Consider the following 46,042-nt stretch of genomic DNA (forward strand, 5'->3'; position numbering starts at 1 on the left):
GCTTGAGACGAATGTCGTTGCGAGCGCCGTATTCCCCCATTTGACGACTGATCCCGCTTGGAAGCTGGCCCCATTGATCGTGAGCGTAAAGTCCGGATCGCCGCTATTGGCCGAGGCGGGATTGAGAGCGGACGCCATTGGGATCGGGGCGGTGACTACGAAAGGGACGGGAGCGGAAACGCCGTAATCCGTATCCGATACGGTGATGTTTGCCGTGGTCATCGCCGCCAAGCTCGCGGCGGGGATGACGGCTTTGAGCGAGGTCGCGCTGACGAACGTAGTGGTCAGAGAAGTATCGTTCCATTGCACGGTCGACGCATTCGTGAAGTTCAATCCCGTGATGGTGACACTAAGATCCGGCGTTCCCGCCGGGATGGTATTAGGGCTGATGCTGGATATGATCGGATAAGGCCTCACGACGGTGAATGTCTGAGTATTTGGAGTTCCTGTGACCGGGTCCGGATTGAAGGCCGAAATGCTGAAGGTTCCTGGGAACGCGATCTCACCCGCCGGAACCGTCACTGTGAGCTGCGTGGGGCTTGCGGTGTCCGGCGTTAGCTTGTCCGGACCAAATAAGACCTGTGTCTGAGAATTGAACCCCGACCCGACTAACGTCAGCGTGAAGAAACTTCCGCCGGAGAACGCCATCGTGGGGGTGAGGCCGAAGATCTGCGGAGCTTGATTTTCGATAGTAAACAGCTTGAAGGTGGATTCGCCGGACGTGGTGGTGATCGTGACACCAACATAGCCTCCGCATTCGACATCTGCGGCGGGAACAACCGCCGTGATCCGGGTCGCCGTGATGGATGCCGGCGTCAGTACGTCCCCATTGAACTTGACCTGCGCCGAAGAATCAAAGCCGCCGCCATTGATCGTGAGCGTCAGCCCCCCTGACCCGGCGCTCACGCTTATGGGGGAGAGCGAGCTGATCGCTGGAACGGCGTCCGCCTGAGCGATCAGGGGCTCGGAGGCAAGGGCGGCCCAGAGAAGGGCGATGGTATAGAAGACGGTCTGGATCCTACGGCGACGCATGCGAACTCCTTAGAGCACCGCAGTTTTCGCGAAATATTGGGCCGCGCTCAGAGGCGCAGCCAGTGCGAAAGCACGGCGCATCAGCCCAAATTATCGGCGAAATCGCCTTCAGACAATAGGGCGGCATGGCTGCGCTCCGAGATAAGGCGCACAAAAAAGTCCCTGACGGCGGATGCCGTCAGAGACGAGTGAGGCGTTAGCTATGGTAACGGAGTGTACAGAGGCGGCACGACGAGTTTTCTTCTTGCCGGCGTGTGAAGCGATGGCTTAGGCGTATGCGATGGCCGCAATTCTCATGGGCGGCAGCATCGCTGTGACGCAAACTTTTATCGGTCTTGAGGCGTTGTCTCGGGGCGGCAATGGCCCGGCAGTAGGAGTGAGAAACCAGTTCCAATTGACAGGTTCCATTGTCGGTGGCGAGCAAGCGTCGCGTTAGGGGCTTCTCATCGAAAAAAGAACAGCGCGTCACTCGTAGCAGAGTGACGCGCTGTTCTAAGACGAAAAATGGGGTTTGTTTATTATCTGCGCATGCCGCCCATGGGGAACGATCCCTGACTTTCTGTCTTCGTATAGCCTGCCGGGAGCGCAAAGGTCGACGCCGGGATGGGAGTGGTGGTGAGAGAAGTGACGGTCTGTTTCATCGTCATGCCTTCGGTCATTCCGCCGTGGTAAGTCGTAGTCGTCACCAGGGGGAGCCCATGGACTTGACCTGCGCCCTTGCCGCCCATCACGCCCATATCCGCCGTGGACAGATCCTGCGCCGCAAGGATGTCCTGGGTCATTGTCGTGGGTTTCCCCATGATATCCATGGTCGTTTTGACGATATAATGCCGCGCCGTGTGCCCCAGCACCTTGGTGGTGCGGCCGGTGTCGGTCACTTTATAAGTCATCCCTTTGGATTTTCCTGGCTGTCCCTTGAGCATCTGTGCGGCCATCTTCTTTGCATCTGCGGGGCTGAAGGTCGTGACTGTGTACGTATGCGCCGTGTTGTTCAGAAACCACATCTTGCCGGCGTCCTGATCCACGATCATGGACATAATCGCGGTGTCCGTGCGGACTTTATGCCCACTGATATACGTCGTGGTGTTGCTCATCTTATCGATCTGCGCCTGCATTGCCGGCGTCGAAGCGCCGCCACGCATCGAAGGCATATCCATGTGCGTATGGGCCACCATCGTGACGTCCGCCCGGCCCGGTCCGGCGATCAGGCTCAGGGCGACGGCCCCGGCGATTCCTAAAGAAAGTTTCATCATATCTCCTTGTCCACTTGTCTTCTCTTTACTATGGACAGGCGAACGCCGAAAAAGTTGCATTTCCCTGGAGTGAGTTTGTCTGCCGCGCTCCCAGGGTATAAGCGAATTATTCCGGCGACTGTGCCGGGAGCGGATAATCAAGGAGAACTCAGGGATGATTGACCAAATGAGCGGGATGATGAAGAACCGATGGGCTGCGATGTCGCTGGCGGCGATGCTGACCGTCGCGCTTGCTGCGGGCTGCGGACCGAAGGCCGAAGAGAACACGGCGGATACGACTGCCCCTGCCGCGCCGACCCCGGGCGCCCCCGTGCAGCCGGGCGGTCCGGGCGGCACGATGATGAACAAGCCATCCACTAATCCCAACGGCGCGCTCGGCGATGCGCAGATCACCATGAAGGTGAAGAACGCACTGATCGGCGACAGCAAGGTAGCGGCTCGGGATATCAATGTCGACACCAAGAGCCAAACGGTTGTGCTGCGCGGAACCCAGGCGACCCCGGCTGCGATTTCGGCGGCCGTCGCCGATGCGAAGAAGATCGAAGGCGTGACGAAAGTCGTCAATCAGCTGACGGTGAAGAAATAATCGAGCCGAGTCTGATGGCGTAATGCGGACAGACCGGCGGTTCGGACTGAAAGTGAGAAATCATGGCGAAAACGATCGTGGGTCTGTTCGACGACTTTGAAGAGGCGCGCGCAACGGTGCGTGACCTGACGGCGGTGGCGGGGATTTCCCGCGACAACATCAGTGTCGCGGCGAACCGCCGGGGCATTGGGATGAGCGATCGCGATGAGCTTTATACGGTAGATCGCGCTCGCGAGATGCTGGATGAAAAAGGCGACGCCGGGATTGGGGCGCCCGTGCCGATCCTTCCCATGGGTGGGCTCCTGGCCAGCGGTCTGGGCTCCCTCTCGATTTCCGGGATTGGGTCCGTTGTTGCGGCGGGGCCGCTGATCGCAGCCCTCGCCGGAGCCGGCGCGCAAAGCGGCGGCTTGATTTCCGCGCTGGTGGAAGCGGGCGTTCCCGACAAGCATGCCCATTACTACGCGGAGGGAATGCGGCGCGGCGGTACGCTGCTCACGGTTACGGCGGCGGAGCATCTGGCGCAAAAGGCGCTGAATGTCTTCCACGATCATGGCGCTGTGGACATTGACCGCCGGGCCGAGCACTTCCATAGTACGGGCTATACCGGCCACGACCCCAATGCGCCCGAGTACGGAGACGAAGACATCGCGCGTGACCGTGAGACGTGGCGGGGTTACAACCATACCCCCGCCCTGCGTGGCGACCCGGGAACAGAAGTTGATTTGGAAGAGGAGGCAGCCGTCGACTCCCAGCAAACGTCTACTTCACCGATCCGATAGCGGTCGTTACAAACTCAAACACACAAAAGCCCGGCGACGCCTGTCAAAAGCGCCGCCGGGCTTTTATGTGTTTATTCTCCATCTGTGAGACGACTGATAAGATAAGTCAGGTAAGGGGATTCATCGCCGAGTTTGGCGAAGAATGCTTCGTCCGTGGCCTCGACACAGGCGATGGCGCGTTCGGCCAGTTCGCGGCCGGCATCGGTGACGAGGATCTGGAAGGCGCGAAAATCCTGGCGGTGCCGCTCGCGCGAGAGCAGGCCGCGCTTCTCCAGCGCTCGCACGACCTGCGACGTCATCATCTCGTCCGTTCCCGCCAGTCGGGAAATCTCCGCCTGGGTCATCGGTTCATCGCCGTCGGAAAGCCATGCGGTCACGGTCAAAATGGCGTACTGCACGTGGGTCAACTCCAAAGGCAGCAGCGCCTTGCGGATCTGCCGCTGCCAGAGATTGCTGACGCGCCAAAGCTGAAACCCCGGGCTTTCATTCGGACTTCCGTAATGCGACTCAAACGCCTCACTCATCGGCCCGCCTCCGAGCCGCGCGCCGCCAGGAGAGGCTTACTGTATTCGATCATTCCCCTATGATACTGGTTTCGCCGCCCGCAGGTCAATGGCGAGCGGCCCCCGGCGCTCATCTCGCAATGCTTCCGCGCCTGACTTATTCTTACGAAAGCCGCTGCACAAGATCGTCCCAGCGGGCGGTGTCGATACGGATCTGCCACGCAAAGGCGCGGCCCTTGCGGTCGTAGTACACGGCCATCGCCGCCTTCGCCAGATTGCGCGGCTCGATGTCCAGCAGTTCACCGGCCAGCTGCGCGTTCTTCACATACGCCACTCCATGTCGCCCGCTCATCCGCCACAGGCGTCCCCATTCCAGCACCGGCTCCGGCGGAGCGGCGGGAACGCGCGGCGCTCTCACAGGAGCGGCAGCCGCTTTGGACGATTTGACGACAGGTTTTATCGCTTTGGAAATCGGCGTTCTGCCCGCCGATTTCACGGGCTTTGCAGCCAGCGCTGCGGCTTTAGCGGGCGCCGCCGTTTTCGAGGGCGGCGCTTTGAGCGCGGGAGCTTTGGCTTCGGGTGCGCTTGCTTTGCGTTTTGCAGCCACTACAAGCGCCGGAGGCGCGAGAATAGGTTCCGCCGCCTTCCCCGTCTTCGCACGTGGCGTGACGGCCTTCGCGGGGGGCGTCACCGTCTTGGTCGCCGGTGTTTTGGCGGCCTGTGCCTTTTGCGTGATCGGCTTTGCGACAGTCGGCTTTGCGGCGATCGGCTTTGCGGCGATCGGCTTCGCATTCGCCGACGGGACGGGAGGCGGCTCAGTTGGTATTCTGGGGGCGCGGGTGCGCGCCGCTGGAGTGGGCGTGTGGATGGGCGCTGGCGCGGCGGGTGTACGGACGGCTTTCGGCGCGGGCGTCGGTAAAGCGACAGATGGCGAAAACGCTTGTTTGACAGGCTTCATCGCCAGCGCGCCCGCCGCCTTGGCCGTGGGTGAGGCCGAAACTCGGGCAGGCTTTACCGTGGGTGAGGCTGCGGCCCGGGCGGGCTTTGTGACGGGTGGGATCGCGGCTCGGACAGGCTGAGCCGACGGCGTTTCGGCGAAGATTAACGCGGTTTGGTTGGGTGCGGCAATGGCCGCCGGAACGGAAGATCGGCTGCTGTTTCTCATGCCGCATTGTAGCAAACATATGTTCGCCGTGTCAAGAGGAAATTTTCCCATCTTTCGGATCGAGATGCGAGATGAGGCGTGAGCTGCGCTGGTAGGTCAAATAGGAGATCGCCCACTGCAGCAGGACGCTGGCGCGGTTGCGAAATCCGATCAAGAAGAGGATGTGCACCAGCAGCCAGAGCCACCATCCCAGGCGTCCGGAGAGATGCAGACCGCGCAGATCAGCAATGCCGTGGTCGCGTCCGATCGTCGCCAAATTCCCCTTGTCGAAATACCGAAACGGAACGCGCGGCTGGCCCGCGACGGAGCGGCGGATATTCTCGGCGGCCAATTGCCCTCCTTGGATGGCGCCCTGCGCGACCCCTGGGACAGGCTTGCCGCGCTGCAATACCAGGGCCATATCGCCAATCGCGAAGATCTCCGGGTGACCGGGGACTGAAAGGTCGGCGTTGACTTCCACACGGCCCGCTTTGTCCAGCGGAGCGCCCAGCGACTTCGTGAGGGGGGATGCGGCGTTGCCGGCGGCCCAGAACACCGTGCGCGTCGCGATCCGCTCTTCGCCGACCCAGACGGCGTCCGGTTCGATCCGGGTGACCAGCTCTTTCGTCCGGACTTCGACGCCGAACTCTTCCAGATCCTTCCGAGCCTTGCGGGAAAGCGCCTCGGGAAAGGCGGGGAGAATGTGCGGGCCGCCTTCCAGCAGCACGATGCGTGTTTGGGCGGTGTCGATCCGGCGGAAGTCCTCGCGCAGCGCCTGGCGTGCGATCTCGATCATGATCCCCGCCAGCTCTACGCCGGTCGGCCCGCCGCCGATGATGACGAAAGTCATCAGGCTCCGCTGCTCTTCTTCGTCGGTAGATTCTTCCGCCAGCTCGAACGCCGTGAGAAAGCGCCGCCGGATCTCCAGCGCGTCGTCGATGCTTTTCAAGCCCGGGGCCAACGCCTCCCATTCGGGATGCCCAAAATAGGAATGGCGCGCTCCAGCGGCGACGATCAGATAATCATATTCCAGCTCCGGCAATCCCTTCACCTGAATGGCCTTGCGGGCGACATCGATGCCTGTGGCTTCGCCCATCAGCACCGTCACGTTTTTCTGGCGGCGCAGGACGCCGCGGATCGGCGCGGTGATGTCGCTGGACGCCAGGGTCGCGGTCGCCGCCTGATAGAGCAGGGGCTGGAACAAGTGGTGATTGGTGCGGTCGAGCAGCGTGATGTCCACCGGGGCGTCCCGCAGTGTCTGGGCGGCGTTCAAGCCGCCAAACCCGCCTCCGATGATCACGACTCGCGGGCGCGGGGCGTCGTTCTGTGGTGAATGGAGTGTCATAAGCTTGTTCTGCGCCTTAGAAACCGCGTCCCAGCTCCAGACGCACGGAGCGGTCTTTCGGGTTGATATACGGGGTCAGGATCAGGCCGTTGGTCTTCGGAACCTCCCAGCGCGCCACGCCGAAGCCAAGGAGCGCTCCGGCGACGACGTCGTGAGTATAATGCCGGTTCAGGCGGATGCGCGACCAGCCGATCGTCGCCGCTCCCAGAAACCAGAGCGGCGCTTCCTTGGGATGGAACGCGCTCTCCATCGTGGCGACTGCGAATGCGGCGGACGCATGTCCGCTGGGGAAACTATTGTGCTCATCGCTGTCTGGTCGTTTTTCTTTTGTCAGGGCTTTGAGCCCTTCGGTCAAAAGCGCGGTGGTCGCCAGGCTATCCACGACGCGGAGCGCGTGGTCTTTGCCCTGTCCGCCGTCGCGCAGCAACGGCAGAGCCACCCCGGCGACGAGAAAAAGAACATTGCCGTCGTGCGACGCAAAGTGCGCCAACTGGTGTTCGCGGCTTTCTGGTTTTTGCTCATCGCCCTGAGCCCGCGCGGAGAGGGGAGCCAGAAGCGCCAGAGCGAGCAAAACGAGGCGCCAGCGCGCTGGGCGGCGAGAAACTATCATGAAGGCTCCCATTCGTCGGTCGGATTACGGCGGCTATTCGTGGGAATGCGGCGAATCTCCTGCCCTCTTCAGCCAAGTGAATAAATTGCATATTTTGCGAATGGAAGATTTGAAGCGAGAAATGGAAGAATGGAATCAAGAGACGAAAAGACGCCGTGCTGCGTATTATTAAGCAGCACGGCGCCGCGAGAGGAGGGAAGGTTTAAAGAATGCCGGTGTCGGAGTTTAGCAATCGCCGTTCGACCTGCTGCTTGATTGTCTGCATTGCGGACTGCAGGTCTCGATCGACGGACGCCGCTCCCATATCCAGGCGGCTGGGATAGGACAAGTGCATGGTGATTTCCGAAAATGTGTCGTCCATTTCGTCGATCTGAAGCCAGCCGGAATAAAATTGGTCTCCGTCGGAGCCCCACTCCATCAGATACTCGCCCGGATAAACACGCATCCATTCGGACGGCGCGCGCTCCGTTTCCGAGGTCTGAGCGGAACTGGGGGAGGAGATAAGTATCGGCGCATTTTGGATGTTAGTGACGAAGTCGAACACGGCCTCCGGCGCGGCTTCGACCACGATGGAATGTTCATACTCGGACATCGAACTCCAGCCTTTCTTTCGCAGCTGAGACTCGCAGGTTATCTTTGGCGAACGCCAAACGAGAAGGGTGAACTAGATTCTTCCCGCTGGGGAAGATTTATAAACGCGGGCCTGCATGGGAACCTTGCAAACTGGGTATCAGTCATTACCTTGGGACGCAGTGATGCGATTTCAGTCGACGATGGGCGATCGCGCCGAAAGTCGCAGCTTAGGAATTATGGAGGTGCGATGTGTGGTGGAACAGCGTAACGGAGTCCCATATTGGGCAGGGGCGTGTGCGGCGAATTGCCGGAGAATTATGGCCGCGGCGGCGCTGGCGGCTGTCGCAGTCGGACGTGTTTACGCCCAGGATACTCCGGCGGACGTCACGCTCGGCGGTGAAGTGGTAATGCGTCTGCGCTCATCCGTCGGAGGGATGACGCCGCAGCAAAGGGTGGGGGCGATCGAGGAGCGGCTGACGCGTCTGCTGGCCATTCCGGGCATCACCCCCGCCGATGTCGTTGTTTACACACCGGCGGGTAAACCGCCGGTGGTCTACGCTGTTGGGCGCCGCCTGATCGAAGTGGACAAACAGACTGCTATCTCGGCGGGCAGTTCTGGCGAACCGCTGAAACTCGCGACAGGCTGGGCGAAGAAGCTGCAGCAGCTCCTCCCGCGCGTCAACTGGCGCCCGAACAACGCGCCGGAGCCGACCGTTTCCGAGAACCCCCCATTGACCGTCACCGACGATTTCTTCCAGGTGGGCGGCGCCACCGGGCAGGTCTACCTGCGTGATAAGCTCGTCGCCACCCTGCGCGGCCCACAGCCCGGCGGCTTCACGGCCGCCGAATACGCCGATGTGCTGGGAGCCCGGCTGAACATCATCTCTCACCGCCTTGGCGCCGGCGCGGTCGACTCCGTCAAGACCATCGATCTCTCCGCGTATCCCGTGAACGGCCCCTCCCTGGTCCTGATGGGAGAGCGCCCGGTGCTGATTGTCGAACCGACGGAAGCCGAAGCGGCGCAGATGGCGAGCACGGATCTGCTGGCTCAATCCTGGGCCAAGAACCTGCGCAAGGTATTGACAGTGGAGGGACCTATTCCCCCATCAAGCTAAAGCTCGATTTCCCCTTTTCCCAGCAAGGCCCTTCGGGCGGGAAAAGGGGTGCTGGTAATTAAGTTCCAGGCGAGTGTTCCGTGTTGTGGCAAGAGTCCAGTTCGGACTAAAATTCTTCGTAGGCAACGACAAAACTCGCCTGGCCTCTAATGATGAACGCCCCTTTTCCCGGGCTTTAGCCCCTTGCTGGGAAAAGGGGAGGCCGAAGTTTACTTCGGCGGGGGAATAGGTCCCGAATCTCCATGACACACACAGATATCCTCCCAGTCGCAAGTCATGAATTTCGTCTGGAGGGCGACCCCGGCGCCTTCCAAGTCAATCTGTCGCGCGAGCAGATTGCTCTCGGCCTGCAAACTGTCACGGTCACCCTGACCGCCGCGCGGCCTGCGCCGCCCCCAAACGTCAAGATCGTCTGGAGCCATCCCGATGTCGATATCCAGGCGTCATGGACACCCGCCGCCGGGCGCGATCGGGGGATTACCTATCGTTTGGGCAAGGGGTTTCCTTCGAAGGCGACGAACCATGCGCCCGTGGTTTGCCTTTACAGTCAACCGGGAGCCAACCGGCTCACGTTTGCCGCGTCCGATGCACTGCACGGACTGCGTTGCGCCGCTGCGCTGATCGAGGAAACGGCGGAATTCGAATGTTCCGTGACGCTGTTCGCCGACCCTTCTCCGCCGATCAAACGATATGAATTGACCCTGTGGGTCGATACTCGTGACATTCCCTACTTTGACGCGCTGCACGGCGTTTCGGACTGGTGGGCGCGGCTGCCCGGGTATGAACCGTGCCATGTCCCCGAGACGGCGCGGCGGCCGATGTACTCGACCTGGTATAGCTTCCATCAGGCGATTTCCCCCGAATCCGTGCTGGAGCAGTGCCGTCTGGCGAAGCCGCTGGGATGCGGCGCTGTGATCGTTGACGATGGGTGGCAGACGCTGGACGGAGCGCGTGGTTACGCTTACTGCGGCGACTGGCGCCCCGAGCGCATCCCGGACATGCGCGCCTTTGTGGACGCCGTCCACGCGGAGGGCATGGCGTTTTTGCTCTGGTACTCCGTGCCGTTTATCGGACGCCACAGCGACGCTTATCAAAAGTTTCAAGGCAAATTTCTTGCCGACAGCGACCATTTCGGCGCCGCGATCCTGGATCCGCGCTTTCCCGAGGCGCGCGAATATCTGATCGGGATCTATGAGCGCGCGCTGCGCGAGTGGGGGCTGGACGGATTCAAGCTCGACTTCGTCGATTCGATGGGCGACACCGAGGAGGCCGCTGGCCTGATCGGAGGCGGGCGGGATTACGACTCCGTCTCGGAAGCGGCGGACCGGCTGCTGACGGATGTGATGGCGCGGCTGCGGGCCATCAACCCGGATGTGATGATTGAGTTCCGTCAAAGCTATATTGGCCCGCTGATGCGTAAGTACGGCAATCTGTTTCGCGCCGGCGACTGCCCGAACGACGCCGTCACGAACCGCCTGCGTGTTCTGGACATCCGTCTGCTTTCCGGCGATACGCCCGCGCACGCCGACATGCTGATGTGGAGCCCGCTTGAGCCCGTGGAAGCGGCTGCGCTCCAATTGTTGAATGTGCTGTTTTCCGTGCCGCAAATTTCCGTGCTGCTCGATCGTATTCCAGAAGACCATCGCGCGATGCTTCTGTTCTGGATGGGTTTTTGGACGGCGCATCGCGAAGCGCTTCTAGATGGCCGCCTGGAGCCGCTGCAGCCGGATCTCTGCTATCCCATGGTCCGCAGCTTCACGGATCGGGAGTTGGTGGCCGCCATTTACAGCGAGAGCGCCCTGCTGCCGCTGGACGGCGTGGGCGAGCGCGATGTTTTTGTGGTCAATGGAACTCGCGCTGGGCGGCTTGCGCTGGAACTGCTGGAAGATCTCGGGGAGCGGCGGCTTCAGGTGCTCGACTGCCGGGGAGAGCTTATGCGCGATGAGCGCATTACGCTTTGCGCGGGGCTTCACGCCTTTGCCGTTCCCCCGGCGGGTGTGTGGCAATGTGTGCGGAACTTTGAGTGACGGAAGATTTTGTTGAGGGGCAATCGTAAATGACGGCTGTGAACGACGCTTCTCACGAGGATCTGGATGCGGGCGATGCGCCGGAGCCGCATTGGCCTATCGTGCTGACGATGCTTGCATTGGGCGGCCTGTATATGGCGCTGCCGGAAAGTCTTTTGCTTGGACCGCGCGGATTGCAGCTTGCCTTTGTCTGCGTGATGCTGATTCCGAGCCTCTTCGCCTTACGAATTGGGCATCATGAAGCGCATCGCCGGATGGGCTTTCTAACGCTGGGGATTTTGACGCTTTCGATGGTGGTCTCGCTGGTCCGACTGGTGCATGCGCTGCCGATGCACACGGAGACTCCCATGCAGCTGCTGCGGTCCGCGGTGGCGCTATGGACGAGCAATGTCCTCGTCTTCGCGCAGTGGTATTGGCGATTGGACGCCGGTGGCCCGTTTGAGCGCGGACGGACGTTGGGGCACAAGGACGGCGCCTTTCTCTTTCCGCAGATGACAATGAGCGAGGATGCGCGGCGGCTGGCGGGCGAGGAGAACTGGGCGCCGACGTTTGTGGATTATCTGTTTTTGGCGTTCAATACCAGCACGGCTTTTTCACCCACCGATACCCTGGTGCTGACGCGCTGGTCGAAGGTGTTGATGATGATCCAGTCGCTCATCTCGCTGGCCGTCATCGTGCTGCTGGCGGGCCGGGTCGTGAATATCTTTTGACTGGAAGCCGGTAGGCTCAGACAATAAAAAAGCGGAGGAGCCAGATTTTGGCTCCTCCGCTTTTTTATTTTGGTTAAGAGAGTTTGCGGCGGCGGATGAAGCCGTATGCGGCCAGCATCATCACACCGATCATGATCGCGGGAGCCGAACCGCCTTCAGGAACATTCGTATTTCCCGTGGTCGTTCCTGTCGTGTCTCCTGTGGTGGTTGTGCCAATCGTGTCGCCGGTCGTGGTCACACCTGTGGTGGTGTCGCCAGTGGTTGTTCCGCCGGTCGTGGTGTCGCCGGTTGTCGTTCCACCGGTGGTGGTGTCACCAGTCGTCGTTCCGCCTGTAGTTGTGTCGCCAGTGGTTGTTTCACCGGTTGTGGTGTCGCCAGTGGTCGTGACGCCGGTCGTGGTGCCGTTAGGCGTTCCAGTCGTGGTTCCGGTCGAGCTGCCGGTCGTATTCGAGATGAAGCCGCCAACCACCGGGAGCAGCCAGAACGGGCTGAAGCCGCCACCATGGATAATGGTCTCAGGAATGACATTAGGCGTGAAGAACCGCTCCGTGATCGTATCGGGAATGTTCTTCGTGACGAGCACTTCGCCCGGTCCCGGAGAAACGATATCCGAGTCTTCGCTATGCTGGTTATGGCCGTTGAGCGTGTCGAAGGGCGACGGCGTCAGGTCGGACGCCAACTGCTTCTTTTTGCCCTGGAGGGTTCCCGGGGCCGGGGTGCTCTCCATGTCGGCATGCGGCAGAACGGAAACCATGGGGTTGCCGCAGGCCACCTTCAGGATCGGCTGCCCGGTCGACTTCGAGACGAAGACGGGGGTGCCGGCCGGAAGGCGGGTCATGATGTAGAACTCGCGTCCATGGCGGTCGACGCAGTATACGCGATACTTTTTCGACGTGCTCAGGCGCTTCAGCTTCAGATGCTTGTTGATATAGGTCACAAGCTGCGGGCCAGTCATATGGAAGTGACGCGCCAGCTGGGTTCGCACCTTCGGATCGAGCTCGACTTGCTGCGAAAGCTGCTGGACTGTATCGACATGATAATTGATAAACGACGCGGGTGGAACGCCTTGTGAGCCGCTCGCCGCATTCACGCCGGTTCCAAGCAAGCTCAATGACATCGCCAAAGCGACGCCCGCAAGCGGCCTGGTATAGATTGTATTTTTGCGGATCATTGTATCTTTCTTAAGCATTCGCCCTAAAATGACAAGGGACAAAAAATAATTGGGCGAAGAGATCGCTACTACTTGAAGCAGGCGGACATCTATGCCTACACGGAGTCATTATATCACGATTCATGAAAATTTAATCCAGAGTCTTACCAGGATTATAATTTTTAGTGAGTAAACCCATGATTATTTTGGGTACATAGATCGGTTGCACCGTAAAATTACCAGGTTTCCAGCCCGCCGCGGCTGGAAACGATGGCGCCGGGAAGACAAAATCGCAAGGGCGAACGGCCTCTCACTTAAAATGTGTGTCTCCATGAATTGCGATCTGTCACCAGTATAGCGGCTCAATCGTGACAGCGCCGTGACGATTGACGCCAAAAACGTGACGGATTCAAGAATGAGAGGCGTGACGGGAATCTATGGCGCCGGGAACACAAGGCTGCACGGTTGGGCGGCGTAAATCCAATAGCCCGCGAACGGCGCCAGCGCCCCGCTTGTCTGCCCGATGTAATAGTGCAGCGCGGCGTCGTAACGGTAGAGGGTCCCGCTGACGGTTCCCGCCGTGACCGCCGCTGCGAAGGATTTGGTCGTCCCTCCCGCCGTGACTTGCAGCGAGCTGATCGCTGCGGAGGCGTTGAACGGATCGCCGATCATATTCCAGCCGGCGGCGATGGGGACGGTATATGGAGCGTTTGCCGGAGCCGCCGTTCCTAACGCGGGAAGGTTCGCGGTCGTCCCCAGCCGCACCCAGTAAGCGCGGCCGAGATGGAATGTATCCGCCGGCGGCGTTGGGTTCAGTACATAGTTCTCAGCGGCTGGCTCCCACGTCGCGATCTTAACGGTAATGTTTCCAAAGAGAGTGGTGAAGGGCGTTCCCGTGTAATCGTAAGGCGCCGAGATCATCTGCAGTCCGGGCGCGAACGAGTGCGGCGTTGTGATAGTGAATGTCAGCGGGCCAGCCGGCGTCGTGCTGCTCGGGTCGGAAACGGTAATCGCGGCGGTTCCCACGGCCGTCAGAAACGACGCAGGGACGGTCGCCGTCAGCGAGGTCGAAGAAACGACCTGCGTCGGCAGCGCCGTTCCGTTCCAGCGCACGATGGAGGACGCGGTGAAGTTCGTTCCTGTCACGGTGATGGTCACACCCAGGCTGCCCGCAGGAGCGGAGCTTGGCGTCAGCTGAGAAATGACTGGCGGATCGGGGCCAAGCGGAGTCGGCACGATCAGCGAATACAATCCCGCCACCTTCGGGCTTCCCCAGCCCGTCACATAATCCCATCGCGCCGTACAGGAAAAGGTCCCGTTGCCGCCCGAGAGAATATCGGTGAACGCCTGCGGCGCGTTCGATGTGTTCCCGCCGAACTGATAAAGCTTCGGCGTGAGCTGACCGGTGCGGCCGTTCAAGCCCTGGTTGATCAGCGTGTTCGCCGCGGCGAGCAATGGAGCGCCGGCGCTGGTGCCGCCGAATATCCGCAGCCTTCCTCCGCTGTAAATCCGGTAGCCTGGGTTCTCCGTATCGGCAAGCGTGGCGATATCTGGAAGCTGGCGGAAACCGGTGCTGCTCGTATTGATGACGCCGGGGCCGGCCTGCCAGAACGGACGACTGAAAAATACGCTTAGCCCGCCGCCGGACCCGGACCAGCCAGTTTCCGTAACGCCGTTTGGAATGGATGTTCCGCCGACGCCGGTGACATAGGGACTGGATGCGGGGAAATCGACGGACGGCGTGATATTGTTCCCGTCAAACGAACCGAAATCGCCGGTCGCGACGAAGACACTCTGCCCCTGCGCCGACATCTGCTGCAAAATCGTATTGACGGAATTGGCGTAGGCCGACGTGATGTCCTGCTCGCTGTTGCCCCAGCTCACTGAGACCACTGGAATATTGTCCGAAGCAATTTTATTCCAGATCGCCAAATTGCTGTCGTTCGGGCTTTCATAAAGGTAAATATGGCTGTGCGGCGCCTGTCCGACAATGACGTCCAGGTCCAGCGCAGCTTCGTCCGCGCCGTCGGAATCCGTCGGTCCTCCGTTGACCAGCACCTCGGTCACCGTCGTTCCGGTAAGACTGTAGGTCGATCGGAACGACGCGAAGTCCGCAGCGCTGTAATGTGTGGGCGAAAAGATGGCGATGGACTGCCCGTCGCCGTTGATCCCATGCAGATGCAGACGATCGAAGCCGTAATAAGCGGCAAGCGTGCTAGGAGTGGCGGGAGTAGTCAATGTCGCGATGTGAGGCGCGGCGGCAAGCGGCGTCGCCGGAGCAGCGAAATCTTGGCCTCGCACCAAAGCGGGGCGAGCGGCGGCTTCATTGGAAAGACCGAACAGCCCCTGAACGCGTCCCGCAATTTCGTACGGCAGAGCCGGAGCGCGGTCCGGCGCATGGAACGTCGCCGGCAGGCCGGCGGCGATTTCGACTTGCGGCCGGAGATAGCTATGCAGCTTCACGCCGAATGCGCGCTCAGCATCTGCTGTGCGCGCATCCACCGAAACAAACATTTTATTCGGCCAGACCTGTGTGACCGCGAACCCCTGCGACTTTGCATATTGCGTGATGGTGTCCACATCGGAATCCTCCGCTCCGAACCGCGCTCCAAACTCGTCCGGCGTGAGCCAGCGGTGAAAATTCGGCGAGGACGGATCGTACTGCGACTGGACAAATGAACTCAGCGCCCCCTGTCGCCGGCTTGAAAGCGCGAACACCAGATGGAGCGTATCGCTCGCCGCCGGCGCAGCGCGCTCCATCAAAGCGCCATGCCGGGCGCTTGGGCTGCCCGTAACGGCGATGTTCGCCGCAGGCTGAGCCTGCGCGCTCAGGCCCATGAACGCGACGCCGGCGAGCAGCAGCGAGGCGCAGTGGTGGAGGGTTCGGTAAAACTGAAGCATTCGTACGATCCTTGCGAAGAATTGCCGCTGGCGGCTGCGGGGAGTATCACTTTTATGACCTCTATTGTAACATAAAATGTTCCTTCGAACACGCAATTATCACGGGCATTAACCGGCCTCGAATGGGTATATTAAAGTGTTGATGATTTTTTGAACATTTATCGTCTAAAGGACGTCGTTGCAATATAGGGATCTTGATGATTCTTACTCGCCGTGGATAGGCTCAGCGTATTCTGCGGCGCGCTTTGGCGCTGATTGTTTCCATCGAATGAAAGTGCGAGGGAATCATGGAGGGGTTATGCAGTCCAAGAACGTCGACGGCGTCGCCGTCTCTCGTCCGTCGGTCGACGACGCTGTCGTCCCTGGCTGACACGGATCTATTTATGCGCCATCCGCAGCCGATGTGGGTGTACGATCCTCAGAGCCTCAAATTGCTGGAAGTCAATGAAATGGCGGTCGCGAGTTACGGATACTCGCGGCAGGAGTTTCTGACGTTGACGCTTGACGACATCCGGCCCCCCGGCGATAGCGACGCCATGCGCCGGCGCGTGGCTCACTTGTCCCAGGATCGGTCCGTGGGCGGAGCATGGCGGCATCGCCGTAAAGATGGCTCCATCCTGTGGGTGGATGTTTCTTCAAACGCGATTTTCTATCAGGGACGCATGGCGCGTTTGGTGTCGCTCTATGATGTGACGCGATACAAGGCGATGGAGCAGGAACGTGAGCGCATGTTGGCGGAAGCGATCGAGCGCGCCGACTACGACGCCTTGACGGGACTTTGCAACCATCGCGCGTTTCACGATCGGCTGAAGCGATCGGTGGAGCGCCATATACGAAATGGGACACCGCTGGCCGTCGTACTGATGGACCTGAATAATTTTCGTTTCTTCAACGATGTTTACGGCCATGTCGTGGGGGACGATGTCCTGCGTCAGGTCGCCCATCTGCTTCAAGGCGCCACGGCGGCCTCCGAACAGCTCAGCGCGCTCTCACGCTTTGGCGGCGATGAGTTTGCGATCCTGGTTCATGGAGACGCGGCGGCGGATGTGGAGCAGATCGGCGAACGGATGCGGAACGTGCTGGAGGGAGTTTCCTACCGCCCGCCTGGCTACGACCAGGAAGTGCCGCTGACATTTTCGGTGGGAACGGCCACGCTTCCAGTCGATGGCCCGGGGAGCCTGGAGTTTCTGGCGGCTGCCGACGCCCGGCTTCTGCGCGACAAGTTCGGAGGAGTGGCGGAGGGCGCGGAGCAGCTGCGCGCGCGGCTGACGAACTCCGTGGACGGCTTTACCATGCTGGACGCGCTCGTGACCGCCGTGGACAACAAGGATCGCTACACGCGCCGTCACTCCGAGGATGTGATGGAGTATAGCCTGCAGATCGCGCGGGAGCTGGGGCTGGACGAGCGGGCGCAGTATCAGGTGCAGGTCGCGGCGCTGCTGCACGATGTCGGCAAGATCGGCGTTCCAGACGCGATTCTGCGCAAACCGGGCAAATTGACCGACGACGAGTATCAGGCGGTCAAGCAGCATCCGATGATGGGCGCCATGATGATCGGCTCCGTTCCGGGCTTCGAAGATGCGCTCGACGCCACGCGCCACCATCACGAGCGCTGGGACGGAGAAGGGTACCCTTTCGGTCTGTGCGGAGAAGAAACCCCGCTGGTCGCGCGCCTGATGGCCGTCGCCGACGCCTACAGCGCCATGACCACCGACCGTCCCTATCGCAAGGGAATGTCTCAGGAACGCGCCCTCACAATCCTGGAAGACGGCGCCGGAACGCAATGGGACCCCAACTGCGTCGCCGTCTTCACCCGCGCCCGGCGGCGGATTCTCTCTTGAAAAAAAACAATGGGCGGCGCTGATCGGCGCCGCCCATTCTATCAAACCCATCCGCTCGTATCCGTCTGCCGGTAAACTTCGGTGATTCCCTCTTCCAAAGAAATACGCGCCTTCCATCCCAGTGCATGCAGTTTAGACACATCCAGAAGCTTGCGCGGCGTTCCGTCGGGCTTCGATGCGTCGAACACGATCTCTCCCTCGTAACCCACAATCGATTGGATCAGACGCGCGAGGTCGATGATCGGAATGTCCTCGCCCGTTCCAATATTGATGATCTCAGGGCTGTCATAGTTCTCCATCAAGAACAGAGCGGCTTCGGCGAGATCGTCGGCGTGCAGGAACTCCCGGCGCGGCGACCCGGTCCCCCACAGCTCCAGGCTGGGCGCATGGGTGACGCGCGCCGTGTGGCATTTGCGCAGCAAGGCGGGCAGGACGTGTGATGTCTTTAGGTCGAAGTTATCGTTGGGGCCGTAGAGGTTTGTCGGCATCACGGAGATAAAGTTCGCGCCGTACTCCTGGCGCAAAGCCTGGCAGAGGGTGATTCCGGCGATCTTTGCGATCGCATACGCTTCGTTGGTCGGTTCGAGCGGACCGGTCAGCAGCGAATCCTCGCGGATCGGCTGCGGCGCCATCTTGGGGTAGATGCAGGAACTGCCCAGAAACAGCAGCTTTCGTACTCCCGATTCGTGAGCGGAAAGAAGCACATTGTTCTGGATCTGAAGATTTTGCGTGAGGAACTCGACCGGCTGCGCGCTGTTCGCCAGGATACCGCCCACTTTCGCGGCGGCCATGAACACGTACTCCGGGCGGCGCTCCGCGAAGAACGCCTTCACGGCATGCGAATCCTGAAGATCGAGCTCCGCGCGTGAGCGCAGAACGAGGTTCGAGAACCCTGCGCGTCCTAAGGCGCGGACAATGGCGGAGCCGACGAGACCTCGGTGGCCGGCGACGAAGATGGGCGCGGTGAGATCCATTATGTGTCCTGGCCTTGTGTGGAGCCGGCGCCATGGCCCGCGCCGAGCAGAAGTTTCTCGCGGCGGGCGAGCATCAGATCATGCTCCACCATTCGACGGATCAGACCGTCGAATGTGACCGTGGGCGACCATCCCAATTTCGTTCGCGCCTTGGAGGCGTCCCCCAGCAAAGCGTCCACTTCGGCGGGCCGGTAGTAGCGCGGGTCGATTTCGACGTGGCGCCTCGGATCGAGCTCCAGCATCGCGAAGGTGCGGTCCACGAATTCCTGAACGGAGTACGCCTCTCCAGTCGCGATGACAAAGTCGTCGGGCTGGTCCGCCTGAAGCATCCGCCACATCGCCTCCACATAGTCGCCTGCGAACCCCCAGTCGCGCTTGGCGCTGAGATTTCCTAAGTATAGCTTGTCCTGCAGGCCCATTTGGATACGAGTTGCGGCGCGCGTGATCTTGCGCGTGACGAATGTTTCGCCGCGCCGCTCGCTCTCGTGGTTGAACAAAATTCCGCTGCATGCGAACATGCCGTAGCTTTCACGGTAATTGATCGTCTGCCAGTGGCTGTATAGCTTGGCGCAGGCGTAGGGGCTGCGCGGATGAAAGGGGGTCGTTTCATTTTGAGGCGGCGGGGCCGCCCCGAACATCTCCGAGCTGCTCGCCTGATAGAAGCGTACCTCGTGGCCGGTGCGTTCGCGATAGTCTCGGATCGCCTCCAGAAAACGCAGCGTTCCCAGCGCATCCACATCCACCGTGTATTCGGGCTCTTCAAAGGAGACCTTGACGTGCGACTGCGCTCCCAGGTTGTAGACTTCGTCCGGCTTGACGCGCTCCACCAAACGCCTCAGGTTGGAGGCGTCGGCGAGGTCGCCGTAGTGGAGAAAGAACTTGACGCCAGGCTCGTGTGGGTCGACGTAAAGGTGTTCGATACGCTCGGTGTTGAAACTGCTCGACCGCCGGATGACGGCGTGAACTTCATACCCCTTGCCGAGCAGCAGCTCCGCCAGATAGGAGCCGTCCTGGCCGGTGACGCCGCTGATGAGAGCGATCTTAGTCATGTGAAAGCCGCCGCCTTTTCCTTGCAAATCTATCGTGATTCCCATTATACCAGGACATTCGCGGCGCTCGGGAGACTGTGAGGGGAGACTCGCGGAGGCCGCTTGGACGCTTCGTAAAATCTTGACTCTAGATTTTCGACGGGATACCCAATAATTATCGCGGGTCAACGTTTTTAGGAAGACATTTTCGAATGTCCCTGTTAAGTGCGGTTTACCGCGGCGGCGTGACCAAATCGAGGAGCAAAAAGTGATGTCGAAAAGAATATTGATCACCGACGACGCTCTGTTCATGCGTGTCACCCTCAAGAACATTCTTGTAGCCAATGGCTACGAGGTTGTCGGAGAAGCCACGAACGGACAGGAAGCAGTAGAGAAGTACGATGCGCACCAGCCGGATCTCGTGCTGATGGATATCACCATGCCGATTATGGATGGGATTACCGCCACGCGAACGATCAAGGGCAAGCATCCTGCCGCCAATGTCGTCATGTGCACCGCCATGGGGCAAAAGAACATGGTGATTGAGGCCATTCAGGCGGGAGCCAAAGACTTTATCGTGAAGCCGTTTCAGCCGGACCGTGTGCTGGACAGCATCAAGAAACTCATCGGATAAGCTGGGAAGGGATCGTTATGATGAAAGTAGAGTATATCAACCCCTTCGTAGAGGCCAGCTTCTCCGTCATGGAGATGGTCTTGGGGAATCGCCCAATCAAGGGCAACCTGGCGATGCAGCCCGCCACATTCACCAGTCAGCAGTGCAACGTCGTTTGCGGCGTGACGGGACAGGTGCAGGGGCAGGTCATTTACGGAATGTCGCTTCAAGTCGCGGATAAGATCGCGACGACGATGCTTGGTCAGCCGATCAAGGTCTTCGATCAGCTTGCGGCGAGCGCCATCGCGGAGCTGGGCAATATGATCAGCGGCAACGCGATGTCTAAACTGTCGGACGCGGGCTTTATCTGTGACATCACGCCGCCGACGATCATTCGCGGCACGAACGTGAAGATCAGCACATTATCCATTCCGGCGATCGTCATTCCTATTACCCTGGAGCAGGGGGAGTTGTCGATTACCGTCGGACTTCAGGGACGCAAGTAGTATATCGGGTTCGGTTAGGAGGAGCATTCCATGGCTGCTGAGCTATTAGACGCGGGAGTCGTTTCGCAGGACGCGGAGCGTCAAATCGTCGCCCTGCATTTGGGCGGCGAAGTATACGGTGTGGATATCGCGCATATCCACACGATCATCACCCCACAGGCGATCACGCATGTGCCGAAGGCCCCCGCCTTCGTGCGCGGTGTGATGAACCTGCGGGGGCGGATCATCCCCATCATCGATCTGCGTGAGCGGTTCGGGATGGAGCCGATCGAGGAAGAAGGCCGCAAGTCGATGCGGATCGTCATCGTCGATGTGCAGGGCCTCGTGGCCGGCCTGATCGTCGATGCGGTTTCGGAAGTCCTGCGCCTCTCGGCGTCGGCGATCGATCCTCCGTCGCAATTGGTTGCGACCGCAGAGACCGAGTGCATCACCGGCATCGGCCGCATCGCCGCCGTCGGTGAGAATAAGGGCGCTGATCGTCTGATCATCCTGCTGGACGTGCATAAGACATTGACGCGATCTTCGCAGGAAACCGACGCGCTCGTGCAGCTGCAAAAAGCAGCTTAGGCGTCGCGCGTATGATTTGCGCGCCATTGCATTCCATGAAGGCGAATTGGTGAAGCATGCCGGAACCGATCAAAGTACTTGTGGTGGACGATTCCGCGTTCATGCGTAAGATGATAACGGATATCGTGGCCCGGGATTCCGGGATGACGGTCGTCGGCCAGGCGCGCGACGGCGCGGACGCGCTGCAAAAGCTCGACGCGCTGAAGCCGGACGTCATCACACTCGATATCGAAATGCCGGTCAAGGACGGTTACACAGCCTTGACCGAAATTATGCAGCGCCGCCCCACGCCGGTCGTTATGGTGTCGTCGCTGACGCAGGCCGGCGCGGATATGACCATGCGCTGCCTGGAGGCGGGGGCGGTCGATTTTATCGGCAAGCCGTCCGGCTCTATCTCGCTTGACATTGCGAAAGTGGCGCCGGAGATTCTCGCGAAGATCCGCACCGCCGCTTCGGCTCGTCTTCGCCATGGAGCGTCTCTGCGGCATACGCCGTCGCTCGGCCATGCGCTGACTTTAGGCCCACCGCCGTCGCCGCGTCCATTCGTGGCGATTGCGCCGCCGTCTCCGCCGATCCCGTTTTCCGCGCACGCCGTCCCGCGCGGCGGTGTATTAATTGTCGGCTCGTCGACTGGCGGGCCGCGCGCTTTGCAAACCTTTATTCCGTCGCTTCCGGCGGATCTGGGCGTTCCGATTGTGATCGTCCAGCATATGCCCGCGGGATTTACGACATCGCTGGCGAAGCGTCTGGACACCGAATCGCCGTTTTCCGTGCGGGAAGCTGTGGAAGGCGATACGCTGCGCCCCGGCTGCGCGCTGGTTGCGCCGGGCGGTCGGCATCTGGAATTTGATGCGCGCGGCGTTGTCCATCTGACGGATGAACCTGCGGTCCATGGCGTCCGTCCATCGGTGGATGTGACGCTGGGAACGATCCATAAGCTTTACGGCGCCCGCGCGACGGTTGTGCTGCTGACCGGAATGGGCAAGGACGGCGCGCGCGGCATGAAGGCGCTGCACGATTTGGGAGCGGTGACGTTCGCGGAAGACGAATCCACGTGCGTCGTCTACGGCATGCCGAAGGCGGCGGTCGAACTGGGCGCCGTGACGCACCTTCTGCCCCTGCACGACCTGGCTGCTGCGGTCGCCGACTCACTGCGCTCTCGCCCCGTGGCCGGCGTGAGATGATACTGGTAAAGTTTTCAGGCGTTTCGCCGATAATTAGCGTGTAATGATCGACTTGCGTACTTACCTTTTTCTGACAGGATGACTTTATGATTAACACGGATATGTCCCAGTACCTCGGCGTATTTCTCGATGAGGGCCGCGAGCAGCTGGATCTGCTTGAGGCGAACATCCTGAAAATGGAGCGCGGAGACCACTCGCTGGAAATGCTGCAAATGCTGTTCCGCGCCGCCCACACGCTGAAGGGATCGAGCCGCGCCATGGGGTTCCTGGCGATCGGCGACCTGACGCATGAAATGGAGAACATCCTCGACGACCTGCGTAACGATAAACTCAGCGTCGACACGAATATCGTCAACGCCCTTTTAGATTGTCTGGACGCGTTGACCTCGCTCGTGGAGTCCGTCAGCGCCACCAGTACGGACGCCGAGACCGATAAAGATATTCCCGGCCTCGTCGCACGTTTGAATGCGCTGCGCCTCGGCCAATCTGCTCCCGAGACGGCGGCAGTCGCCCAGCCCGCTGCGGGATTACCGGTCGCCGACGCGCCGGCTCCCTCGTTCGACATTCCCGTGAGCGATTTCGAGCATACCGCTATTCATGAAGCACGCGCCGCCGGGCTCAGCGTTTTCCATATCAGTGTGGAGCTCAGTCCCGATTGTTTGATGAAGTCCGTACGTGTCTTCATGGTGCTGGGGGCGCTGGAGCCACTCGGAACCGTTCTGGTCTCTCATCCCCGGGAAGAGAAGCTGGAGGAAGAAGAGTTTGAGCTGAAGTTCCAGCTTCTCATCGCCACTGAGCGAAGCCTGGAAGAAATCACGGATCCCCTGGGACGTATCTCCGAGATCGACTGTATTACCGTGGCGCCTTGGGAAGCGCCGGACACCGTCCCTGTCGCCGAGACGTCCGCAGCTCTCACCGCTTCGGAACCGGCGAAGCTCACCCTGGAAACCGTTTCCGCGCCGACGGCGCTTCCTGTGGCGGAAGCCGCAGCTCGCGTTCCGGCCAAGCCTGCGCCGAAGTCTGGAGACGCCGCCGCTCCCGCGCAGCATTCGCAGACAATCCGCGTCGATGTGTCCCGTCTGGACAACCTTTTGAACCTGATTGGCGAGATGGTGATCGACCGAACGCAGATCGCCCGCATCAGCGGCGATCTGCGCGAGCGTTATCCTCAAGATGAGCTTGCCAGCCACCTTTTAGAAGCGACCAATCGTATCGCCCGTATTACCGGCGAATTGCAGGACGAGATCATGAAGGCGCGTATGCTGCCGATTGACGGCGTCTTCCAGCGTATGCCGCGCATGATCCGCGATCTGGCGCAGAAGACGGGCAAGGAAGTCGATTTCCAGATGCTCGGCGGCGAGACCGAACTGGACCGCTCGGTGCTGGAAGTACTGGGCGATCCGCTAATCCACCTGCTGCGCAACTCCGTGGACCATGGCATTGAAGAGCCCGAAGGCCGAGACGCCGCCGGCAAGCCGCGCCAGGGCGTGGTGACGATGGGGGCGCGCCACGAAGAAAACCATATTGTCATTGAGATCACCGACGATGGACGCGGTATCGATCCCGTCAAGATCAAAGCCGCCGGAATCAAGAAGGGGATCATCACGCAGGCCGCCGCCGACCTGATGACCGACCGCGACGCGCTGTCGCTGATCTTTGCTTCGGGCTTTTCGACCGCGCAGACGATCTCCGATATCTCCGGACGCGGCGTCGGAATGGACATCGTGCGCTCCAACCTGGAGAAGCTGGGAGGACGCATCCTGCTGGACAGCAAGGTCGGCAAGGGCTCGAAATTTACGATCCATCTGCCGCTGACTTTGGCGATTGTTCGCGCCTTGCTTGTCTCGGCGGGCGGCGGCACCTATGTCATTCCGCTGAGCTCGGTGGTCGAGATGCTGCGTTTGGGCGAAGACAACGGTGGGATCACCCGCCGCACGGTGGGCGGCCAGGCCGTCATCGTGCTGCGCGGCAAGACCGTTCCTCTCGCGAGCGTTGCGGATGTCCTGTGCGGCAACCCACGCGCCACCTCCGCCGAACGGATCGCGGAAGACGCGTATGTCGTGATCGTCGGCTTCGGCGAAAAACAAGTGGGGCTCTGTGTCGATGCACTGGCGGGTGAACAGGAAGTCGTGATCAAGTCGCTCGGCATGCTGCTGGGAGATATCACTGGCCTCTCGGGCGCCACGATCCTAGGCGACGGCCGTGTCGCACTGATCATGGATGTCGCCAAGGCGGTGGAATCCATTCGGGACGCCAGTCTGGCGGCTCCGTCACTCGACCTCGCGCTGAAGGCATAAACCGGCGACGAAAGTATCAAGGGCAACTCATGGCATTACCGATCACATTCTCCGCGTCGCCCGCTCCAATCGCGGGCGGCGGCTTCGACGACGCCGATTACGAGGCGTTCATCAAGAAGGTCCAGGCCAAAACGGGCATCAAGCTGGCCGATTACAAGCCGGAGCAGATGCGCCGTCGTGTCAGCACGATGGCCGCCCGCGCCGGTCACCACTCCTTTGTCGCCTATTTCGGAGCGATGGAGCGGGACACCGAACTGATGGCGGGCTTTCTGGACAAAATGACGATCAATGTCTCGGAGCTGCTGCGCAATCCCAACCGGTTTGACGAGCTTGTGAACAAGGTTTTGCCGCCGCTGATGGCCCACCGCAAAAACACCGCCTTGAACTTCTGGAGCGCCGGCTGTTCCTACGGCGCCGAAGCATATACCCTGGCGATGCTGCTGCACGAGATCGCGCCGAATGTCCCGCATCGCATCAAGGGCACCGACATCGACACGGAGATCCTGGCGCGCGCCCGCGACCCGCGATTCAACGCGCCGGACATGCTGAACATCTCACCCGAGCGCCGCGCCGCCCACTTCCCCACCGCCGCCTCCGGCGCCTGGACCGCCGCCGCGCACCTGCGCTCCAAGTGCCAGTTCGCCAAGCACGACCTCTTAGCCGGCCCCTATCCCAAGGCCGAGTACGACGTCATTCTCTGCCGCAATGTCGTGATCTACTTCACGGACCCCGCCAAAGAGCGCATCTACCGCGGCTTCTATGAATCGCTCAAACCTGGCGGCGTCCTCTTTGTCGGCGGCACCGAGCGTCTCTCCGACCACCGCGCCATCGGCTTCGAGCTGCAATTCCCATTCTTCTATCGCAAGCCTCTATAAGAGCCTTACGTCAACAAAACAGTCGGCGCCGCAACGATGCGTCGCCGACTGTTTCTTGATGGGGTTGGCAAATGCTTGGGCGCGCCTAATCAAACTTCTTGTGCGGCCTTGCCAGGCACTGTGAGCGCCGTCCGCCGTTCGATCTCCGAGTTCAGCCTCTCGAAGTCCGCAATCATATTCCAATAGCGGACTTTCTGTGCACCACCATGAAGCGTAACAATCATATCGTTATTCGTGATGGAAGTGATCTCCGACCACATCAGACGCCGCGCGCCGAAGGCCGATCGTTCGACGACTCCTGATTCGTCAAATTCGATACGCGCTGCTGAATAACGCCACCAGCACCAAACGGTGATGGATTGGGCGATGACATTTGTCCAGATGATATCCGCCATGTTTATCCTCTGCGGCTCTCCTTCCCATAGCAGGAGAAAGGGGAGGGAGAGAAACCCCATGGCGAAGACAATCATAAGGCTTAAAAACCCGCGATTGGTGCGCGTGCGATAGTGGTGGATTCGAACTCCTGTATTGGGAATGCCTCCCGGTGAAAGAGATTTTTCTCCGCCCAGCGTGTTTGCCGCCACATCCGAAGCGACCATTGCCGCCTGCGGCGCCCAGTGCCGGATGATGCGATTGAGAAGCTGGAAATCACGGATCTGTGACGAGAAACTAAAAGTCCCCGATGCCGTTTCCACGGTATACCCGCTTAATGTTTCCAGGGGCCAGCCAAAATATGAGTATTTATACTGCTGGATCGACCCCCAATCCGCCGAGATCGCCACCCCATGGTCAGTAAATGAAATGCCCTCTGAGGTCGTCTCAATACACTGGAAACGCCTCTTGCGTTGATCGCGGATTCTGCTGGCTGCAACGGCGAGCGACGGGAAAGCCATTGCAATGAAGGGAAATGCGGCGCCGATGGCTGGCCACCAACCGTCGCTTCGGCTGCGGGCGTTCATCGAGAAGACCATGCCGATGGCGGCAAGGGAGCAAACGATGGGCATCACGATATTGGGATAATCCGCCTGTTTGGGATATTCGAAAACTTGTGGGCGTTTTTCGCTCGGGCGGCAGCCGAGAACATTCCATTCGCCATGGGTGGCGTTTGTCGCATCGTGGATGACGATCTCCTGAAGACAGCTGACGTCACGCCATTGTTTTGGCGAAACGACAAGTCTTAGCCCGCCTCCTTCCACGACACACGACGCCGTTTGAGGGCCCAGAGGAAGAAGATAGTAATCCGTCACATCGCTCCACAAAAGCGGTATCCATTGTCCCCAGCGTCGCCAGCGGATACCGTAAGCATCGGCTTCAATGCGCGCATGCAAAGCCCAGCGAAGCGCCCCCGCCGCCCCGGCCAGCAGAGCGGCGCTTATCAGGAAAAATACGACGGCCGCCAAATGGTCGTCGGATAACGGCTTTGCTTTGCGCGCGAAGTCAAACCCCATAAAAATATAGCATATGCTCATGGGCGCCAATAGCCCTACGATTGTCCAGGAATTAGAGGAAGGGCGGCAGACGGCAATGGTGGTGTCGAGAGACGGCGACTCAGGGTTGTCCATACCTTATGTGACCAAAGAGGAGGGGAAAAGTTGCCGGTGTACAGTGAGAGTATTAGTAGCCGATTACATAAGTTTTGAGGTAAAGGCGTCGGTATTCCAGAGGCGTCATACCATGAATACGGTGGAAGACGCGGCGGAAGTAGATGGCGCTTTCGTAACCACACTTGCGGGCGATGGTGTCCACGGTCTCGTTGTCTTCCATCAGGCTGACGCGCGCCTGCGACATCCGTGACTGATGGATTGCGTCGGTGACGGTCATCCCGAAGTCCCGCCGAAAGATGCGTGAGAGGTAATTGGGGTTGACGTCAATCGCCTTCGCGACCGCCGTGGTGGTGATCGGCAGGTGGGAATTGGCCTGAATGAACTGCTTGGCGTGTTCGGAAAGCGTCGAGCGGGGAGGGAGCGCCGCGGCGTCTATGCGGATCGAGCGGGAAATCTCGCAGAGGATCAGACATACGGTCAGATCCGCTGTCAACTGATTGCGATCCACGGATTCTTGATCGTCCAAATATCGGCGGAACAGTTCGGTCAGGTGCCCGGGGCGCGCGACTGCAGAGTGCTGCGGAACGGAAATATTGGTGGTGGGCGGCGGCTGGCCGTTGTCACCGCGCAGATCGAAGTGCAGCCAAAAGTAAACGAGGTCTGGAGTATAATCCTTGGTTCCCCAGTGGTGGCGTCCTGGCCAAAGCAGCAGCGACTCGCCGGTCTTGACTTCGAACGCTGTATCCGCTTCCTGGATCCTGAGCACTCCCGATTGGACATAAATCAGATCGAAGACATTCAGGATGCGGCTGGGATGGCGTCCGATCCCTCTGGAGATGAAATGTCCTGCATGCTCGGCGTGGATCGATGTTACGACGCTTGTGCGGAGTATCGAGGAAAAGTCTGCGGAAAACACGTCGTTGCTGCTCATTGGTAGAGGGTCATTACTGCTTATTTTGGCAAATCCAAAAGATTTTAAGAGATAGGCCGATGGGGCAACGTGGCTCGGCCCCGGATGCATCTGCATCCGGGGCCGAGTTTTCATCGTTCCTAGGTGACGGATTAGTTGGCGGCTTCGGTGAAGGCTGCGTAGTCGCCGTTGCTGTTCTTGGGCAGCAGGTTCGTCAGCTTCACTGCTTTGGCGTGGCCATCACAGTAAGCGACGTTCGCCATGTCCGTGTGCCGGGCTACCAGAGCGCCTTCGTCCAACTGGCTTGCGCCGCCAAAATATCCAGGATTGCCGAAGTACGAAAGGCCGCCTTTGACAAAGATGGGATTTGCGACGCTCCCTTGATCTGGCCAGTCCATTTGGAAGCTGCCGGATCCCTCGCCGATCCAGATCGTCGTGGCCGGACTTGCTAGTGTCGCAAGCGAAGCGCCGGAGGTGCCGACGGTATTACCAGGTCCCGTATTGGGATTTCCTTGCGCCCAGTAAGCGGAGTTCATGGCGTAGCTGCCGTAATGCGTATTGTCCGCCCCGGCCAGGTTCTGATAGTTGATGAACTTGCCTGTGCTTCCCTGAATGCCAGAGTCGTCAGGACAGGTAAAGATCTGCGTGCTCTTCACGTAGGGGAAGATAGCGTCCATCCACTTGTACTTGACATTGCCGGGGGTCGGATTGGATGCCTGGTAGCCATTGGCTCCAAACCATGCGGGCACCATGATCTCATCATTATCCTGGCTGTACTGCATTAATCCCAAACCAATCTGCTTGAGATTGCTGAGGCAGCTGATCTGACGGGCTTTTTCGCGGGCCTTGGCGAAAACCGGGAAGAGAATGGCTGCGAGAATTGCGATAATGGCTATGACGACGAGCAACTCAATCAAAGTGAATCCAACACGAGCCTTCTTCATTGATATCTCCTAAAATGTCGCGAAATGAAATATGATCGCTGTCATGCATCAATCCAAAATGGACCTTAGAATGCGTAACGTTTAGATTATAACACGATTTTTTGTTCGTGAACAGAGTACAGAATTGTATATAATAAAAACAATTCTGACTTTTTGTTCGATCTTGATGTCTCACAAATCCATGATTGCGGTGTTTCAATCTCGCTTAGTTTGCGTTTTTTACCCTGAATACTCTTAATGAGAGGTCTGTAATGGACAATGAGATCGTCAAATAATGAGAATCTGCCGGGATGATTTATGCGACGGAAATTGTTCGTAACCAGCCAAAGTACTGTGAATTTTCTGTCTTCATTATTGTGCATCCGCAAAAAATCCAAAATCAATCCAAAATTGAGGTGAGCGTGATGATATGGAGTTTCCTTGAGCTGTGGCTCTTATGGGAGAGAGAATTTTTGAGGAGGCGGTCGCTAACGACGAACTTCGAGCCGGCATGTCACCGCCGCCGCCGACGACTTCGTATTCTGCGGCCGTGCGTCAGTATCCGATCACGTGTGCTTTGAGGTAAAGGCGTCGGTATTCCAGAGGCGTCATACCATGAATACGGTGGAAGACCCGGCGGAAGTAGATGGCGCTCTCGTAACCACACTTGCGGGCGATGGTGTCCACGGTCTCGTTGTCTTCCATCAGGCTGACGCGCGCCTGCAGCATCCTCGATTGATGGATCGCATCGGTGATCGTGGTTCCGAAATCCCGGCGGAAGATGCGTGAGAGGTAATTGGGGTTGACGTCGATTGCCCTGGCGACGGTCGAAGTCGTGATCGGCAGGTGGGAATTGGCCTGGACAAATTTCTTCGCTTGGTCCGACAGCATCGAGCGCGGGGCCAGAGGCGACGCGCCCACGCGGGTCGAGCGGGAAATCTCGCAGAGGATCAGACATACGGTCAGATCCGCCGTCAGCTGATCTCGATCCGGAGATTCTTGATCGTCCAAATACCGGCGGAACAATTCGGTCAGGTGACTGGGGCGTGCGATGGCGGCGTGCTGCGGAATGGAAACTTCGTTAAGAGAACGGGGAGTGGCTTCCTCATCACGCAGATCAAAGTGCAGCCAGAAGTAAATCAAGTCTGGAGTGTACTCGGCGGTTCCCCAGTGGTGACGTCCCGGCCAGAGCAGCATCGATTCGCCCGGCTTGACTTCGAACGCCGTGTTATCTTCCTGAATGCCCAGAATGCCGGACTGCACATAAAGCAGGTCGAATGTAGGCCAAATGCGATTGGGGTGACGCCCGATCCCCCGCGACACCAGCTGACCGGCGTCCCCGGCTTGGATCGATACGGAGACCCCGGCCTGTAGTATGGAGGAAGATCCTACGGAAAAACCATCATGATTGATCATAGTGCGGAATGTCTCTGCTTCCTATTATGGCGGAATACCAGAGGACTCTGTAGCCACAGGGCAAAGAGCCAAATTCGGCCCCGGATGCAAGAGAGCATCCGGGGCCGTCTAAAGATACGCTTCGACGTTAGGTGTGATCGATTACTGAGCCGCCATCGTGAAAGCGGCGTAATCGCCGTTCGCGTTTTTTGTCAGCAAGTTCGTCAGCTTGGATGCTTTTGCGTGGCCGTCGCAATACAGAATATTCGCAAGATCGGGGCCGCCATGCCGCGCCACCATGCCGCCGTCGTTGAGGTTGTTGCTGCCCGGATCGCCGAAGATGGGCAAGCCTCCGAGTGCGCCGATGGGGTTTACCACATTTCCCTGATTGCTCCAGTCGATTTGATAGCTGTCATTGCTGTCCGCAACCCAGATGGTCGAAGCCGGGCTAGCCAGCGTTGCAAGCGAAGCGTTCGGGAAATTCGCCGGACCCCGGTTCGGATCGCTAGCGCCCCAATAGGCGGCGTTGATGCCGTAGCTGCCGTAATGCTTGTTGTCGCCTCCAGTCACGGTTCCCGTGACGACGCCGAGCTGCTGGTAAGGAACATATTTGCCAGAAGCTCCCAACAAACCGGAGTCATCAGGGCATGAGAAGACCTGTGTGCTCTTGACATAAGGATAGATGGCGTCCATCCACTTGTATTTGACATTACCGGGCGTAGGATCGGAGGGACCATAGCCATTCGTTCCGTACCACGCGCCAATCAGCATCTCATCGTTGTCCTGGCTGTACTGGACCAGTCCCAAGCCAATCTGCTTCAGGTTGCTGAGGCAGCTGATCTGACGCGCCTTTTCGCGGGCCTTGGCGAAGACCGGGAAGAGGATTGCCGCAAGAATCGCGATAATGGCGATGACGACAAGTAATTCGATTAAAGTAAAACCAGATTTGATCTTTTTCATTGCTTTTCCTTCGGCCCAAAAACGTAATTAATTATCGCTGCGGCGCTGATGCAATCATCGAGAACTATCTAAACGCCGACAATGAATTATATCATTTTTACCTGGTCGTGGGTAGAGAATAGAATTGCATATGAACAAAACAATAATGACTTTTGAAGCAGTCAGCCGGCATTTTGAGCGGCGCATGGCTATCGAATGTCAAAAAGTTCTTGAAAATAGACTTGTAGGCCGATCTAAACGCATCGGCGTTCGACTTCCGCTCTGAGCTCATCGGCAAACGCAATTGTGTTCCAGAATCGTATCTTCCCATGTGCGCCATGCACGACCGTCACATAGTCGTCTTTTGTCACCGATTTGATATCTTCCCATCGCATGCGGCGCGCGCCGAACGCCGAGTGTTCGACAATGCCGTCGTCGTCAAACTCGACCCGCGCCGCCTGGTAGCGCCAGAATGCCCAGACCGTTGCAGTCAAAAGCGTCGCTGCAATGTACACCAGCTCATGGGTGTTAGGCGGGGGGGAAGGCCCAGAGATTTTTCCAGGATCGGCACGAAGATCGGCATCATCGTAACACCTATCAAGTTGACCAAAAGCGCACGGTTGGTGCGCGTCTTATAATGAAAGACACGATTGCCGACGCCTGGGCGGGCTCCGGTCCAGCGCATGCTTTCGCTTCCCAGGACATCCGCCCGTTCGGATTTCTTTATCTCGCTCGTCTCTTCCGGCGCCCAGTGCCGAATGATTTGGCAAAGCAGCGAGAAGTCGCGGATGTGCTGTGAAAACGAGAAGTCGCCATGACGCGACCGCACATGAAACTCCCCTCTGAGGGCGGAAGCTGCGGTTTCCTGCGGCACGCCATATTGGAGAACCTCACCCCAAGACGTCGTGATATATTGCTCGCCGTCAGTGAACTCGATGCCCTCGGAGCTAGTCTGGATCTTCTGGTTTGCGCCTTTAAGTGAGCGCCGCGCGATGGAGATCAAAAGAGGAACGGGAGCTAGAGTCATCGCTATGACAAGAACATAAGAGGCGACTAAGCTGATCGCCCACGTTGCGCCGATCGTCTGTGAGGTCTGAGTGAGTTTGGAGAAAGTCGGGGGTGTAATCAGGAAGAGCATCGCCGCTCCCACAACGGTAAAAAGCGCGATCGATGCTTGGATCGCGCGGCGAGAGTAAGAAAATCGGCATGGCGCCACGTTCCCTAAACGGCAGCCGAGCTGTTCCCACGCCTTAACAGGAGCATAGACGGCGCGGGCGGCGACGGCATCTAAGAAAGGTTTTGTGTTTCCATAAAACCCCGAAAGATGGAGCTTACCGGCCGCCGTTTCGACGACATGAAATTGCTGCCCCTTTTGCGGTTCGAGGCGATAAAAGTCGCGAACCTCGCTCCATGCGGCCGATTTCCATTTCCCAAGCCCGCGCCAGCGTAAACCGTCTTCCGTGGCCTCGACGCGAGCGCGGCAAGTCCAGTAAGCGGCGATGAGGCTCGGAATCAAAAGGAGAAGACCAGTAAGCATAAGAAAGGCGGAGCCACTGAGATCGCGCTGCTGTGGCGGCGTGGGATTAAGAGACGAGTAGCCTGCCCACAAAATTCCTGCGCCAAGCGCCCCGAACAATAACAGCAGAACCCAGGAACTGGCGTTAGCTTTGCAGACAATAAGTGAACCGACTTTCTGCGCTTTGAGATTCTTCATTTGTTCTTTCCGTCTTTGTCATGGCGAATAGTGCATTTGACAGCCCGGCGCTCGATTTCCGAATCGAGGTCTGCCGCGTTCACGATGGTGTCCCAGTAACGGACTTTCTTACCGTCGCCGTGCAGTGTGATAACGTTATTGGATTCCGTGACGGAAACGATCTCTGTCCATCGAAGGTGTTTCGTTCCGAAGGCGGAGTGTTCCGAAATCCCTATTTCGCTAATTTCAATACGCGCCGAATAATATCGCCCCCAGCCCCACATCGTCACAAGTACAATTATAGAATAAATCGCTGCCGGAGGCGGATCGCCTGGATGATGAGGGATCTCAGCGTACAGGCCGATCTGATAAGCAAACGGGAGCACTAATGTCATCAGCGTTCCCATCCAGAGCAGCGCTCGGTGCCCCCGGGTTCGATAGTGAAAAATGCGATCTCCCTTGCCGGCGTATCCTCCTGACCAGCATGCGCTTTCACCTCCCAATGCGTCCGTTTCCGTCGTTGACACATTGAACTGATATTCAGCCGCTTGCTCACGAATGATCCTATCCAGGAGTAGAAAGTCAGTTATTGCTGGAGTAAAATCAAAGTCTCCATCGGATGTATGCACTACGTACCTCTGCCGCGTCGCCAATATTTCGCCAAGGTCAGTGCGCTCATAGCGTGTAATCGAGGCCCAAGGCGCATGGATCCGGTGAACTCCGTCGCTGAAGGATATTCCTTCGACCCCTGTGGCAATATGATGGCGCTTTCGGCGCAGTGCTTCCATGTTAAGAAATGTCCCCACCCACCACATCGACGTGGTGAAAAACACAGTCACCCCAAGCATTAAGGACGTCAGCCAACCCATTCCGAGCGCTATGACCTCAGAGGAGTGAACAATACCAAATCCCATTCCGAAGGTGGATCCCAGCCAAAGCGACGTAGAGATGAAGACTTTGCGTCGGTGCGTACTGGTAGGATACACAAACTCTAAAGATATCAGCTCATTCTGCCTGCATCCGAGCGCCTTCCATTCGCCTACGACTGAACTCAGCGCGCGGGCGGAAACGGCCGCGCGAAACTCGTTGGTATTGCGCCAAAAATGCTTTGTGAATGGGATCAGACGAAGCTTCGCGCCTCCCGCTTCCACTACCAGGGTGTCCCAATCAGAATTGTACGGCTTCAAGTAATAATCAGTAACAGCGTCCCATTTCCAATCGGTCCATCGCCCGAAGTGACGCCAGCGCAGTCCTTCCTCCGAGACAATAACACGTGCTCGCAGAGCCCAATAGGCGACGGCGACCGCAGCCACGATGAGCGCTGCGGAAGTGAATAAAAAGATAATCTGTGCAGCGATATCAAATCTGTTGGTGTGCTGTGGGGGCGTTGGCGTCAAGAAGGTCGTGGTTCCGGCAATCCCCATAAATGCGCATCCGATGACGGCAAGCCATATTGAATTCGACGGTCGGCAGATAGCAGATAGCTGAGATGGCTTCTGAGGATCCATTATTTATGCCTCTTCTGATCGTATGACGAGGAAAGTGTGTTTCTTAAGGTCATCCATGAGTTCGGGTGCGCTCGCAAGGATATTCAGTAGACGTATGGTTCTACGCGCTGTCTTGATTGTGATAATGCCGTCGTATGTTTCATAACTGCTGATTTCTGCCCAGGGCAAGTGATATGATCCCCACAGAGAATAGTATGTGAGCCCGGAATCGCTCACAACGACCCTAGTGTTCTGATAATGCCGGAGAAGCCAGAGATCGAATACTGCAAGCGCCAAGGTCAGCGCTGCAACGAAAATTGGATCATCCTTTGCAGAATTCACCCCACCGTGGGCTGCGATAGAAACTGGCGGCATCAGCGTGAGAACCACGGAGAGAGCGAGAAAGGCGCGCATCGTCCGGGTGCGGTAATGATAAACGCGTTCTCCCTTGCCGGCGCGCCCTTCCATCCGGAAGAGCTGATTTCCTCCGAGGACATCGGCTGTGTCCGACTTTGTCCTGTCGTTCGCCTTCTCAGGCGCCCAATGCTGGATTACATGACAAAGGGAGGCATATTCAGAGATATACTGGGAAAACGAGAAGTCGCCATGGTCGGTATGCACGTCGAATTGCCCGCTGAACAGGTCTGGTAGGGCCTCTAGCTTTACTCTAAAGTGAGTAATTTCATCCCACGCCGCATTAACTTGGTAGTCGCCATCCCGAAAGACAATTCCTCTGGCGTCGGTCTCGATCTCCTGATGGGCGTTCTTGAGTGAGCGCCATAGGACGGATATCACGAGGGAAAGTGGCGCGAATGTAAATATGATGAATATAACATACGCAACGATTGAACCCATCGCCCATGATAATCCTATCGTCTGCCAGGTTGACAGGAAATTGTAAATCGCCGTGGGTGGACATAAGACCAAGATCACCAGTCCCATCGATATGAACAACGCCATCATGCCCTGTAATTTCCATCGAGAGTAGAAAAAACGGCGAGGGGCAATGTCTCCACTCCGGCAGCCCAGCGGCTCCCAGGCGCGGGCATGCGCATGCATAGCGCGCTTGGTGATGACATCCGCAATCGGGAGGACTGCTTGGTAGTAGGAACGTGAAAAGCGTAATCGGCCGATGGTGGTTTGGACAACGTGTATCGAACCGCTCGTTCGGTTTTCGACTAAATAGTAATCACGGACATCGTCCCATTCGCACGACTTCCATCCGCCCAGTCCGCGCCATCTGAGCCCATTTTCCGTTTCTTCGATGCGGGCGCGCAGAAGCCAGCATGTCAGCAGAAAAGCCCCGATAAAGCAAAGTGCACTCATGAGGGCAAATACGATACTCTCTGCGAGGGGGTGTGGATGGGGCGGATTGGTGGACATGGCGTCCACCGCCAAGAACAGCAGCGCGGCTCCGAATAGCGAGAGAAGCGTGACAATTGTCCATACACTGCGACTCGGTTGGCAGGCGACGGGAGAGTCCATACTTATCTTTGCTGCAGAGTCCATATCAACTCTGACCCTACTTGCCTTCAAAAGTTGCGATTCGGGGGAGAATAAACGGCGCTGCGTGGATGCGGCGCTATGTATTGATCGTGAGGAAGAATATTATGGCGAAATTGACGGGCAAAGTAGCAATCATCACCGGCGCGAGCGCCGGGATCGGGCAGGCGAGCGCGCTGGCGCTGGCGGGTGAGGGCGCCAAGCTGGTGATGACGGCGCGGCGGCAGGAGCGGCTGGAGCAGCTCGTGGAGGATGTGAAGGCGGCGGGCGGCGACGCGGTGTTTGTGGTAGGAGATGCGCGCGAGGAGGAAACGGCGGTCAAGACGGTGGAGACGGCTCAGAAGCACTTTGGGCGGCTGGATATTCTGATCAATAACGCCGGGGTGGGGAACTACAAGAACTTGGTGGACACGAGCGCTGATGAATATGACGAAATGATGGATTCTAATGTCCGCTCGACGTTTTTGTTCACGCGCCACGCCGTCCCTGTGATGCGCGAGCAAAAGTCTGGGAATATCCTGATGATTTCCAGTATGGCGGGGCGCTATGGATTTCCGGGCGAGGCGGTGTACTGCGCCACGAAGTTCGCGCAGGTCGGCTTTGCTCAGGCGCTCGATAATGAGCTGCGCAAAGACGGGATCAAGGTGGGGATCATCTGTCCGGGCGGTGTCAAAACGGAGTTCGCCCTCGGCAAGGGACGGACCGATGACAGCGTTCGAGAATCGGGAATGCTGGAGCCGGAGGATGTGGCGGGGGCCGTGCTGCTCGCCTGCACGCAGTCGCCAGGATCGCGCATCATTGAGATTCGAATGCGCACCATGGACGAATCTCTGGCGTAATCCTTCGGGCGGCGAGCAAACGCGGCGCCGCCCAAAGGATGCTGTGGATCAGAATTACGCGGCGAGCCGAAGCGGGGCGCTGTCGAAGGTTTTGGCGGATTGAGCGGCGTCCAACTGGAAGCAGGAGACGGATTCTTCGAGGGTCGATGCGACTTCCGTCAGCGACTGCGAAAACGCGATCATTTCGCCGGCGGCGGCTCCTTGCTGACCCGTCGCGCCGGATACCGTGCGCACGGATGCGGAGACCTGGGCGGCGGCGTCGCTCATCTGATCGGCCATCTCGCTGCTTTGCGCGACGTGGTGGGCGATCGTATGGATGGATTCGGAGACGCGTGCGGAGGCGGCGTTCATTCGCTGCGCGGAGGAGTCGATGCCGGCCACGCGAGTGGTCACCGCCGCGACGACGTCCTGGATTTTTAGCAGGGCGTCGCCAGCCGTCTCGGCCAGCTGTGCGCCCAGTTCCACTTCACGCGCGCCGGTTTCCATGGTGGCGACCGCCTTCTGGGTGTGCTGCTGCACTTGCTGAATGATTCCAGTGATTTCGCCGGTGGCTTTTCCGGCGCGCTCGGCGAGGCGGCGCACTTCGGAGGCGACCACCGCAAAGCCGCGTCCCGCTTCCCCGGCGCGGGCCGCTTCGATGGCGGCGTTGAGAGCGAGCAGGTTGGTCTGCTCGGCAATCTCGCCGATTGTTTTGACGATCGCGCCGATCTCCCGGCTGGATTCCCCCAGGCTCGCGACGACACTGGACGACTCGGTGACGCTGGCGCGGATCCGCTCCATTCCCTGAACCGTCCGCGCCACAGCCTCGGTCCCGCCGCTCGCCACGGTCTGCGCTTCATCGGCGGCCCGGCTTGCGCCTTGCGCCTCCGCCGTCACCATCGCAATGATTCCCGACAGCTGCTCCAGCAGCTCCGTTCCTTCCGCCATGGAATGCGTCTGCAGGGCCGCGCCCCGCGCCAGTTCCGTCGCGCCGTGCGCCGACTGGTCCGAGGCCCGGCCGATCTCCAGCATCATCGTTCCGATTTGCTCCACCCCGGCCCCAATGCTTCCGCTGGCGCCAGTCATTGTCTGCGCGGTTTGCGCAACCTGCGCGGCGTTGTGCTGGAGCGTGCGCACCAGATCCTGAAGACCGGCCCGCGAGGCGCGGAACGACTGGATCGTGCAGTGTGTCTGGTTCATCAGAAGGTTGATCGTCGTGGCCATTTGGCCGAACTCGTCGCGTGCGCTGATTTCCAGCGGCTCCGTTTCGTAACGGACCGGCATAGTCAGGTCGCCAAACTCCATGACCGTGATCGCCGTGCCCAGACGCGCCACGTCGACGTTCGACAGCTGCTCCAGTCGCTCTGACATTTGTGTGAGCGTTCCGGAGATATAACGGGTCACCGCCACCGCGATCAACGAGCCCGCCACCAGCGCGGCGGCCAGCAGTCCGAAGATGAGGACGCGTCCACTTTGCAGAATGGCTAGAGAAGCCTCTGGAGTCGCCGCCTCATGCATTGCCTGCATCCGGTTGATGGCGACAATTCCGACAATAGCGGCGCAGACGAGTGAAAATCCGAAGCCGAGCGCGAGCTTGTACGCTGTGCGCAGGTGAAGAAAGAACGCCATGGTGTTATGTCATTTCCCTAACGATTGGAGAGTCGTGTCCGTACGACTCATTGATGTCATTATGGTGTTCTTGCGGGGTGAACTAGAGGTGCTTGTTGAGATGATTAACGTCGCAATGCAGGCGACGCGGTTCATCACACTATTGCTCAGCAGGCCTTTAGTATTTTCAGTGCGTTTAACAAAAACGATTTTAGTTCACTGTGGCGCATTCTCGATGAGAATCGGTTGTTTTTTGCGCGAACTAAACCAAAATTCTTGCGTCGTTAAATGAAAAAGAATGAAACTGTCGCCGCCGTTTGCTGTCTACACAAGAGTGCAGAACGGCGCGTCGTCGTTTATTCGGACAATAGCCGGCCGCGCGCACGGAACCCATCGCCGCGCATTCACAGGAGAACAGCAAGAGATGTCACGCAGGAGTAAACTTTTCGGGCTTTGTCTGACCGCGCTTGCCTCTCTTGGTCCCGTCGCCCATGCGTCGAATTTCCCCGGCGCCAACAGCAACATCGTTCCCGCCGCGCCCGTCGCCAAGAAGGCGATCGACTTCGACAAGCATGGCTTTATCATCCACGGCAAACGGGTCTTTCTCGCGACCGGCGAGGTGCAGTACAGCAAAATTCCGCGCGCACTGTGGCGCGATCGGCTGCTGCGCGTTAAGCGGGCCGGTTACAACTGCATCCAGACCTACGCCTACTGGAACTACCATGAGCCCCAGGAAGGCAATTTTCAATTCACCGGCGAAAAAGATTTCGGCGCCTTTCTTAAGTTAGTCCAGGAGATGGGGATGTACGCCATCGTGCGCGTCGGCCCCTATGTCTGCGCCGAATGGGACAGCGGCGGCTATCCCGTGTGGCTGCGCTTCAAGCCGGGCTTGCAGATACGAACGGACGAGCCCGTTTATATGGCGGCGGTCGATCACTGGTACGACAAGATCTTCTCGATCGTCGCGCCGCTGCAAATTCATCGGGGCGGCCCGGTCGTGATGTTCCAGCTGGAAAATGAAGACACGCGCTCGGCGGGACCGGAACTGAACGGCTCGTACTTCACACACCTCCGCGATACGGCCGTCCGTGACGGCATGCAGGTCCCATGGTTTATGAGCGGCGTCAACCACGGCGACGATCCCGCCGGCAACGATCCGTGGGACAGCGAAACGCGCACGAGCCCCTGGTACAGTTCCGAGTTCTGGACAGGCTGGATCGCCTTCTACGGCGTCGATCCCGGCCGGGCGCACCGCGTGGAGCGCACGAGCTGGAAGGCGATCGCCTACGGCGCCGGCGGCTACACCCATTACACGATGGTGGGCGCCACCAATTTTGACTACTGGAATGACGACGAGCAGGCGTCGAGCTACGACTTCGGCGCTCCCGTCGGCCAGGTCGGCGACTTCCGCGAGGATTACTACACCGCCAAGCGCGCCGCGATGTTCGCGACCTCGTTCTCCAACATTCTTGCCGATTCGCGCACCTACCCGGCGCCGCCGCGCGGCGCGATCAATCCGGCGCTCCGCGTGAACTCCCGTGAAGGCAAGTCCGGCGCTGTGTATTTCCTGGACAACCGCACGGGCGGCAAAGTCACGACCCAAATCTCCGTTGGCTCCCGTCTGGTCCCGGCCGCCGGGCCGGTGACGCTGGCGCCTGATGAGATCTTGCCGGTGGTGAAGCGCGCCGCGCTGCCCGGCGGCGTCACGCTCGATTATGCCGCCGCCCATGTCCTGGGGCTGCAAAGCCAGGGCGCGCTGACGACGATGGTGGTTTACGGCGCGCCCGGCGATCCCGCCGAATTGCAGCTTTCGGGGGCGGACGCGCACTCCGTCAAGACTCCCAAAGCCGAAGGCGCCAAGGTAACCGTCGCCGCTGGTCATGTGCTGGTGCAGGCGAAATATTCAGACACGCCGACGGAGTTTCTCATTCGTTTCGGTCCTCGCACCTATCGCATTCTCGTTGTGACTGCCGATATGGCGACGCGCACATGGTTTTTGGATTGGGCAGGTAAGCCCGCCGTCGTCTGCGGCCCGGACTATGCAGGCGATGTGATCAACGGAACGCTCTACACCGAACGAAATGTCAGCACGGTCGGGCGACAGGCGAATGCTTATCTGTATACCGAAACGGGATCGCGGCGTTTAGATCAGCCGTATCCGAGCGATTCGTCCAAGGGAACGCGTATCCCGAAGGTTGGAGCGTGGTCGGTGGCGCGCGGCGACGCTGAGGCGCAGCCGGGTTACAACACGTCGAAGTGGCGTGCGAGCGCCGCTCCCGAATCCATGGGCGCCGATGGCGACATCAGCGCCTACGCCTGGTACCGGACGACGCTGCACGCGGACAAAGAGGGCGACTTTGGCCTGAGCCTCAGCGATGTCGGCGACTGGGTGGAGGCGTTTGTCAATGGCCAGCGCGCCGACGCCAGCGAAGTGCGTATGCGCGTCGGTGACGCCGTGCCGCGCTTTCTGAAAGTCCATCTCAAAGCGGGCGACAACCCAGTGACGTTCCTCACGGCGCACTATGGGCGCAACAAAATCTGGGGATACATCGGACCTTATGATAAGATGGACGCCAAGGGCATCTCCGGTCCGGTCTCGCTGTCGAGCATTCCGACGGAGCACGTCTCAGTAACCTCTTGGCGCTACAAGCTCGACCCGCGCGGTGAGGCGTCCGCCGCCGAGATGACGGCGGCAGACACCAATGGCCCTGGCTGGGCGGATACAACCACCAGCGTGGATATCTTCCAAAGCCAGCCGGGCTTTGCCTGGTACCGGACGACCCTGCCCAATATCGCCGCCACATCCCGCCGCCTGATGTTCGCCGCCGTGGACGACAACGCGTTAGTGTACTTGAACGGCAAGCGTTTGAAGGAGTATCGGACCTCGAACACGCCGTTCGATGTCGTGCTCGACTCGGCCTGGAAAGAGGGCGGGCCGAACGAACTGGCCGTGCTGGTGGAGAACGGCGCCGGCTCGGGAAGTATTAATGGCCCGGTGGAGATGGCGCCTGTGCCGGCGTCCGTCGGCGGCCCAATCCAAGAATGGAAGATGCGCGGTGGGATCCGTATGCCGATCGCGACTTCGACGGCATGGAAGCCCTGGAAGTCTGGAAATATGGACACGCCGTCGTTCTACAAGACGACGTTCCAATATGCGCCGCCGCCCGGAACGTGCGTCGCGCTGCGCGTCGGCTGGGACGGAATGTCGCGTGGATCCGTGTGGCTCAACGGCCACAACCTGGGGCGATACCCCGAACGCTCGTCCATCTTTGGGATTTACCTCCCCGAGTGCTGGCTGAAGCAGGGCGTCAACTCGCTTGCGGTTTTCGATGAAGAAGGACGCGCTCCCGGCGGTATCAAGATCATCGAGGAAGCCCCCGCGAGCCGCGAGGTGCTTCTGCTGGCCCCGTCCAAATTGGCGGTCACCCAGAAAACGGCGCGAAAGTAAAGGTTAGTTCATGAGGCAGGTAAGTTCAAGACGGTCCGACGCCGGCAAACCGCGAAAGCGGTCCGCGCCCAGCAATCCGCTGGCGGGGTTCTGGCGCAGCTTCGCCATGGTGTCGATCCTGGCGACGGCGGTTCCCATGACCGTGTATATCCTGATCGCGCGCTCGCATCCCGGCTTTCTGCCGGGACTGCTGTACGTGACGGCCACGGTGTACGGGATCACGAACGTCATGGTGATGTGGGAAGCCGTCTCGGCGCTGCGCGCCGTTCCCAAGCCTCCCGTCGATCTGAGCGATCCACCGATGTGCAGCGCGATCATCGCCGCGTACTTGCCCAACGAGCAGCACATCATCGAGCAGACGATCGACCATATGCTCAAGACAATCGATTTGCCCGCCGATCGCTTCGAAGTGATCCTCGCATACAATCGCCCGAAGGAGCTTCCGGTAGAGGATCGCCTGCGCGAGCTCGCCGCCCGCGACCCGCGTCTGAAAGTGCTGTGCGTGGTGGACAGCCGCAGCAAGGCGGCAAATGTGAATGCGGCGCTGACGGTGGCGCGCGGGGAGATCCTGGGCATCTACGACGCCGACCACTGGCCGGCTGCGGATTGTTTTCGGCGCGCCTGGCGCTGGATCTCTTCTGGGTACGATGTGGTGCAGGGGCGCTGCGCGATCCGTAACCACGATGAGAATGTGCTGACCCGCAGCATCGCCGTTGAATTCGACATCATGTACTCGGTGTCGCATCAGGGACGGTCGCGGATCAGCCGCTCCGGGATCTTCGGCGGCTCCAACGGTTACTGGCGCGCGGAAACGCTGCGCTCGGTCCAGCTGGACCCGCAGATGCTGACCGAGGATATCGATTCCACAGTCCGCGCCATCCAGCGCGGCGCCAAGTTTATCCACGACCGCGATATCGTTTCGGTGGAGTTGGCGCCCACGCGTCTTTCTCATTGGCTGATCCAGCGCAAGCGTTGGTCGCAGGGCTGGCTGGAAGTGACGCTCAAACACCATCGCGGTATGATGGCGTCGCCCCATCTGACCATCCATCAGAAGATCCTCTGGTTCTATCTGCTGCCGTGGCGGGAGTGGTTTCCGGTGCTCAGCACCCAGTTCTTCCCGATGCTGTTCGCTTCCTGGATCGTCGGCCAGCATCTGCACTGGTTCGCCACGCCGTACCTGCGCGCGGCCGCCACGCTCAACCTGCTTTGCAGCCTGTTCGTTCTGCTGATCGCCTTCGTGACGGCCACGCGACTGGGCCGCAAGGGGCATGCGCCCTGGTATATCGTCCACGGCGTCTTCGGCCTCGTGTACTCTACACTCAAGACGACCGTGACGCTTGTCGCCCAGTACTGTCATTTGATCCGCGACCGGGAGTGGGTGACGACGCCGCGCGAAGATCCGCCCCCAGCCCCCACAGCGGCGCCCGCCGACCGGATCTCCAGCTTCTCGTCTTAGGTCTCTTTCACGCCGCCTGGCTCTCAGCCGGGCGGCGTTTTTATGCCTGTGATATTTCTGGTATCTTTTTTGTTCTAAATGGATTGACAGTTTCTTACTTTGGCTCTATACTGGAAACGCGATGCTGGCATCGCTGATGGAGCATTGATAGTTTAAAAGATACTATTGCAATTCAGATCGAACGATTCAAAGAAGAGGAGTTTACACATGCTCAAGTGCTGGGTTCGAAAATCTCTGCGGCCGGCGTTGACCGCGCTTGCTCTTGGGGCCATGACCTTGTCGTTCACCGGGGCTGCGCGCGCCTTAGGGCCTGCCGCCAAGGGCGTCTTTGTCGGCAATGAGTTCTACGCGCCGACGGTCGCCTGGCAAAACAATGCGCGGGTATCCGGGTTCACGACGCTTTGTTTGTTCACGATGCACGTTCAGTCCAACGGGAATCTCGATTATAACGGGACGCCGATTGTTACCAACGGCGTTTATGTCGGCGACTCCACTTGGGGCGCCAAGCTGGCCGCCTGCAAGGCGGCCCCGTCAAGCGTGAATCGCATTGAGTTAACCATTGGAGGGTGGGGCGATCCCAGCTTCACCAACATTAAGAACCTGATCGCCTCGCAGGGAACGGGCTCCAGCAGCATTCTTTATAAGAGTTTCCAGGCGCTGAAGAATGCTATTGGTATCGATGCGATCCAGTACGACGACGAGCAGACATACGACTCAGGATCGGCCGTATCGTTTGGCAATATGATCTCGGGCCTGGGCATGAAAGTCACGCTGTGCCCGTACACCGCGCAGGCCTTCTGGGTGAGTGTTCGCTCGCAGCTCGGCGCCAAAGTCGACGCAATCTATTTGCAGTGTTATGATGGCGGCGCCGGCAACGATCCGGGAAATTGGAACAGCGCCTTCGGCGGCTTCAAAGTCTATCCCGGACTGTGGGGTAATACCGATACGCCGGGGAGCGCGGCCGCGAAGATGCGCGGCTGGCAGAACAATCTGGGAATTACGGGCGGCTTTATGTGGCTCAACGGCTCTCTGCCCGGCGACGCGCCGAAATGGGCGGAGACGCTGCACATCGGCCTGGACCCCATTGCGTTCTTCAACATCGTCAACCAGAATAGCAGCCGGTGCGTGGATTTGATCAATGGGAATACGGCCAACGGCGCTGTCGTCAACCAATGGGGATTCGACACTAACAGCGGCAATCAGCGCTGGTCACTGGTCCCGTCGGAAAACGGCGATCACTTCAAGCTGATCTCATGGGCTTCGGGGAAATGCCTCGGCCCGGCAGCGGATTCGATCAACGCTGGCGTGCAGATTACCGATTCGGAATATTCGGGCAACAACACCGCGCAGCAGTGGGATCTGATCGATACCGGCAATGGCTGGTACAACATCAAAAACGTCAAGAGCGGTCTCGTTCTGGACATCGCGGGTAACAGCACCGCCGACAATGGAATGCTCGACCAGTGGCCGGCGAACAGCCAGGCAAACCAGCGCTTTCGTTTGCAGCCGTGGGGAAATTACTATCTCCAAGTTTCCACCGGCAAATACATCTGCGTACAGGGCGCCGGAACGACCAATGGCTCCGCGATCATCCAGTACGACGGCCAGAGTAATCCCTGGTTCAAGTGGACATTTACGAGTGTCGGTGATGGCTGGTTCGACCTGTTCAGTATCAATGCGCCGACGCGCGTATTGGCCGTGCAGAATGCCTCTATCGCCGCCAATGCGCCCTGTGTGCTGTGGGATTATAATTCCTCCAGCCATGCAAACTCAACAGTCCGCATCGCGCCGAAAACGAACGGCAAGTTCAAGTTCTATTTCCAGCATGATGGAATGAGCTGGGATATTCCCGGCGGCAATACCGCCAACAATGTCCCACTTCAGCAGTTCCCCGACAACACTGGGACAAACCAGGACTTCGTCATGGAGCGGAGCCAGTAATAGGCGATCCGCTTCAGCGGCGCCGCGCCAGCGCGCGGACTTCGTTCCCAGTCCACGCGCTGGCGTCGTTTTTTCACTCTGGATACGTCTGGGTTGCGACAGGAGTGCATTCGGATGCCTCATTGTAGGGAATTATGTAATTTTTGATTATTCTTTGATTATACGTTGTTATGATACTTACGAATTTGAAAAGAGATAAATAAATTCCAAACGCAATTAATGCAATATTAGAATTTACTAATAAATTACAGATCCGTATTGTACTTTACAGGTTTCGTCAATCATGACGAAGTGTCAAGACGAACATAGCGCCGTTCTTCATGAAGAACAGCGCTACGGATTGTCTCTGGCGATAGACGCAAAAACATCGTGACATTTGAAGGAGATCCACATGCCAGTAACCGACAGATTTCAGCGCCAGGCCGCAGGGCTTATTCGGAGAAAGTGTTCGCGTACGTTTTCTTGGCGCCCCGCCATTTCCGCAGCCGGCCTGTATGCGGGACTAACGGTCGCTGCGCTGGCGCTTTCGGCGCCAGCATATGCGGGAACCTGGACCTCAGTGGGCAATCTCGCCCCGGGCGGCGTTAACCAGATGATGCTGCTCTCCGATGGAACCGTGATGGCTCAGAACGGAGGCGGCGTCGGCTGGTACAAACTCACTCCCAACCTCCAGGGAAGCTATACGGGCGGAACCTGGAGCACGCTGGCCTCCATGCACAGCGACCGTCTGTATTACTCTTCCGCCATCACACCCGATGGGCATC

At 59.0% G+C, this 46,042-nt stretch carries 38 protein-coding genes and 1 pseudogene; 18 read left to right on the forward strand and 21 right to left on the reverse strand.

What is annotated here, in order from left to right:
* Both ABIZ35_RS19480 and ABIZ35_RS19485 read right to left on the reverse strand, forming a co-directional pair.
* On the reverse strand, positions 1 to 1,032 hold a 1,032-nt coding region (locus tag ABIZ35_RS19480; RefSeq protein ID WP_348221586.1), incomplete at its 3' end, for an IPT/TIG domain-containing protein.
* 518 nt (positions 1,033 to 1,550) lie between these two features.
* Positions 1,551 to 2,285: a DUF4412 domain-containing protein gene (locus ABIZ35_RS19485; RefSeq protein ID WP_348221587.1), complete on the reverse strand. Its 735-nt coding sequence runs from the start codon at positions 2,283 to 2,285 to the stop codon at positions 1,551 to 1,553.
* Positions 2,286 to 2,439: 154 nt separating this feature from the next.
* Here ABIZ35_RS19485 and ABIZ35_RS19490 point away from each other — a divergent pair, with 154 nt between their 5' ends.
* Together ABIZ35_RS19490 and ABIZ35_RS19495 are read left to right on the forward strand one after the other, a co-directional pair.
* Entirely contained in the window at positions 2,440 to 2,871 is a 432-nt protein-coding gene (locus ABIZ35_RS19490) for a BON domain-containing protein (RefSeq protein WP_348221588.1), read from the forward strand.
* A 62-nt stretch (positions 2,872 to 2,933) separates the two neighbouring features.
* Complete coding sequence (locus tag ABIZ35_RS19495) at positions 2,934 to 3,650, forward strand: hypothetical protein (RefSeq protein ID WP_348221589.1); 717 nt, start codon at positions 2,934 to 2,936, stop codon at positions 3,648 to 3,650.
* A 71-nt stretch (positions 3,651 to 3,721) separates the two neighbouring features.
* On the opposite strand, the gene ABIZ35_RS19500 is transcribed toward ABIZ35_RS19495, so the two are convergent.
* From ABIZ35_RS19500 to ABIZ35_RS19520, 5 genes are all read right to left on the reverse strand, one after another.
* Complete coding sequence (locus ABIZ35_RS19500) at positions 3,722 to 4,174, reverse strand: MarR family transcriptional regulator (protein ID WP_348221590.1); 453 nt, start codon at positions 4,172 to 4,174, stop codon at positions 3,722 to 3,724.
* A gap of 142 nt (positions 4,175 to 4,316) precedes the next feature.
* The gene (locus ABIZ35_RS19505; protein WP_348221591.1) at positions 4,317 to 5,318 is read right to left on the reverse strand and encodes a hypothetical protein; all 1,002 of its coding nucleotides are present in this window, start codon (positions 5,316 to 5,318) and stop codon (positions 4,317 to 4,319) included.
* A 31-nt stretch (positions 5,319 to 5,349) separates the two neighbouring features.
* Entirely contained in the window at positions 5,350 to 6,642 is a 1,293-nt protein-coding gene (locus ABIZ35_RS19510; protein WP_348221592.1) for an NAD(P)/FAD-dependent oxidoreductase, read from the reverse strand.
* A 16-nt stretch (positions 6,643 to 6,658) separates the two neighbouring features.
* Positions 6,659 to 7,252 carry a phosphatase PAP2 family protein gene (locus ABIZ35_RS19515; protein WP_348221593.1) on the reverse strand — a complete coding sequence of 198 codons (594 nt, stop codon included), beginning with the start codon at positions 7,250 to 7,252 and terminating at the stop codon, positions 6,659 to 6,661.
* A gap of 202 nt (positions 7,253 to 7,454) precedes the next feature.
* A complete protein-coding gene (locus ABIZ35_RS19520) occupies positions 7,455 to 7,844 on the reverse strand; it encodes a hypothetical protein (RefSeq protein ID WP_348221594.1) in 390 nt (129 codons plus the stop codon).
* 298 nt (positions 7,845 to 8,142) lie between these two features.
* On the opposite strand from ABIZ35_RS19520, the gene ABIZ35_RS19525 reads away from it, so the two are divergent.
* From ABIZ35_RS19525 to ABIZ35_RS19535, 3 genes are all read left to right on the forward strand, one after another.
* Positions 8,143 to 8,940 (forward strand): hypothetical protein, encoded by a 798-nt coding sequence (locus tag ABIZ35_RS19525; protein WP_348221595.1) that lies wholly within the window; start codon positions 8,143 to 8,145, stop codon positions 8,938 to 8,940.
* A 242-nt stretch (positions 8,941 to 9,182) separates the two neighbouring features.
* Positions 9,183 to 10,967: a glycoside hydrolase family 36 protein gene (locus ABIZ35_RS19530; RefSeq protein WP_348221596.1), complete on the forward strand. Its 1,785-nt coding sequence runs from the start codon at positions 9,183 to 9,185 to the stop codon at positions 10,965 to 10,967.
* A gap of 29 nt (positions 10,968 to 10,996) precedes the next feature.
* Positions 10,997 to 11,677 carry a hypothetical protein gene (locus ABIZ35_RS19535; RefSeq protein WP_348221597.1) on the forward strand — a complete coding sequence of 227 codons (681 nt, stop codon included), beginning with the start codon at positions 10,997 to 10,999 and terminating at the stop codon, positions 11,675 to 11,677.
* Between the two features lie 73 nt (positions 11,678 to 11,750).
* Here the strand turns inward: ABIZ35_RS19535 and ABIZ35_RS19540 are convergent, their stop codons facing one another.
* Both ABIZ35_RS19540 and ABIZ35_RS19545 read right to left on the reverse strand, forming a co-directional pair.
* Positions 11,751 to 12,848, reverse strand: a complete 1,098-nt coding sequence (locus ABIZ35_RS19540) for a hypothetical protein (protein WP_348221598.1) — start codon at positions 12,846 to 12,848, stop codon at positions 11,751 to 11,753.
* A 414-nt stretch (positions 12,849 to 13,262) separates the two neighbouring features.
* A complete protein-coding gene (locus ABIZ35_RS19545) occupies positions 13,263 to 15,728 on the reverse strand; it encodes a protease pro-enzyme activation domain-containing protein (RefSeq protein ID WP_348221599.1) in 2,466 nt (821 codons plus the stop codon).
* 383 nt (positions 15,729 to 16,111) lie between these two features.
* On the opposite strand from ABIZ35_RS19545, the gene ABIZ35_RS19550 reads away from it, so the two are divergent.
* Positions 16,112 to 17,569 (forward strand): HD domain-containing phosphohydrolase, encoded by a 1,458-nt coding sequence (locus ABIZ35_RS19550; protein ID WP_348221600.1) that lies wholly within the window; start codon positions 16,112 to 16,114, stop codon positions 17,567 to 17,569.
* Positions 17,570 to 17,610: 41 nt separating this feature from the next.
* Here the strand turns inward: ABIZ35_RS19550 and ABIZ35_RS19555 are convergent, their stop codons facing one another.
* Both ABIZ35_RS19555 and gmd read right to left on the reverse strand, forming a co-directional pair.
* A complete protein-coding gene (locus tag ABIZ35_RS19555) occupies positions 17,611 to 18,543 on the reverse strand; it encodes a GDP-L-fucose synthase (RefSeq protein ID WP_348221601.1) in 933 nt (310 codons plus the stop codon).
* Positions 18,543 to 19,592 carry a GDP-mannose 4,6-dehydratase gene (gene gmd / locus ABIZ35_RS19560; protein ID WP_348221602.1) on the reverse strand — a complete coding sequence of 350 codons (1,050 nt, stop codon included), beginning with the start codon at positions 19,590 to 19,592 and terminating at the stop codon, positions 18,543 to 18,545. Before gmd ends, ABIZ35_RS19555 begins: the two co-directional genes overlap by 1 nt.
* A 250-nt stretch (positions 19,593 to 19,842) precedes the next feature.
* Between gmd and ABIZ35_RS19565 the strand changes: the two genes are divergently transcribed.
* From ABIZ35_RS19565 to ABIZ35_RS19590, 6 genes are all read left to right on the forward strand, one after another.
* Positions 19,843 to 20,205 carry a response regulator gene (locus ABIZ35_RS19565; RefSeq protein ID WP_348221603.1) on the forward strand — a complete coding sequence of 121 codons (363 nt, stop codon included), beginning with the start codon at positions 19,843 to 19,845 and terminating at the stop codon, positions 20,203 to 20,205.
* A 17-nt stretch (positions 20,206 to 20,222) separates the two neighbouring features.
* Positions 20,223 to 20,690 carry a chemotaxis protein CheX gene (locus tag ABIZ35_RS19570; RefSeq protein ID WP_348221604.1) on the forward strand — a complete coding sequence of 156 codons (468 nt, stop codon included), beginning with the start codon at positions 20,223 to 20,225 and terminating at the stop codon, positions 20,688 to 20,690.
* A 30-nt stretch (positions 20,691 to 20,720) separates the two neighbouring features.
* Positions 20,721 to 21,257, forward strand: coding sequence for a chemotaxis protein CheW (locus tag ABIZ35_RS19575; protein ID WP_348221605.1), 537 nt, complete (start codon positions 20,721 to 20,723; stop codon positions 21,255 to 21,257).
* Between the two features lie 56 nt (positions 21,258 to 21,313).
* Positions 21,314 to 22,441, forward strand: coding sequence for a chemotaxis response regulator protein-glutamate methylesterase (locus ABIZ35_RS19580; RefSeq protein ID WP_348221606.1), 1,128 nt, complete (start codon positions 21,314 to 21,316; stop codon positions 22,439 to 22,441).
* Positions 22,442 to 22,527: 86 nt separating this feature from the next.
* Positions 22,528 to 24,738: a chemotaxis protein CheA gene (locus tag ABIZ35_RS19585; RefSeq protein ID WP_348221607.1), complete on the forward strand. Its 2,211-nt coding sequence runs from the start codon at positions 22,528 to 22,530 to the stop codon at positions 24,736 to 24,738.
* Between the two features lie 29 nt (positions 24,739 to 24,767).
* Entirely contained in the window at positions 24,768 to 25,613 is an 846-nt protein-coding gene (locus tag ABIZ35_RS19590) for a protein-glutamate O-methyltransferase CheR (protein ID WP_348221608.1), read from the forward strand.
* An 89-nt stretch (positions 25,614 to 25,702) separates the two neighbouring features.
* On the opposite strand, the gene ABIZ35_RS19595 is transcribed toward ABIZ35_RS19590, so the two are convergent.
* Positions 25,703 to 26,860, reverse strand: coding sequence for a hypothetical protein (locus tag ABIZ35_RS19595; protein ID WP_348221609.1), 1,158 nt, complete (start codon positions 26,858 to 26,860; stop codon positions 25,703 to 25,705).
* A gap of 24 nt (positions 26,861 to 26,884) precedes the next feature.
* Between ABIZ35_RS19595 and ABIZ35_RS19600 the strand changes: the two genes are divergently transcribed.
* Entirely contained in the window at positions 26,885 to 27,028 is a 144-nt protein-coding gene (locus tag ABIZ35_RS19600) for a hypothetical protein (RefSeq protein WP_348221610.1), read from the forward strand.
* 199 nt (positions 27,029 to 27,227) lie between these two features.
* Here the strand turns inward: ABIZ35_RS19600 and ABIZ35_RS19605 are convergent, their stop codons facing one another.
* The 8 genes from ABIZ35_RS19605 to ABIZ35_RS19640 form a co-directional block, all read right to left on the reverse strand.
* Positions 27,228 to 28,088: an AraC family transcriptional regulator gene (locus tag ABIZ35_RS19605; RefSeq protein ID WP_348221611.1), complete on the reverse strand. Its 861-nt coding sequence runs from the start codon at positions 28,086 to 28,088 to the stop codon at positions 27,228 to 27,230.
* Positions 28,089 to 28,219: 131 nt separating this feature from the next.
* Positions 28,220 to 29,011, reverse strand: coding sequence for a DUF1559 domain-containing protein (locus ABIZ35_RS19610; RefSeq protein WP_348221612.1), 792 nt, complete (start codon positions 29,009 to 29,011; stop codon positions 28,220 to 28,222).
* A 534-nt stretch (positions 29,012 to 29,545) separates the two neighbouring features.
* Entirely contained in the window at positions 29,546 to 30,406 is an 861-nt protein-coding gene (locus tag ABIZ35_RS19615; protein ID WP_348221613.1) for an AraC family transcriptional regulator, read from the reverse strand.
* 141 nt (positions 30,407 to 30,547) lie between these two features.
* Positions 30,548 to 31,345 carry a DUF1559 domain-containing protein gene (locus tag ABIZ35_RS19620; RefSeq protein ID WP_348221614.1) on the reverse strand — a complete coding sequence of 266 codons (798 nt, stop codon included), beginning with the start codon at positions 31,343 to 31,345 and terminating at the stop codon, positions 30,548 to 30,550.
* Positions 31,346 to 31,578: 233 nt separating this feature from the next.
* Positions 31,579 to 31,818: a hypothetical protein gene (locus tag ABIZ35_RS19625; RefSeq protein WP_348221615.1), complete on the reverse strand. Its 240-nt coding sequence runs from the start codon at positions 31,816 to 31,818 to the stop codon at positions 31,579 to 31,581.
* Positions 31,815 to 33,038, reverse strand: coding sequence for a hypothetical protein (locus ABIZ35_RS19630; RefSeq protein ID WP_348221616.1), 1,224 nt, complete (start codon positions 33,036 to 33,038; stop codon positions 31,815 to 31,817). Before ABIZ35_RS19630 ends, ABIZ35_RS19625 begins: the two co-directional genes overlap by 4 nt.
* On the reverse strand, positions 33,035 to 34,204 hold the full coding sequence (locus ABIZ35_RS19635; protein WP_348221617.1) for a hypothetical protein: 1,170 nt from the start codon (positions 34,202 to 34,204) through the stop codon (positions 33,035 to 33,037). Before ABIZ35_RS19635 ends, ABIZ35_RS19630 begins: the two co-directional genes overlap by 4 nt.
* Positions 34,205 to 34,528: 324 nt before the next feature.
* The gene (locus ABIZ35_RS19640; RefSeq protein WP_348221618.1) at positions 34,529 to 35,989 is read right to left on the reverse strand and encodes a hypothetical protein; all 1,461 of its coding nucleotides are present in this window, start codon (positions 35,987 to 35,989) and stop codon (positions 34,529 to 34,531) included.
* Between the two features lie 125 nt (positions 35,990 to 36,114).
* On the opposite strand from ABIZ35_RS19640, the gene ABIZ35_RS19645 reads away from it, so the two are divergent.
* On the forward strand, positions 36,115 to 36,846 hold the full coding sequence (locus ABIZ35_RS19645; RefSeq protein WP_348221619.1) for an SDR family oxidoreductase: 732 nt from the start codon (positions 36,115 to 36,117) through the stop codon (positions 36,844 to 36,846).
* A gap of 54 nt (positions 36,847 to 36,900) precedes the next feature.
* Here the strand turns inward: ABIZ35_RS19645 and ABIZ35_RS19650 are convergent, their stop codons facing one another.
* Positions 36,901 to 38,454: a methyl-accepting chemotaxis protein gene (locus ABIZ35_RS19650; protein WP_348221620.1), complete on the reverse strand. Its 1,554-nt coding sequence runs from the start codon at positions 38,452 to 38,454 to the stop codon at positions 36,901 to 36,903.
* Positions 38,455 to 38,731: 277 nt separating this feature from the next.
* On the opposite strand from ABIZ35_RS19650, the gene ABIZ35_RS19655 reads away from it, so the two are divergent.
* The 4 genes and pseudogenes from ABIZ35_RS19655 to ABIZ35_RS19670 all read left to right on the forward strand — a co-directional run.
* Positions 38,732 to 41,881, forward strand: a complete 3,150-nt coding sequence (locus ABIZ35_RS19655) for a beta-galactosidase (protein ID WP_348221621.1) — start codon at positions 38,732 to 38,734, stop codon at positions 41,879 to 41,881.
* A gap of 10 nt (positions 41,882 to 41,891) precedes the next feature.
* Positions 41,892 to 43,337 (forward strand): glycosyltransferase family 2 protein, encoded by a 1,446-nt coding sequence (locus ABIZ35_RS19660; protein WP_348221622.1) that lies wholly within the window; start codon positions 41,892 to 41,894, stop codon positions 43,335 to 43,337.
* Positions 43,338 to 43,544: 207 nt separating this feature from the next.
* Positions 43,545 to 45,278, forward strand: coding sequence for an RICIN domain-containing protein (locus ABIZ35_RS19665; RefSeq protein ID WP_348221623.1), 1,734 nt, complete (start codon positions 43,545 to 43,547; stop codon positions 45,276 to 45,278).
* A 391-nt stretch (positions 45,279 to 45,669) separates the two neighbouring features.
* A pseudogene (locus tag ABIZ35_RS19670) lies at positions 45,670 to 46,042 on the forward strand (hypothetical protein); the annotation flags it as partial.

It is taken from the genome of Capsulimonas sp., from assembly GCF_039929585.1.
In the GTDB taxonomy this organism is placed as follows: Bacteria; Armatimonadota; Armatimonadia; order Armatimonadales; family Capsulimonadaceae; genus Capsulimonas.

Excerpts from the sequence above, each read along its gene's own strand:
- ABIZ35_RS19485 (WP_348221587.1), bottom strand. The coding sequence starts at position 2,285 with ATGATGAAACTTTCTTTAGGAATCGCCGGGGCCGTCGCCCTGAGCCTG.
- ABIZ35_RS19490 (WP_348221588.1), top strand. The coding sequence starts at position 2,440 with ATGATTGACCAAATGAGCGGGATGATGAAGAACCGATGGGCTGCGATG.
- ABIZ35_RS19495 (WP_348221589.1), top strand. The coding sequence starts at position 2,934 with ATGGCGAAAACGATCGTGGGTCTGTTCGACGACTTTGAAGAGGCGCGC.
- ABIZ35_RS19500 (WP_348221590.1), bottom strand. The coding sequence starts at position 4,174 with ATGAGTGAGGCGTTTGAGTCGCATTACGGAAGTCCGAATGAAAGCCCG.
- ABIZ35_RS19505 (WP_348221591.1), bottom strand. The coding sequence starts at position 5,318 with ATGAGAAACAGCAGCCGATCTTCCGTTCCGGCGGCCATTGCCGCACCC.
- ABIZ35_RS19510 (WP_348221592.1), bottom strand. The coding sequence starts at position 6,642 with ATGACACTCCATTCACCACAGAACGACGCCCCGCGCCCGCGAGTCGTG.
- ABIZ35_RS19515 (WP_348221593.1), bottom strand. The coding sequence starts at position 7,252 with ATGATAGTTTCTCGCCGCCCAGCGCGCTGGCGCCTCGTTTTGCTCGCT.
- ABIZ35_RS19520 (WP_348221594.1), bottom strand. The coding sequence starts at position 7,844 with ATGTCCGAGTATGAACATTCCATCGTGGTCGAAGCCGCGCCGGAGGCC.
- ABIZ35_RS19525 (WP_348221595.1), top strand. The coding sequence starts at position 8,143 with ATGGCCGCGGCGGCGCTGGCGGCTGTCGCAGTCGGACGTGTTTACGCC.
- ABIZ35_RS19530 (WP_348221596.1), top strand. The coding sequence starts at position 9,183 with ATGACACACACAGATATCCTCCCAGTCGCAAGTCATGAATTTCGTCTG.
- ABIZ35_RS19535 (WP_348221597.1), top strand. The coding sequence starts at position 10,997 with ATGACGGCTGTGAACGACGCTTCTCACGAGGATCTGGATGCGGGCGAT.
- ABIZ35_RS19540 (WP_348221598.1), bottom strand. The coding sequence starts at position 12,848 with ATGATCCGCAAAAATACAATCTATACCAGGCCGCTTGCGGGCGTCGCT.
- ABIZ35_RS19545 (WP_348221599.1), bottom strand. The coding sequence starts at position 15,728 with ATGCTTCAGTTTTACCGAACCCTCCACCACTGCGCCTCGCTGCTGCTC.
- ABIZ35_RS19550 (WP_348221600.1), top strand. The coding sequence starts at position 16,112 with ATGCGCCATCCGCAGCCGATGTGGGTGTACGATCCTCAGAGCCTCAAA.
- ABIZ35_RS19555 (WP_348221601.1), bottom strand. The coding sequence starts at position 18,543 with ATGGATCTCACCGCGCCCATCTTCGTCGCCGGCCACCGAGGTCTCGTC.
- gmd (WP_348221602.1), bottom strand. The coding sequence starts at position 19,592 with ATGACTAAGATCGCTCTCATCAGCGGCGTCACCGGCCAGGACGGCTCC.
- ABIZ35_RS19565 (WP_348221603.1), top strand. The coding sequence starts at position 19,843 with ATGTCGAAAAGAATATTGATCACCGACGACGCTCTGTTCATGCGTGTC.
- ABIZ35_RS19570 (WP_348221604.1), top strand. The coding sequence starts at position 20,223 with ATGATGAAAGTAGAGTATATCAACCCCTTCGTAGAGGCCAGCTTCTCC.
- ABIZ35_RS19575 (WP_348221605.1), top strand. The coding sequence starts at position 20,721 with ATGGCTGCTGAGCTATTAGACGCGGGAGTCGTTTCGCAGGACGCGGAG.
- ABIZ35_RS19580 (WP_348221606.1), top strand. The coding sequence starts at position 21,314 with ATGCCGGAACCGATCAAAGTACTTGTGGTGGACGATTCCGCGTTCATG.
- ABIZ35_RS19585 (WP_348221607.1), top strand. The coding sequence starts at position 22,528 with ATGATTAACACGGATATGTCCCAGTACCTCGGCGTATTTCTCGATGAG.
- ABIZ35_RS19590 (WP_348221608.1), top strand. The coding sequence starts at position 24,768 with ATGGCATTACCGATCACATTCTCCGCGTCGCCCGCTCCAATCGCGGGC.
- ABIZ35_RS19605 (WP_348221611.1), bottom strand. The coding sequence starts at position 28,088 with ATGAGCAGCAACGACGTGTTTTCCGCAGACTTTTCCTCGATACTCCGC.
- ABIZ35_RS19610 (WP_348221612.1), bottom strand. The coding sequence starts at position 29,011 with ATGAAGAAGGCTCGTGTTGGATTCACTTTGATTGAGTTGCTCGTCGTC.
- ABIZ35_RS19615 (WP_348221613.1), bottom strand. The coding sequence starts at position 30,406 with ATGATCAATCATGATGGTTTTTCCGTAGGATCTTCCTCCATACTACAG.
- ABIZ35_RS19620 (WP_348221614.1), bottom strand. The coding sequence starts at position 31,345 with ATGAAAAAGATCAAATCTGGTTTTACTTTAATCGAATTACTTGTCGTC.
- ABIZ35_RS19630 (WP_348221616.1), bottom strand. The coding sequence starts at position 33,038 with ATGAAGAATCTCAAAGCGCAGAAAGTCGGTTCACTTATTGTCTGCAAA.
- ABIZ35_RS19640 (WP_348221618.1), bottom strand. The coding sequence starts at position 35,989 with ATGGACTCTCCCGTCGCCTGCCAACCGAGTCGCAGTGTATGGACAATT.
- ABIZ35_RS19645 (WP_348221619.1), top strand. The coding sequence starts at position 36,115 with ATGGCGAAATTGACGGGCAAAGTAGCAATCATCACCGGCGCGAGCGCC.
- ABIZ35_RS19650 (WP_348221620.1), bottom strand. The coding sequence starts at position 38,454 with ATGGCGTTCTTTCTTCACCTGCGCACAGCGTACAAGCTCGCGCTCGGC.
- ABIZ35_RS19655 (WP_348221621.1), top strand. The coding sequence starts at position 38,732 with ATGAAACTGTCGCCGCCGTTTGCTGTCTACACAAGAGTGCAGAACGGC.
- ABIZ35_RS19660 (WP_348221622.1), top strand. The coding sequence starts at position 41,892 with ATGAGGCAGGTAAGTTCAAGACGGTCCGACGCCGGCAAACCGCGAAAG.
- ABIZ35_RS19665 (WP_348221623.1), top strand. The coding sequence starts at position 43,545 with ATGCTCAAGTGCTGGGTTCGAAAATCTCTGCGGCCGGCGTTGACCGCG.